54 protein-coding genes, 1 pseudogene and 1 other annotated feature (1 of these 56 running past the window's edge) are annotated in these 57671 nt (G+C 55.5%); of the genes and pseudogenes, 13 read left to right on the top strand and 42 right to left on the bottom strand.

Translation table 11 applies throughout. From position 1 onward, the window contains the following. The 7 genes from uhpT to rbsK form a co-directional block, all read right to left on the bottom strand. Nucleotides 1-140, bottom strand: the 5' end (the start) of a protein-coding gene (gene uhpT / locus J1G48_RS00275; RefSeq protein WP_000879181.1) for a hexose-6-phosphate:phosphate antiporter. The gene continues 1252 nt to the left of window position 1, outside the view; the window shows 140 of its 1392 coding nt (coding positions 1-140); it begins with the start codon at nucleotides 138-140; the stop codon falls past the left edge of the window. 142 nt (nucleotides 141-282) lie between these two features. After that, nucleotides 283-1611 (bottom strand): MFS transporter, encoded by a 1329-nt coding sequence (locus tag J1G48_RS00270; RefSeq protein ID WP_000948174.1) that lies wholly within the window; start codon nucleotides 1609-1611, stop codon nucleotides 283-285. 9 nt (nucleotides 1612-1620) lie between these two features. Continuing rightward, nucleotides 1621-3123, bottom strand: coding sequence for a signal transduction histidine-protein kinase/phosphatase UhpB (gene uhpB, locus J1G48_RS00265; RefSeq protein ID WP_001091262.1), 1503 nt, complete (start codon nucleotides 3121-3123; stop codon nucleotides 1621-1623). Continuing rightward, nucleotides 3123-3713: a transcriptional regulator UhpA gene (uhpA, locus tag J1G48_RS00260; protein WP_000633672.1), complete on the bottom strand. Its 591-nt coding sequence runs from the start codon at nucleotides 3711-3713 to the stop codon at nucleotides 3123-3125. Before uhpA ends, uhpB begins: the two co-directional genes overlap by 1 nt. Nucleotides 3714-3866: 153 nt before the next feature. Next, the gene (locus J1G48_RS00255; protein WP_000155487.1) at nucleotides 3867-4880 is read right to left on the bottom strand and encodes an aldose 1-epimerase family protein; all 1014 of its coding nucleotides are present in this window, start codon (nucleotides 4878-4880) and stop codon (nucleotides 3867-3869) included. 11 nt (nucleotides 4881-4891) lie between these two features. Beyond that, nucleotides 4892-6208, bottom strand: coding sequence for an L-fucose:H+ symporter permease (fucP, locus tag J1G48_RS00250; protein WP_000998359.1), 1317 nt, complete (start codon nucleotides 6206-6208; stop codon nucleotides 4892-4894). Nucleotides 6209-6238: 30 nt separating this feature from the next. Further along, a complete protein-coding gene (gene rbsK / locus J1G48_RS00245; protein WP_000350272.1) occupies nucleotides 6239-7159 on the bottom strand; it encodes a ribokinase in 921 nt (306 codons plus the stop codon). A gap of 324 nt (nucleotides 7160-7483) precedes the next feature. Between rbsK and J1G48_RS00240 the strand changes: the two genes are divergently transcribed. Next, a complete protein-coding gene (locus tag J1G48_RS00240) occupies nucleotides 7484-8269 on the top strand; it encodes a DeoR family transcriptional regulator (RefSeq protein WP_000448638.1) in 786 nt (261 codons plus the stop codon). Between the two features lies 1 nt (nucleotide 8270). On the opposite strand, the gene ilvN is transcribed toward J1G48_RS00240, so the two are convergent. The 3 genes from ilvN to ivbL all read right to left on the bottom strand — a co-directional run bounded on the left by ilvN (nucleotide 8271) and on the right by ivbL (nucleotide 10458). Then, entirely contained in the window at nucleotides 8271-8561 is a 291-nt protein-coding gene (gene ilvN / locus J1G48_RS00235) for an acetolactate synthase small subunit (protein WP_001171826.1), read from the bottom strand. A gap of 3 nt (nucleotides 8562-8564) precedes the next feature. After that, entirely contained in the window at nucleotides 8565-10253 is a 1689-nt protein-coding gene (gene ilvB, locus J1G48_RS00230; protein ID WP_000168439.1) for an acetolactate synthase large subunit, read from the bottom strand. A 106-nt stretch (nucleotides 10254-10359) separates the two neighbouring features. Next, nucleotides 10360-10458 carry an ilvB operon leader peptide IvbL gene (gene ivbL, locus J1G48_RS00225; protein WP_001541152.1) on the bottom strand — a complete coding sequence of 33 codons (99 nt, stop codon included), beginning with the start codon at nucleotides 10456-10458 and terminating at the stop codon, nucleotides 10360-10362. 522 nt (nucleotides 10459-10980) lie between these two features. Between ivbL and J1G48_RS00220 the strand changes: the two are divergent. The 4 genes and pseudogenes from J1G48_RS00220 (at nucleotide 10981) to emrD (ending at nucleotide 13521) form a co-directional block, all read left to right on the top strand. Beyond that, nucleotides 10981-11095: pseudogene (locus J1G48_RS00220) on the top strand (hypothetical protein). Next, nucleotides 11092-11181: a type I toxin-antitoxin system toxin TisB gene (gene tisB / locus J1G48_RS00215; protein WP_000117642.1), complete on the top strand. Its 90-nt coding sequence runs from the start codon at nucleotides 11092-11094 to the stop codon at nucleotides 11179-11181. The pseudogene J1G48_RS00220 and the gene tisB overlap by 4 nt, the downstream one beginning before the upstream one ends. A gap of 92 nt (nucleotides 11182-11273) precedes the next feature. Then, nucleotides 11274-12134, top strand: a complete 861-nt coding sequence (locus J1G48_RS00210) for a DMT family transporter (protein WP_001531658.1) — start codon at nucleotides 11274-11276, stop codon at nucleotides 12132-12134. A gap of 202 nt (nucleotides 12135-12336) precedes the next feature. Next, complete coding sequence (gene emrD / locus J1G48_RS00205; protein ID WP_000828735.1) at nucleotides 12337-13521, top strand: multidrug efflux MFS transporter EmrD; 1185 nt, start codon at nucleotides 12337-12339, stop codon at nucleotides 13519-13521. Here the strand turns inward: emrD and J1G48_RS00200 are convergent. Together J1G48_RS00200 and dsdC are read right to left on the bottom strand one after the other, a co-directional pair. Beyond that, nucleotides 13448-14533 (bottom strand): cellulase family glycosylhydrolase, encoded by a 1086-nt coding sequence (locus J1G48_RS00200; protein ID WP_000238925.1) that lies wholly within the window; start codon nucleotides 14531-14533, stop codon nucleotides 13448-13450. The two genes, emrD and J1G48_RS00200, sit on opposite strands and share 74 nt — an antisense overlap. Before the next feature lie 63 nt (nucleotides 14534-14596). Next, complete coding sequence (dsdC, locus tag J1G48_RS00195; RefSeq protein ID WP_001541637.1) at nucleotides 14597-15520, bottom strand: DNA-binding transcriptional regulator DsdC; 924 nt, start codon at nucleotides 15518-15520, stop codon at nucleotides 14597-14599. Nucleotides 15521-15745: 225 nt separating this feature from the next. On the opposite strand from dsdC, the gene dsdX reads away from it, so the two are divergent. Continuing rightward, the gene (gene dsdX, locus J1G48_RS00190) at nucleotides 15746-17083 is read left to right on the top strand and encodes a D-serine transporter DsdX (protein ID WP_000543316.1); all 1338 of its coding nucleotides are present in this window, start codon (nucleotides 15746-15748) and stop codon (nucleotides 17081-17083) included. Between the two features lie 17 nt (nucleotides 17084-17100). Beyond that, a complete protein-coding gene (gene dsdA, locus J1G48_RS00185; RefSeq protein WP_000427986.1) occupies nucleotides 17101-18423 on the top strand; it encodes a D-serine ammonia-lyase in 1323 nt (440 codons plus the stop codon). A gap of 81 nt (nucleotides 18424-18504) precedes the next feature. Here dsdA and J1G48_RS00180 read toward each other — a convergent pair whose 3' ends face one another. The 6 genes from J1G48_RS00180 to ibpA all read right to left on the bottom strand — a co-directional run bounded on the left by J1G48_RS00180 (nucleotide 18505) and on the right by ibpA (nucleotide 22976). Continuing rightward, entirely contained in the window at nucleotides 18505-19035 is a 531-nt protein-coding gene (locus J1G48_RS00180; RefSeq protein WP_000147832.1) for a radical SAM protein, read from the bottom strand. Beyond that, complete coding sequence (locus J1G48_RS00175) at nucleotides 19032-19394, bottom strand: DUF202 domain-containing protein (protein WP_001113452.1); 363 nt, start codon at nucleotides 19392-19394, stop codon at nucleotides 19032-19034. The genes J1G48_RS00180 and J1G48_RS00175 overlap by 4 nt, the downstream gene beginning before the upstream one ends. After that, nucleotides 19384-19731, bottom strand: coding sequence for a YidH family protein (locus tag J1G48_RS00170; RefSeq protein WP_000703964.1), 348 nt, complete (start codon nucleotides 19729-19731; stop codon nucleotides 19384-19386). The genes J1G48_RS00175 and J1G48_RS00170 overlap by 11 nt, the downstream gene beginning before the upstream one ends. A gap of 443 nt (nucleotides 19732-20174) precedes the next feature. Next, on the bottom strand, nucleotides 20175-21836 hold the full coding sequence (locus J1G48_RS00165) for a putative transporter (protein ID WP_001279787.1): 1662 nt from the start codon (nucleotides 21834-21836) through the stop codon (nucleotides 20175-20177). Between the two features lie 188 nt (nucleotides 21837-22024). Further along, nucleotides 22025-22453 carry a small heat shock chaperone IbpB gene (gene ibpB / locus J1G48_RS00160; protein ID WP_001246919.1) on the bottom strand — a complete coding sequence of 143 codons (429 nt, stop codon included), beginning with the start codon at nucleotides 22451-22453 and terminating at the stop codon, nucleotides 22025-22027. A 109-nt stretch (nucleotides 22454-22562) separates the two neighbouring features. Further along, complete coding sequence (ibpA, locus tag J1G48_RS00155) at nucleotides 22563-22976, bottom strand: small heat shock chaperone IbpA (RefSeq protein WP_001532742.1); 414 nt, start codon at nucleotides 22974-22976, stop codon at nucleotides 22563-22565. Then, nucleotides 22970-23043, bottom strand: a sequence feature (ROSE (Repression Of Heat Shock gene Expression) occurs in the 5'-region of heat shock genes and acts as an RNA thermometer to modulate expression.). (Overlaps the previous gene by 7 nt.) Nucleotides 23044-23285: 242 nt before the next feature. On the opposite strand from ibpA, the gene J1G48_RS00150 reads away from it, so the two are divergent. Further along, a complete protein-coding gene (locus J1G48_RS00150; protein WP_001675643.1) occupies nucleotides 23286-23618 on the top strand; it encodes a YceK/YidQ family lipoprotein in 333 nt (110 codons plus the stop codon). 1 nt (nucleotide 23619) lies between these two features. Here J1G48_RS00150 and J1G48_RS00145 read toward each other — a convergent pair whose 3' ends face one another. The 13 genes from J1G48_RS00145 to torC all read right to left on the bottom strand — a co-directional run bounded on the left by J1G48_RS00145 (nucleotide 23620) and on the right by torC (nucleotide 37184). Beyond that, nucleotides 23620-24846 carry a DUF3748 domain-containing protein gene (locus tag J1G48_RS00145; protein ID WP_000809954.1) on the bottom strand — a complete coding sequence of 409 codons (1227 nt, stop codon included), beginning with the start codon at nucleotides 24844-24846 and terminating at the stop codon, nucleotides 23620-23622. Between the two features lie 121 nt (nucleotides 24847-24967). Then, nucleotides 24968-26011 carry a cytochrome c-type biogenesis protein CcmH gene (locus J1G48_RS00140; protein ID WP_001238342.1) on the bottom strand — a complete coding sequence of 348 codons (1044 nt, stop codon included), beginning with the start codon at nucleotides 26009-26011 and terminating at the stop codon, nucleotides 24968-24970. Continuing rightward, nucleotides 26008-26565 carry a thiol:disulfide interchange protein DsbE gene (gene dsbE, locus J1G48_RS00135; protein WP_000828305.1) on the bottom strand — a complete coding sequence of 186 codons (558 nt, stop codon included), beginning with the start codon at nucleotides 26563-26565 and terminating at the stop codon, nucleotides 26008-26010. The genes J1G48_RS00140 and dsbE overlap by 4 nt, the downstream gene beginning before the upstream one ends. Further along, complete coding sequence (locus J1G48_RS00130) at nucleotides 26562-28493, bottom strand: heme lyase CcmF/NrfE family subunit (RefSeq protein WP_000982507.1); 1932 nt, start codon at nucleotides 28491-28493, stop codon at nucleotides 26562-26564. Before J1G48_RS00130 ends, dsbE begins: the two co-directional genes overlap by 4 nt. Continuing rightward, on the bottom strand, nucleotides 28490-28969 hold the full coding sequence (gene ccmE, locus J1G48_RS00125; RefSeq protein WP_001053610.1) for a cytochrome c maturation protein CcmE: 480 nt from the start codon (nucleotides 28967-28969) through the stop codon (nucleotides 28490-28492). The genes J1G48_RS00130 and ccmE overlap by 4 nt, the downstream gene beginning before the upstream one ends. Beyond that, a complete protein-coding gene (gene ccmD / locus J1G48_RS00120; RefSeq protein ID WP_000074113.1) occupies nucleotides 28966-29178 on the bottom strand; it encodes a heme exporter protein CcmD in 213 nt (70 codons plus the stop codon). Before ccmD ends, ccmE begins: the two co-directional genes overlap by 4 nt. Further along, nucleotides 29175-29912 (bottom strand): heme ABC transporter permease, encoded by a 738-nt coding sequence (locus tag J1G48_RS00115; RefSeq protein WP_000266002.1) that lies wholly within the window; start codon nucleotides 29910-29912, stop codon nucleotides 29175-29177. Before J1G48_RS00115 ends, ccmD begins: the two co-directional genes overlap by 4 nt. Before the next feature lie 51 nt (nucleotides 29913-29963). Beyond that, nucleotides 29964-30623, bottom strand: coding sequence for a heme exporter protein CcmB (ccmB, locus tag J1G48_RS00110; RefSeq protein WP_000990039.1), 660 nt, complete (start codon nucleotides 30621-30623; stop codon nucleotides 29964-29966). Further along, nucleotides 30620-31237 (bottom strand): cytochrome c biogenesis heme-transporting ATPase CcmA, encoded by a 618-nt coding sequence (ccmA, locus tag J1G48_RS00105; protein WP_000888535.1) that lies wholly within the window; start codon nucleotides 31235-31237, stop codon nucleotides 30620-30622. Before ccmA ends, ccmB begins: the two co-directional genes overlap by 4 nt. Nucleotides 31238-31242: 5 nt before the next feature. Beyond that, nucleotides 31243-32643 carry a cytochrome-c peroxidase gene (locus J1G48_RS00100; protein ID WP_000724474.1) on the bottom strand — a complete coding sequence of 467 codons (1401 nt, stop codon included), beginning with the start codon at nucleotides 32641-32643 and terminating at the stop codon, nucleotides 31243-31245. A 189-nt stretch (nucleotides 32644-32832) separates the two neighbouring features. Beyond that, the gene (torD, locus tag J1G48_RS00095; protein WP_000595416.1) at nucleotides 32833-33465 is read right to left on the bottom strand and encodes a molecular chaperone TorD; all 633 of its coding nucleotides are present in this window, start codon (nucleotides 33463-33465) and stop codon (nucleotides 32833-32835) included. After that, a complete protein-coding gene (gene torA / locus J1G48_RS00090) occupies nucleotides 33458-36010 on the bottom strand; it encodes a trimethylamine-N-oxide reductase TorA (protein WP_000790657.1) in 2553 nt (850 codons plus the stop codon). Before torA ends, torD begins: the two co-directional genes overlap by 8 nt. Continuing rightward, nucleotides 36000-37184, bottom strand: coding sequence for a pentaheme c-type cytochrome TorC (torC, locus tag J1G48_RS00085; RefSeq protein ID WP_001230254.1), 1185 nt, complete (start codon nucleotides 37182-37184; stop codon nucleotides 36000-36002). Before torC ends, torA begins: the two co-directional genes overlap by 11 nt. Nucleotides 37185-37313: 129 nt before the next feature. Between torC and torR the strand changes: the two genes are divergently transcribed. After that, on the top strand, nucleotides 37314-38006 hold the full coding sequence (torR, locus tag J1G48_RS00080; RefSeq protein WP_001562512.1) for a two-component system response regulator TorR: 693 nt from the start codon (nucleotides 37314-37316) through the stop codon (nucleotides 38004-38006). On the opposite strand, the gene torT is transcribed toward torR, so the two are convergent. Continuing rightward, on the bottom strand, nucleotides 37979-39019 hold the full coding sequence (torT, locus tag J1G48_RS00075) for a TMAO reductase system periplasmic protein TorT (protein ID WP_001202049.1): 1041 nt from the start codon (nucleotides 39017-39019) through the stop codon (nucleotides 37979-37981). The genes torR and torT overlap by 28 nt on opposite strands. 79 nt (nucleotides 39020-39098) lie before the next feature. On the opposite strand from torT, the gene torS reads away from it, so the two are divergent. Further along, on the top strand, nucleotides 39099-41834 hold the full coding sequence (gene torS / locus J1G48_RS00070; protein WP_000106946.1) for a TMAO reductase system sensor histidine kinase/response regulator TorS: 2736 nt from the start codon (nucleotides 39099-39101) through the stop codon (nucleotides 41832-41834). 25 nt (nucleotides 41835-41859) lie between these two features. On the opposite strand, the gene J1G48_RS00065 is transcribed toward torS, so the two are convergent. The 6 genes from J1G48_RS00065 to yidA form a co-directional block, all read right to left on the bottom strand. Then, the gene (locus J1G48_RS00065) at nucleotides 41860-43197 is read right to left on the bottom strand and encodes an MFS transporter (protein ID WP_000253524.1); all 1338 of its coding nucleotides are present in this window, start codon (nucleotides 43195-43197) and stop codon (nucleotides 41860-41862) included. Nucleotides 43198-43281: 84 nt separating this feature from the next. After that, nucleotides 43282-44430, bottom strand: a complete 1149-nt coding sequence (gene dgoD / locus J1G48_RS00060; protein ID WP_000704735.1) for a galactonate dehydratase — start codon at nucleotides 44428-44430, stop codon at nucleotides 43282-43284. Next, entirely contained in the window at nucleotides 44427-45044 is a 618-nt protein-coding gene (locus J1G48_RS00055) for a 2-dehydro-3-deoxy-6-phosphogalactonate aldolase (RefSeq protein ID WP_001198739.1), read from the bottom strand. The genes dgoD and J1G48_RS00055 overlap by 4 nt, the downstream gene beginning before the upstream one ends. Further along, the gene (locus tag J1G48_RS00050) at nucleotides 45028-45906 is read right to left on the bottom strand and encodes a 2-dehydro-3-deoxygalactonokinase (protein ID WP_000127132.1); all 879 of its coding nucleotides are present in this window, start codon (nucleotides 45904-45906) and stop codon (nucleotides 45028-45030) included. The genes J1G48_RS00055 and J1G48_RS00050 overlap by 17 nt, the downstream gene beginning before the upstream one ends. Then, complete coding sequence (gene dgoR, locus J1G48_RS00045; protein WP_000174317.1) at nucleotides 45903-46592, bottom strand: D-galactonate utilization transcriptional regulator DgoR; 690 nt, start codon at nucleotides 46590-46592, stop codon at nucleotides 45903-45905. The genes J1G48_RS00050 and dgoR overlap by 4 nt, the downstream gene beginning before the upstream one ends. A 260-nt stretch (nucleotides 46593-46852) precedes the next feature. After that, nucleotides 46853-47698 (bottom strand): sugar-phosphatase, encoded by an 846-nt coding sequence (gene yidA, locus J1G48_RS00040; RefSeq protein ID WP_000985570.1) that lies wholly within the window; start codon nucleotides 47696-47698, stop codon nucleotides 46853-46855. Between the two features lie 304 nt (nucleotides 47699-48002). Here yidA and J1G48_RS00035 point away from each other — a divergent pair, with 304 nt between their 5' ends. The 3 genes from J1G48_RS00035 (at nucleotide 48003) to J1G48_RS00025 (ending at nucleotide 51483) form a co-directional block, all read left to right on the top strand. Continuing rightward, a complete protein-coding gene (locus tag J1G48_RS00035; protein WP_000061259.1) occupies nucleotides 48003-49265 on the top strand; it encodes an MFS transporter in 1263 nt (420 codons plus the stop codon). 13 nt (nucleotides 49266-49278) lie between these two features. Further along, nucleotides 49279-50472, top strand: coding sequence for a mandelate racemase/muconate lactonizing enzyme family protein (locus J1G48_RS00030; RefSeq protein ID WP_000975838.1), 1194 nt, complete (start codon nucleotides 49279-49281; stop codon nucleotides 50470-50472). Between the two features lie 114 nt (nucleotides 50473-50586). Then, a complete protein-coding gene (locus J1G48_RS00025) occupies nucleotides 50587-51483 on the top strand; it encodes a LysR family transcriptional regulator (protein WP_001054589.1) in 897 nt (298 codons plus the stop codon). Nucleotides 51484-51501: 18 nt separating this feature from the next. Here J1G48_RS00025 and gyrB read toward each other — a convergent pair whose 3' ends face one another. The 4 genes from gyrB to dnaA all read right to left on the bottom strand — a co-directional run bounded on the left by gyrB (nucleotide 51502) and on the right by dnaA (nucleotide 57671). After that, complete coding sequence (gene gyrB, locus J1G48_RS00020; protein ID WP_000072047.1) at nucleotides 51502-53916, bottom strand: DNA topoisomerase (ATP-hydrolyzing) subunit B; 2415 nt, start codon at nucleotides 53914-53916, stop codon at nucleotides 51502-51504. Nucleotides 53917-53944: 28 nt separating this feature from the next. Then, nucleotides 53945-55018, bottom strand: coding sequence for a DNA replication/repair protein RecF (recF, locus tag J1G48_RS00015; RefSeq protein ID WP_000060081.1), 1074 nt, complete (start codon nucleotides 55016-55018; stop codon nucleotides 53945-53947). Between the two features lie 147 nt (nucleotides 55019-55165). Further along, nucleotides 55166-56266, bottom strand: coding sequence for a DNA polymerase III subunit beta (gene dnaN / locus J1G48_RS00010; RefSeq protein WP_000673474.1), 1101 nt, complete (start codon nucleotides 56264-56266; stop codon nucleotides 55166-55168). A 4-nt stretch (nucleotides 56267-56270) separates the two neighbouring features. After that, entirely contained in the window at nucleotides 56271-57671 is a 1401-nt protein-coding gene (dnaA, locus tag J1G48_RS00005) for a chromosomal replication initiator protein DnaA (RefSeq protein ID WP_000059095.1), read from the bottom strand.

Here is a 57671-nt window from a genome sequence, read left to right as displayed (position 1 = left end):
TTGCGGATCAGGTACATGGTCAGGTAGCCGATAAAAACCACCAGATAGGACTGCATGAACGGCTTGAACCACATTTTACGCCGCACATCGAGCGGCAGATCCAGGGTCGGCTTGCGCACCTGGTTTAAGAAGGCCAGCATGGATTACTCCTGAGCTAATTTTTATACCTGCGAATGGCAGGCATTGTAAAAATCCACAGGAAAAGGGGCCTGCGACAGCGTCCAGGCAAAACCGGGAAAATTTCTTAGTTTTGCCCCATTCAGCGCAAAAAGGTGAGGTGCATCACGCTTCGCTGGTCTCGCGCGGGGCCTGAGCGTTCAGAAATGGCAGCAGCAATAGCGCAGAGATCCCCGCCGCGATGGCGATGACCGCAAAAAAACCGGTCCAGTGCCAGATCTCCAGTACTTTCGCTAACGGCCAGCCGGAAAGCGACGCGCCGAGATAGGCGAACAGGCCGACAAAGCCGGTGGCCGCGCCCGCCGCCTCTTTATGCGAGCACTCCGCCGCCGCCATGCCAATGAGCATCTGCGGGCCGAAGACAAAGAAACCGGTGGTGAAGAAACAGGCCGCCTGCATCACGTAGCTGGCGAACGGCATCAGCCACAGCGAACCCACAGAGAGCAAAATCCCGGCGGCGAAGATTAAATTCATCGGTCCGCGGTTGCCGTTGAAGAGTTTGTCCGAGCCCCAGCCCGCCACCAGCGCGCCGATAAATCCACCCAGCTCAAACATCGATACTGCCGTGTTGGCCGTGACCAAATCTACGCCCAGCGTCTCGGACATATACAGGTTGCCCCAGTCGTTGATCGCCGCGCGCACCACGTACACTAAGACATAACATAGCGAAAGCAGCCAGATATAGGGATTCAACAGCACATATTTAGCGAGGATTTCTTTGCGGCTTAGCCCCGCGCCCTCTTGCTGTTGGGCAACCTCCAGCGCATCGTGCCGCCAGTCGCCTACCGGCGGTAAACCAATCGCCTGCGGACGGTCGCGCAGCCGCCAGCAGAGGACCATGCCCACCCCGATGGCAAGCAATCCGGCCACCATCATCCCGACGCGCCAGCCATAATGCAGGGCGACAGCGGCCATAACGAGAGGGATCAGCGCCCCGCCGACATTGTGCGCGGTGTTCCATAACGCCCACCAGCCGCCGCGCTCGGTACGCGAGTACCAGGCAGTCAGCAAACGGGCGCAAACCGGCGATCCAAACCCCTGGAAAAAGGCGTTCAGCGCCCATAGCAGCGCAAAGGCCCACAGCGAGGTCGAGAAGCCGAACAGAATATTCACTACGCCGGTCGCAATCAGCCCGATGCCCATAAAATAGCGAGCGTTAGAGCGATCGCTAACGATGCCGGAGACAAATTTCGACACCCCGTAGGTGATGTAAAACAGCGTCGCCAGCAGGCCGATATCGCTGCGGGTCAGAATGCCGCTGGCAAGGATTTCCGGCGCGGCGGCGTTAAAGCTTTTACGGGTGAAATAGAACAGCGCGTAACCCAACCAAATGGTGATCAGGATATGCCGCCGCCAGTAGCGATAGCGGGCGTCAACCTCGTGCTTATCGGTGATGAGCGGCGCGTTGGCCGGGGCTTTTAAAAACGAAAGCATTATCCTTCCTTAAACGTAACGCTGGGGCAACGAGACGCTCACCCGCGTACCGTGGGTACAAGAGATGGTTAGCGTCCCGCCGAGCGCCGACACGCGTTCGCGCATTCCGGTCAGGCCGAAGCCCTGCTGGTGAGAGCCCGGCGGCAGGCCGCTGCCGTCATCCTCAATCACCAACATCAGCCGCTCATCCTGCTGCCAGCCCTGGAGCGTCACCGCGCTGGCATTGGCATGTTTTACGATGTTATTCAGCCCTTCCTGACAGACGCGAAACAGCGTCACGCGCTGACTTTCACTCAGCGCCGTTTCGTCAATTCGCCAGTCGAGGTGACTGACAATACCGCGGCTTTCCAGCTCCATTTCGCGCAGCAGCGAACGGATGGCCTGCGCCAGCGTTAAGTCGTCTAACTGGCGCGGGCGCAAGCGCCCCAGCAGGCGACGCACGGCGTCATACACGCCCAGCGAAAGCTGCTCGATAAGTTGCCCGCTCTGCTTCACGCCGCCGTTATCCGCCGCCAGTCGTTGCACAATGCCCGCCTGGGTTCGAATCGCGGTGATGGTCTGTCCGATGTCATCGTGCAGCTCACGCGCAACATCGCGCCGCACGCTCTCTTCGGTCTCCAGAAGACGCTCCGCCAGCCGATGGTTGCGCGCCAGCTCCTTTTGCAACGACTGGTTCAGCTCGCGCAGGCGCTGAATGCCCGCGCCAAGCAGTAGCCCGGTCAGGCTTTGCGCCAACAGCGAAAGTAATAAATCGACGGGATGATCGTGCCAGGTCTGGCTGGCGATCAGCGCGATAGCGTTCATCAGTGTGGCAATGAGCGCGCCCTGCCAGCCATAATGCCAGGCGAGCGCGATAATCGGCAACGCCAGGCAGAACGGCGTGAAGCGCGAAAGTTCAGCAGGTAAACCCAGTTGCAGCCACAGACTGACGATAAACAGCAGCAGATACCAGATCAGATGCCGCCCGCGCCAGTTTACCGGCTGCGATACCAGCGATGGTCCCAGCGGCAGCCAGGTAGTGCTGGTGAGATAGTGCCAGAAAACCAGGCAGATGGGGGCCAGCGTCAGACCACCCGTGAGGGTCAGCAGTAGCGCGTTCCATGCCGCTTCCCCCTGCCCCAGCCAGGGCAGGGATTGCAGTAGCGCCGCGGCGGTGAGGGCCGCGCCCTGAAGCAATAACGTGCGCCAGTCGCGCTGATGGCGGTAACGTGAGGTTAGCGCCACGGGCAGTAGCGTCAACACACTACCGATCATCAAAAGCGGCAGATGGGCCAGCGCAACTTCCTGCGCTAACCAGTACACCAGCAGCCACTCCGCGCCCAGCAATACTGGCCAGTATCCGCGCGGACATTGCAGCATAAGCCCCAGGCGCAGGCCGAAGGGAAAGAGCAGCGCCGCCAGCTCCGGGCGCTCTACCAGATGCAGGCTGATACTCCACAGGCAGAACCACGCGGCGGAGAAGATAAAAAAGCAGGCAACAACGGTGATTAAACGGGAAAAAAAGGTGTTCATTACCAACCGTCAAACATGCGATGCGCCAGTTCAACGTCATTGCTGACGCCTAATTTTTCCAGTAGATTCGCGCGATGGACATGCACCGTTTTTGGCGACAGCCCCAGTTCGGCGGCAATCTCTTTTACCGCCATACCCTGGGCGAGTTTTTCCGCCACCTGACGCTCGCGTTTGGTCAGCGGATCTTGCCGACCCGCCGCCAGTTTCACGGCAATATCGGGGGTCAAATAGCAGCCGCCCGTCGCCACCGTATGCACCGCGGCGATCAGCTCATCCGGACTACAGCGTTTAGAGAGGAAACCGCGCGCGCCGGCGTTCAACGCCTGTTCCACCAGCGCCGGGCTATCGTGAACCGAGAGCATGATCGTCGCCATCCCTTTTGGCAGTTGGCTTAGCAGCTCCAGTCCGGAAATATCCGGCATCGAGATATCGCAGATACACACCTGTACGCCGCGCCCCGGTAAGCCTGCCAACGCTTCGCGCCCGGAACCAAACTCGGCGACCACCTGCAAATCAGGTTCCAGCCCCAGTAGCTGTGCAAAGCCGGAGCGGACGATAAGGTGGTCGTCGATAAGGGCAACGGTGATCATGGGTTCATCCTGGCGCTAAGGCATGCCTGATGGCGCTGCGCTTATCAGGCCTACGGGCAGGTGCCGTTGTAGGCCGGATAAGGCATTAATGCCGCCATCCGGCAAAAGCACTTACCTTAACGATAAGTGCCTGGGTGTTCAAGCCTTGAGCGGTCAGACAATGCCTGTCGTGACGGTGAACGTCCGGGTTTGCTGCGGTTCCAGTTGAAGCAAGGTTCCATTTCGCTGCGCCGCGAGAAAACCTTCAGGCCGACAGGTCGCGGGCAGGGCAAAGGCGGCAACCTGCTGATCGCCGTTATAAAGAATCCAGCGGGTCACGTAATTTAGCTCCGCGCTGGCGAAACGTGTCACGAACGTGGTGCCATCCGGGGCGATCATACTGAATTCCGGGGTATCCGTGTATCTGTCCAGTTCATCGGCGAAGAACACGATTTCCGGGTCATAAAAGCCAGGCTCGTTAAGCGTTGCCAGCGAGGCTTCACCCTGCAAAAGCCGTTGATTAAACGCCAGCCACTGCGCCGTGGGTTTGACATGCGCCGGCACCGACTCGCGTAGCTTCAGCGCGGTATCCGGGATATTCTGGCGGAACGTGGCGTTCGGCACATAGGCATAGTTCATGTGGCACATGTACTGTAGCGGCATGGCGACTGAAGCCAGGTTAGTCACGGTCATCTGAATATCAAACAGCGCGCTTGATTTACGCATTACCACCGCAGGTTGCGCCTGATAATGATGACCGAACCCCATCACATACTCGTAGCGCCCGGTCACGCGCAGACTGTCGCCCTCTAACTCCAGCCAGGCGTCGTCCATAGCAGCGCAGGGCATCTCGCCGTGCAGCGGATGTGTATCTTCCGGCGACGGGCAGCCATTCGCCAATAGTCCGGAATGGAAAGCAAAGCAACCATACGTTGCCACCACTTCCGCAGCCGGCTTCGGCTGGCGGAACATGTTGCGCATAGTCAGGTCATGACCGTCAAACTGCGCGTCCCAAATCATCTGCCCCATCCAGGGCAGAATCACCAGATGACCGCGGCTGTTTTGTATTTTCAATCCTTCCACGCCGCTGGCGTAACGAAACGCCGTAACCGTAAAATCGTCATTTTCCAGCAAGATACGCGGCTGCTCGCTAAAAAGCTCCCGCCATAATGTAATACGTATTGTCATGGTTGATCTCCTCAGGACGCGGCGACTTCAGCCAGGTTGCCGCGCACTTTGCTTTCGCGCCAGAAGTAAACGCCAACGTAAACAAAGCACAGCATGGAAACCAGGAATGAGAGCTGTAGCGAGTGGAACATGTCCGCCACGTAGCCCTGAATCGCGGGAACCACCGCCGCGCCGACAATCGCCATCACGATGACCGCCCCCGCCATTTCGGTATGCTCGTTATCGACGGTATCGAGCGTTCCGGCATAAATGGTCGCCCAGCAGGGGCCAAACAGAACACTGACCAGCACCGCCACGTATACCGCGCTAAAGCTGGGTGCCAGCGCCACGTAGGCCAGGAACAGCGCGCCGATCACAGAGTAAAGGATCAGGACTTTTTCCGGGTTAAAGCGTGTCATCAGAATGTTGGCGATAAACTTGCCGATAAAAAAGCAGGCGAAGCTGTAGACCATAAAGGTTGAGGCATCGCGCTCATTGATATCGCCTAACTCCAGCGCCAGACGGATAGTGAACGACCAGACCGCCACCTGCATTCCCACATACAGGAACTGCGCCACAATACCGCGACGGAAACGGGCGTTGCTGGCGAGATAGCGTAACGTATCCAGCGCCGAGGGGCGTTTATGACTCGCGGTTTGCGCGACTTTACAGGTCGGGAAACGCGTCAGCAGGAACAGTACCATCACCACTACCAGAACCATAATCATGTACTTATAGGGTTCCAGAGTGTTTTCCAGCATCAGCACCTTGAAGTTGTGGACTTGCTCGGCATTCATGCCCGCCATCTGTTTTTCCAGGCTTTCCCCTTCGGAAAAGACCAGATATTTACCCAATAAAATTCCTGCCGCCGCGCCGATCGGATAAAAGGTCTGGCTGATATTCAGCCGCAGCGTGGCGTAGGCTTTCGGCCCGATCATCGAACTGTAGGTATTCGCCGCCGTTTCCAGGAAACTCAGGCCAATCGCAATGGCGAAAATCGCCGCGAGGAACATGGTGTAGGTCGCCATGTGCGACGCCGGGAAAAAGAGCGTACAGCCGACAATGTATAGCGTCAGGCCGATAAGTATCGCCACTTTATAACTGGTTTTTTTAATGACCAGCGAGGCCGGAATAGCAATTAAAAAATAACCGCCATAAAAGGCGCTTTGTACTAATGCCGAAGCAAAGTTGCTCAGCGAAAATACACTTTTAAATTGCGTAATCAGAATATCATTTAACGCGGCTGCGCATCCCCATAATGGGAATAAACAGGATAACAAAATAAACTGGAACAGAGGTGTCTTATTCAGATACCCGTCGGGCATCTGAACGATGTTTTTATCGTTCATAGTGCTACCTTTAACAGTGCAGGGTGATTGTTATTCGTTCAACGAAAGATACTCATTAAATTGTTCAATGCTTGGATAAGAGGATTGGGTGCCTTTCCCGGTGACGCTGAAAGCGGCAAAGAGGACGGCTTTTTTCATGGCGGCTTCCACATCCCCGCTCTGGACGTAGTAATGCGCGAAACAGCCGATAAAGGCATCGCCCGCGCCGCTGGTATCGACAGCGTTCACTCTAAACGCCGGGACATGGACTTCCTGGTCACGCGTCATCCACAGCGCGCCTTTCTCACCCATGGTGACGATAATATTGTTCAGCCCTTTATCCACCAGCGAACGTGCCGCTGCGCGAATATGGTCATAGGTATCCACTGGCATACCGGTTAATATTTCCAGCTCGGTTTCATTGGGTACAAAGAAATCGCATTTACAGGCATAAGACATATCTAATTCCCGTAATGCTGGCGCAGGGTTTAATAACACTTCAATCCCATGTTTCTTGCCAAATTCTATTGCGTGATAAACCGTTTCAAGCTGAACTTCCAGTTGCAGAACAATAAGCTGGCATTTTTTTAAATCTTCCGCCGCGCGATCGATATCTTCCGGCGAGAGAAACTTGTTGGCGCCTTTGATGATCAGAATGCTGTTGCTGGAGTTGGCGTTGACGAAAATCGGCGCTACGCCGCTGCTGGTACACGGTACTTTTTCTACATACGTCGTATTGATCCCCCAGGATTCGAGATTACGAATGGTGTTGTCGGCAAAAATATCGTCGCCCACTTTGGTCAACATCAATACTTTTGAATTGAGCTTAGCGGCCGCCACGGCCTGGTTCGCCCCTTTTCCGCCGCAGCCGATTTTAAACGCCGGCGCTTCCAGAGTTTCCCCTTCTTTGGGCATCTGGTTGGTGTAGGTGATAAGGTCCACCATGTTAGAGCCAATAACCGCGATATCCATTTTACTCCCTCTCAGAAATCGTCACACGACAATGATATTAAAATAACATTATCATGTTACTTCCGTATCATTTGTGACTATGATCGCGATTAGAGGATCATTTTGCCATTTACTTCGTGAACAACCCCTGGCGGAACATACGCGCATTAAATCATTTTTAGGGTTACAATTTACTGAAAATTAACTATTTATTGTTATAAAACGCGAATAAACCCACTTTTATTTCCTGACAGCCGGACGTATAGTAGTGCCACACTGTAATGTTCTCAGAAACACATAAATGTTACTGATGGAACATAACAACATGATTTGCGGAGAGGGTGAATGGAGACCAAGCAAAAAGAACGTATCCGACGCTTGATGGAGTTACTGAAAAAGACCGATCGAATCCATCTGAAAGACGCCGCGCGGATGCTGGAAGTTTCGGTGATGACCATTCGCCGCGATCTCAGCCAGGATGATGACCCTTTACCGCTGACGCTGCTCGGCGGCTATATCGTCATGGTAAATAAGCCTGCGTCTTCAACCAATATGCCGCTGCCGGCGAAAAAGACGCATCATCGGGACGACCTTCCCGTTGCGATCCTGGCCGCCGGCCTGGTGCGTGAAAACGATCTGGTTTTTTTTGATAACGGTCCGGAAATGCCATTAGTTATCAGCATGATACCGGATGATATTACCTTTACCGGGATTTGCTACTCGCATCGGGTATTTATCGCGCTGAATGAAAAGCCTAATGCCACGGCGATTCTGTGCGGCGGCACCTATCGGGCCAAGAGCGATGCCTTTTATGATGCCAATAATCCTTCGGCGCTGGATTCGCTCAATCCGCGCAAAGTGTTTATTTCCGCCAGCGGCGTACATGAACATTTTGGCGTGAGCTGGTTTAACCCGGATGATCTTGCCGCCAAACGTAAAGCGATGGAACGCGGTCTGCGCAAAATTTTGCTGGCGCGTCACGCCCTGTTTGATGAGGTCGCGCCTGCCAGCATTGGTCCGCTTTCTGCCTTTGATGTCCTGATTAGCGATCGCCCATTACCGACAGATTATGCCGTTCACTGTCGGAATGGTTCCGTCAAAGTCATCACGCCTGATTCGGAAAGTGAATAACTTACTCAAAAAAGACGGCAATTTTATTGAACATGGTGGGATCGGACTGGTTTCGTACCACCTTCGCCACGTCTTCCAGTTTATCGATCTGACTGATCATCTGTTCAAGTCGCTGATCGTCATTGACCAGAAGCCAGATGCGGCTCTGATCGCTACCCTGAATCGGTAAACAGAGAATACCCTCAACGTTGAAAGCGCGTCGGGCGAACAGCCCGCAGACGTGGGTCATCACGCCAGGATGGTTGCGAACGGTCAGCTCCAGAATAACGTTATCATGTGATTGTTTCTGCATGGCTTATTCCCCCACCATCTCTGTATTTGCCGCGCCCGGCGGCACCATCGGATACACTTTTTCTTCTGCATCAATGCGCACATGGATCAACGCCGGTCCAGGACGACGAATGATAGCCTGCAACGCCGCCTGCGGATCGGCTTCGTTATTCAAATCACAGGTGTCCAGACCAAACCCGGCGGCAATCTGCATAAAGTTGATGCTTCCCGGATAGGTCGCCGCAAAAACGCCCTGTTTATAGAACAGACTCTGTTGCTGATGTACCAGTCCCAGCGCGTCGTTATTCATCAGGATGATTTTCACATCCAACTGGTTTTCACTGGCGGTAGCCATCTCCTGAATATTCATCATCAAACTACCGTCGCCGGAAAAACACAGCACCTTGTTGCCCGGATTCGCCAGCGCCGCGCCAATCGCCGCGGGCAGACCAAACCCCATGGTGCCCAGCCCGCCGGAAGTCAGCCACTGACGCGGACGGTTGAGCGGATAAGCCTGCGCGGTCCACATCTGATGCTGACCTACGTCAGTGGTAATAATCGCGTTGTCGTCCACACAGGCGGCGACCGCGTTAATCAGCCCATAGTGACTAAGCGGGTTATTTTCCTGGGGAATACTGCAAGGGAATTCTTGCTGCAAGTCCGCCACCAACTGATGCCATGCTTCCCGCGGCTGTGCCTCGATATGGGGAATTAACTGTGCCAGTACATCATCGACATCCGCCTGAATAGCCACATGCGGCTGCTTAATTTTGCCTAACTCGGCGCGATCGATATCCACATGGATGATTTTGGCGTTCGGACAAAACTGCTCCGTTTTGCCAATCGCCCGGTCATCAAAACGCGCGCCCAGGACAATCAGTAAATCGGCCTCTTGCAGAATAAAATTGGTACTGCGCGCGCCGTGCATCCCCAGCATTCCTAACGACAGCGGATGCGCCTTAGGCAGCATTCCCAGCGCCATTAAGGTCATTGTCGTCGGCAGTTGCGCTTTTTCCGCCAGTTCGCGCACGCGTGTCGGCGCATTGATCACGCCGCCGCCCAGATACAGCACAGGACGCTTCGCCGCGTTAATCATTGCGGCGGCCTCGCGGATACTCTCCGCGCTAAACTCCGGCGGGGGTGATTTTTCCGCCGGCGACGGCAACGCATCCAGCTCAATTGTCGCCGTCTGCACATCTTTAGGAACGTCTATCCACACCGGGCCGGGACGTCCCGACTGCGCCAGACGAAAAGCATCGCTCATCACCTGAGGCAGCTCGTTGATATTTCTGACCAGATAGTTGTGCTTGGTGATGGGGATAGAGATACCGTAGGTATCCACTTCCTGAAACGCGTCAGTACCGATCATGGACGCCGGAACCTGCCCGGTAATACAGATTAACGGAATAGAATCCAGGCGCGCATCGGCAATGGCCGTGACCAGATTGGTCGCGCCCGGCCCGCTACAGGCCATACAAACAGCAGGTTTACCCTCCGTCCGCGCCATCCCCTGCGCAATAAACCCCGCGCCTTGTTCATGGCGCGCCAGAATATGACGGATTTGCGTGCTTTGGCTTAACGCGTCGTAAACGGGGAGGATCGAACCGCCGGGAATGCCGGTGACGATACGAATCCCCTGGCGCTCCAGAAAATGAACAATAAATTCCGCGCCCGTAAAGCGCTGAGGTGTAGATGTTGTGCCCGAACTTGCCATGCTCCATTCCTTTTATTCTGAGCCGACGTTCCGGGAAGGTGTCTTAAACAAAAAACCCCGCCCGGTTTGCGCCGGCGGGGTTTTGGAATCGTGTGTGTTCCGGACCCTACGGCGCATTGCCGACGACCACCACCACACGCACGACGACCACTGCGCGAGATGGCGCAGTTGTTAGTAGGGTCGCGTTCAGCATGGAAGGGTTCATTAGGGGCCTTGTCTGTTTGTTATTAACACGTTTTATACAAGCACAGCGCTTTCAGCATGACAACGGAAAAATTTTCATCTGCACAAAAATGCGTCATCGATCACATTTTTCTACGAATTTACACGCTTTGAGTATAGGCGTAATAAGCGTAGCGCCCTCCGGTAATCGCCGGGATTGATGATTACGCGTTTCACAATGCCGGAAAACAAAAAACCTCGCCGAAGCGAGGTTCTTACAGCGTAATGCGGGTGGTAGCCGCGAAGCACACTGTGTTATGTCAACAGCAGAAGTATACGCGTTCTGTGCAGAACGCGCAATTTCGGCGCGAATTTTGATGAATTTGAGTATGGATCAGAAGCTCCGTTCTGTCTATAAATTACTGTTCATTTATACAGTACTTAACTATAATGTCTTTGACACAATGTGTTATGCGGGGGCCGCATCGTAAACCGGCGCAACGAAGTCCTGGCTGAAACGGGTGGTGCCGTCAGCGCCTTAACCCCCTCGTGAGCACACTGTGTTATGTCAACACGCACACTATTCCTCGCAAAAGGGATCGCGTGCGCAACAGCTGGCAACAGGCAGCGGAAAGGTACGTCGGCTGGCAGTGCTCCTTAACCACAGGAGACGCGTATGAGCGTAGTGGATATCACCATTCTTATCCTGAAACTCATTGTTGCAGCACTGCAACTGCTTGATGCTGTTCTGAAATACCTTAAGTAATTCAGATTCAAGCCGCACCGAAGGGGAGCGGGCAACCGCTCCCCTTTCACCTTATCCGCTGGTCTTTCGCTTCCCGGGTATGTTACGTTTTTATGACACCCTCAACGACGCCTGACGCTATGACCCTTTCCGTTTTCTGCATTTTGCTGTTCGCCGCGCTGCTACATGCCAGCTGGAACGCCATTGTCAAAGCGGGAAACGATAAGCTCTACGCCGCGATCGGCGTCAGCGGTTCCGCGGCGGTCATGGCATTGATCCTTTTGCCCTTCTCGCCGCAGCCAGCTCACGCCAGTATCCCTTTTTTAGCGGCCTCTACCGCGCTCCAGGTGGTGTATACCGTCCTGGTGGCGAAAACCTATCAGGTCTCGGACATGAGCCAGACCTATCCTCTTATGCGCGGCACCGCGCCGCTGCTGGTGGCACTCATTAGCGTTCTGTTTCTTGGCGACAGCCTGTCGTCGATGGCCTGGGTCGGCATCGCAGTGATCTGCATGGCGATACTTGGGATGGCCTGTAATGGCCGCGCCAGCTCTCAACGTGGTGTCGTGCTGGCATTAACTAACGCCTGTTTTATTGCCGGATATACGCTGGTGGACGGGACCGGCGTAAGACTCTCAGAAACGGCGCTGGGCTATACGCTATGGTCATTTTTTCTCAACGGCGCCTGCCTGTTAACCTGGGCGATGATTGCGCGGCGGCGGGAAGCGTCGCGTTATCTGGCGCAACAGTGGAAAAAAGGCATTTTTGGCGGGATTGGCACTATGGGATCTTATGGGCTGGCGCTATGGGCCATGACCCAGGCGCCGCTGGCGGTGGTCGCCGCGCTGCGTGAGACGTCGATTTTATTCGGCGCGCTGATAGCCTGGCTGTTGCTTAAAGAGAAAGTGGCCGGGCTACGTCTGGTGGCGGCAGGCGGGATTGCCCTCGGGGCGATTTTACTCCGTCTGTCATGATTGCCCAATAACAGCCACAGACGTAACACATTCTCGGCAACATTTGTTGCCGCTTTTGTTTACATATCCTGCCGTTCCTTCGTCTGCCATTGCTGGTTGCTGTCTGGCCTTCTTTTTCTGGTGTGATAGATTCCTCTCGCATTTATGGGAATGCGCAGCAAGTTATTCTTATTTTTTCTTTTTTTGAAAAGTAATCAGCGAAATGAAAAGGCAGAGAAACGTCAATTTGTTGTTGATGTTGGTGTTACTGGTGGCCGTAGGGCAGATGGCGCAAACCATTTATATTCCCGCCATCGCCGATATGGCACAAGCGCTAAACGTCCGGGAAGGCGCCGTCCAGAGCGTAATGGCTGCTTACCTCCTGACCTACGGCGTCTCGCAACTGTTTTACGGCCCGCTTTCCGACCGGGTTGGGCGCCGCCCCGTAATCCTCGTCGGCATGTCTATTTTTATGGTAGCGACCCTGTTCGCCATGACCACGCATAGTTTGACGGTGTTGATTGCCGCCAGCGCCATGCAAGGGATGGGAACCGGCGTTGGCGGAGTAATGGCGAGAACGCTCCCGCGCGATCTGTATGAAGGAACGCAACTTCGTCACGCCAATAGCCTGTTAAATATGGGGATTCTGGTCAGCCCGCTGTTAGCGCCGCTGATTGGCGGTCTGCTGGACACCCTGTGGAACTGGCGCGCGTGTTACGCTTTCCTGCTGGTGCTTTGCGCTGGCGTCACCTTCAGCATGGCGCGCTGGATGCCGGAAACCCGCCCCGCCGCCGCGCCGCGTACGCGGCTGATCGCCAGCTATAAAACGCTGTTTGGCAACGGCGCATTTAACTGTTACCTGCTGATGCTAATCGGCGGGCTGGCTGGCATTGCGGTCTTTGAAGCCTGTTCCGGCGTGCTGATGGGAGCAGTATTAGGTCTCAGCAGTATGGTGGTAAGCATTCTGTTTATTCTGCCGATTCCGGCGGCGTTCTTCGGCGCCTGGTTTGCCGGACGCCCGAATAAACGGTTCTCAGCCCTGATGTGGCAGTCAGTTATCTGCTGTCTGCTGGCAGGCCTTATGATGTGGATTCCCGGCTGGTTTGGCGTGATGAACGTCTGGACGCTACTCATCCCCGCTGCGCTGTTTTTCTTCGGCGCCGGGATGTTATTTCCACTGGCCACCAGCGGCGCGATGGAGCCGTTTCCGTTCCTCGCAGGCACCGCTGGCGCGCTGGTCGGCGGGCTGCAAAATATTGGTTCCGGCGTACTGGCGTGGCTTTCGGCAATGTTGCCGCAAAACGGTCAGGGCAGTCTGGGACTGTTGATGACCCTTATGGGATTGCTGATCCTGGCGTGCTGGCTGCCGCTGGCGTCACGGATATCGCATCAGGGACAGACGGTTTAACGTTCCCCTCGCCCGGCTTTTTGCCGGGCGTTTCACATTCCGGCGCGATCATCGCATTGAGCAGGGGCTCCTGCGCCGGACGCCACGCTCCTTCTTCGCCGTCATAAAACTGAGTATCCGCGTTTATCGCATACGGGATATGCGCTTTTTTCAGCTCGCAGGCCATAAAACGGGCAAACGCGAACTGTGAAGCGACCGGCGTCATTTTTATCGACTCTCCCGGCGCCCATCCGCCCACCCAGCTTGCATGGCCGGTCTTATGCTGCCAGCGAACCGCGGCATTAATCCGTGCCCGAATCGCCGCTTTTTCCGCCGCCGTGCCTGATGTCCACGGATATTTACCGCCGCTTTTCAGGGGGCCCCACGGGAAGATGTGCCACTCCGCCAGTACATAGTTCTGGCTTTGCGCCGGCAGTTTAAGCGCCGACAAATCCTCCGGCGCGGCGCGCATGCGGGGGGCAACGAAAATCATACGCTGTGGATCAATGGCGTGAATCAGGCGGATGGTTTTGTCATATACGCGATTCAGCGACGCCATATTATGATTAAGTTTGTCGGCAGGCTCATAAATGAGATCGAACCCCAGAAGCGGGGATGTCTGGCCAAAATAGCGCGCGACCACGCTCCACCAGTTGATCAGCTCCTTTTCATGGCTGGCGCTGGGATCGGTTTTATACGCATCCGCCTGATAGGCAATAATGGGTATGACGCCATAGTATTCGCAGGCTTCTACCAGCTTACGCAAATGGATGAGGCGCGCTTCCGTCGGCGCGCCTGCCACACGAATACGGACATGCGTTAACCCTTTTGCCTTAAAATCCCGCACGACCAACGGATCAAACTCACGAATACCCCGTTCCGTTCGCGCCCAGTCAACATCCATCCCAACGCCAAGCTGCTGCGCATAGCGCGCCGCCGTCAAAGGCATCGGTTTCGCATAGACGACCGCGCTGGTCAGCATGAGAGAGGCAATAAGCGGTTTAAACACGACGCCCCCTAAAATTTTTACCACGGTGATAGCAGGTATTTAGCATATTCACTCCCGGCAGGTGTAGCGACAAAGCGTAATAAATCTTCACACCTGTTCCTGCAACCAGCGAATAAATGCCTCGATTTTCGGCCACTGCCTGCCAGGCAGAGTGGTGACATAATAATGCTGATGACATTTCAGCCTCATGTCACCAAAAGGCGCAATCAGTTCGCCGCTGTCGAGACGCTTTTGCACCAGCCGTTTACGCCCCATCGCCACGCCAATGTGGTTCATCGCGGCAATCACCGCTAAATCAGAACGATCGAAGCCAATGCCGGATGAATCCGGCAAATTTACCGCAAAATGCTGCGCCCAACTGTGCCACTCATCGGTGCCAGAATCGTTACTCCACGCCTGTCTGTCGTGTAAGAGCGTACAGTGCCGCAGGTTATTCAGGTTGTCCTGCAAGGCGAAACGACGGGCGTAATCCGGGCTGCAAACGGGCAAAATCGCCTCATCCATTAAAAAATGGTGCGTGAGCTGCGCCGACGGCGCATCGTCAAAATAGATAGCCAGGTCAATGCCGGCACGCTGTAGGTTAACGTTATCGTTGCCGGTCAGCATAGTAAGAGAAATTGACGGATAGCGACGGGTAAAGTCCCCCAGCGCGGGCACCAGCCAGCACTGGGCGATAGAGGGACGGGAATACACGGTCAGCGTGCCGGACAGTTCCTGATTTTTGATATCGAGGATTTCCTGATTCAACGTATCCAGCGACGATTTCAGCGCCCAGAATACCCGTTTGCCTTCATGGGTAAGCTCCACTTTACGGTGAGAGCGGACAAATAGCTGGATTCCCAACTCGGCTTCCAGTTGATTGATACGATGGCTTACCGCACTGGGGCTTAACGACAGCTCATCTGCCGCCAGAGCAAAGGACTGGTGTCTGGCCGCGACTTCAAAAGTATAGAGTTTGGATAACTGCCAGCCGTTGAGTAAGCGGTTTCGGGTATCGCGAAGGGGTTCCATGGCAACCTCAGTCATCTTTTAATTTCCCGAAGTGTAAAAAAACACGCTGAAAAAATCCGCACATAGATGAAGCAAAATGAACCATATCGCAAAATAAAGGCAATATTAGATGGAAATCACATAGTTGATTCAATTTACATCATGTGAATGGCAAATTATATCGTTTGTCAGGGTGTGCTGTTTTTCTGTCCAATAAGAACAGATTAATCACAGGGTAGGTGAGATATGCACGCTCAAATCTGGGTAGTGAGCACGCTGCTGATCAGCATCGTGTTAATCGTATTGACCATCGTGAAGTTTAAATTCCACCCCTTCCTGGCGTTACTGCTCGCCAGTTTCTTTGTCGGCGCGATGATGGGCATGGGGCCGCTGGAGATGGTCACGGCGATAGAAAACGGAATAGGCGGTACGCTCGGTTTTCTGGCCGCCGTTATCGGTCTTGGCACCATCCTCGGCAAAATGATGGAGGTTTCCGGCGCGGCGGAACGCATCGGGCTTACGCTCCAGCGCTGCCGCTGGCTCTCTGCTGACGTGATCATGGTACTGGTGGGGCTGATTTGCGGTATCACGTTGTTCGTGGAAGTGGGCGTCGTGTTGCTCATCCCACTGGCGTTTTCTATCGCTAAAAAGACCCATACCTCGCTGCTGAAGCTGGCCATTCCGCTGTGTACCGCGCTGATGGCCGTCCATTGCGTGGTACCGCCGCATCCGGCTGCGCTGTTTGTCGCAAATAAACTGGGGGCGGATATCGGCTCGGTGATTGTCTACGGTCTGCTGGTCGGACTGATGGCCTCATTGGTCGGCGGCCCGCTGTTCTTAAAGTTTCTGGGTAATCGTCTGCCGTTCAAGCCCGTACCGACAGAGTTTGCGGATCTTGAAGTGCGCGCCGAAAACACCCTGCCGTCGCTGGGCGCAACGCTGTTTACCGTTCTGCTGCCGATTGGCCTGATGCTGGTGAAAACCGTCGCTGAACTGAATATGGCGAAAGACGGCACGTTGTATACGCTGCTGGAGTTTATCGGTAATCCGATCACCGCAATGTTTATCGCTGTCTTTGTGGCGTATTACATACTCGGTCTGCGCCAGCATATGGGTATGAACGCGCTACTTACCCACACCGAAAACGGCTTTGGCGCCATTGCGAACATCCTGCTGATTATCGGCGCGGGCGGCGCGTTCAACGCCATTCTCAAAAGTAGCGGGCTGGCGGACACGCTGGCGGTGATCCTCTCAAATATGCATATGCACCCGATTCTGCTGGCGTGGCTGGTAGCGCTGATTCTGCACGCGGCGGTCGGCTCTGCGACGGTGGCGATGATGGGCGCCACCGCGATTGTTGCGCCAATGCTGCCGCTCTATCCTGACGTCAGCCCGGAGATCATCGCTATTGCCATCGGTTCCGGCGCCATTGGCTGCACGATCGTGACCGATTCCCTGTTCTGGCTGGTCAAGCAGTATTGCGGCGCTACGCTGAATGAAACGTTTAAATACTATACGACGGCCACGTTTATCGCATCTGTCGTTGCACTGGCTGGCACATTCCTGCTTTCCTTTATCATCTGATCGTAAAGAGACGTACTATGGAAAACATACAAAAGCTCATCGCCCGGTATCCTTTGGTCGAGGATCTGGTCGCCCTCAAAGAAACCACCTGGTTTAACCCGGGCGCCACCTCTCTTGCACAAGGTCTACCGTATGTCGGCCTGACGGAGCAGGACGTAAACGCCGCCCATGACCGTCTGGCGCGCTTTGCGCCGTATCTGGCGAAAGCGTTTCCGCAAACCGCTGCCGCTGGCGGCATGATCGAATCTGACGTGGTCGCTATTCCGGCCATGCAAAAGCGGCTGGAAAAAGAGTATGGGCAAACGATCGACGGTGAAATGCTGTTAAAAAAAGACAGTCACCTGGCAATCTCTGGTTCCATTAAAGCGCGCGGCGGCATCTACGAGGTGCTAACGCACGCGGAAAAACTGGCGCTGGAGGCGGGTCTGTTAACCACCGACGATGACTATAGCGTGTTGCTTTCGCCGGAATTTAAACAATTCTTCAGCCAGTACAGTATCGCCGTCGGTTCAACCGGCAATCTGGGGCTATCGATCGGTATCATGAGCGCCTGCATCGGTTTTAAAGTGACGGTACATATGTCTGCCGACGCCCGCGCCTGGAAAAAAGCGAAGCTGCGTAGCCACGGCGTGACGGTCGTGGAATACGAAGATGATTACGGCGTGGCGGTTGAGCAGGGCCGTAAAGCAGCGCAATCCGATCCAAACTGTTTCTTTATCGATGATGAAAACTCTCGCACGCTATTTCTGGGCTATGCGGTAGCGGGTCAGCGTCTGAAAGCGCAATTCGCTCAACAGGGACGCGTCGTTGACGCCAGTCACCCACTGTTTGTTTATCTGCCGTGCGGCGTTGGCGGCGGCCCTGGCGGCGTCGCCTTTGGCCTGAAACTGGCGTTTGGCGACAACGTCCACTGTTTCTTTGCCGAACCGACCCATTCACCCTGCATGTTACTCGGCGTTTATACCGGTCTGCACGATGCCATCTCAGTACAAGATATCGGTATTGATAACCTGACGGCGGCTGACGGCCTGGCGGTAGGTCGCGCTTCGGGCTTTGTTGGGCGGGCAATGGAGCGTCTGCTTGACGGCCTTTATACCTTAGACGATCAAACAATGTATGACATGCTGGGCTGGCTGGCGCAGGAGGAAGGAATTCGACTGGAGCCATCAGCTCTGGCGGGGATGGCCGGACCACAGCGCATTTGCGCCGCCGCCGCGTATCAGCAAAGGCATGGATTCAGTCAGACGCAGCTCGGCAACGCGACGCATCTGGTATGGGCAACCGGGGGCGGCATGGTGCCGGAAGATGAAATGGAACAATACCTGGCAAAAGGACGCTAATACTCACTCAGTGCCGGAAAGACGGCAGCGCCATCCGGCACGCCATCGCCTGATGGCGCTACGCTTATCAGGCCTGTGACGTTAACGCAGCATCGCCATCAACTCCTCCGGCGAGCGATGCTGCTTCAGTAAATCCCGCATCACCCGCATATGCGGCGAGGAGTAGTTAAAAAAGGTCTGGTAGCCCTCGCAAAGCTGATTTTTCCCCTGGCTATCCCGATGCTCAGGGCATCCGCCGCCGCAAAATCGTAATAAAGAGCACTTCTGACATTCAGCGCTTAGCGGCACCTTGTCCGGCGCTTCAGCGCCATTCCTGCCGCCGCACCACTGCTGTAGCGTCTCATCAAAAAGGCGGACCGAGATACGCTGAATATCTTCACGTACCCAAATATCAAATACGCTATTTAAAAACCGCCCCCAGTCTGCTGAACACAATGAATCCTCGGTCAACATTCCGTTCCGGTCATGTTCCAACAATGGGATAAAATGGACATTGCGAATGCCGAGCCGTTGTAAGTTACGGTACAGTTGCTGAGGGCGCTGGCTATTCTGGCGATTTACGACGACCTGAATCTGGTCATCACTCACGACAATGTCCTGACGTCCTGTCATATAAAATTCCCGATAAATGCAATAAGTTGGCGAATATGGGTAACAGCAAACAGGATTGCGAGCGACAACACCGCGAGGGAGATCAAAAATTTGTCACGCATGACATGAGTTTCGGAAAAATCGCTATGCGCGACATCCATCAAATTACGACTCAGGGTATAACGCCAAAGAATCACCGCCACTATCGCCAGAACGCTGATTGACACCCAGAACAAGAACCCCGCCTGATGCCAGTGGTGCCTGACGGCTAACGCCATTAACGCCCCGTATCCCAGCAGCGTGCGAAACCAGGCCAGCGACGTACGCTCCGGTTGCAGTCCCGGATCGTTCTGCCGACGGGCTTTACGACTATCCGGCATACAGTACCAGCCCCATCACTATCACCGCGACAATCATCAAAATAACGCTGATGATCAACAGGCTATGGGTATAGGGCAAATCCTCTTTCAGGCGCATCGCTTTTTCATTACGTAACCAGCGTAGATAGCCATAAATCGCCAGGCCGCCCGCAAACAGACACAACAATAGCGCCAGCAGTTCACGGATCACCGGCGTGGCAAAATCCGGGGCGAGCTGATCAAGACCGACGCCTGCCGCCAGAAATCCCAGCGAGGTGCGAATCCACGCCAGAAAGGTGCGCTCATTTGCCAGTGAGAAGCGATAATCCGGCGCTTCTCCGAGGCGGGAAATCTTCATGACGACTCCTTTTACGTTCTTATGTATTCCCGTTCGTTTTCAGAATACCACTCACGTTGTTGCTGATATGCTTCACATTATCCCGCAGCAAGGGAATCTTATTGCAAAATAACTGTAGTTCACTGGTGACGCGTTTCGGCGCAACCGCGCTCATTCCCGCTATTTTTCATTTCAGTTGCGACCTTTTTCAACGCCACCGCCAGGAAAGGCATTATTGCCGAATTAAAAGCTGAAAAACCACCCGTCGCGACGAAAAAAAAGGCGATGAAGATTGATAACTAACTGAAAAAAATTGGAATTATGCTCGTTGCCATTACGCTGATTAGCGCGTTCATTGAGGAAGAAGATAAGAAGAAGAGCAGAAGTGTGGCCGGTGCAGCGCGCGTTATCCAGCCTGGATTTAACACAGTGCATAGGCCGGATAAGCAACGCGCCATCAGGCGCTAACCCATTCCCCAAAAAATCACCGCCAGCAGTTGTGGCGTGATAATACGCAGGAACATCACTAACGGATAGACGGTCGCGTAAGAGAGCGCCGCCGCGCCGCTGGTGGCATGAAGATTGTTGGCAAATGCCAGCGCTGGCGGATCGGTCATCGAACCGGCCAGCATCCCGCACAGCGTCAGGTAGTTCATTTTGGCAAAAATTCGCGCCAGCAAACCGACGGTAATCAGCGGAATAGCGGTGATGAAAATACCGTAGCCAATCCAGCTTAATCCTTCGCCCTGTGTCAGCGTATCGACAAAATCGCCGCCGGATTTCAGCCCAACGACCGCCAGAAACAAAACGATGCCTAATTCACGCAGCGCGAGGTTGGCGCTCGGCGGCATAAACCAGTACAGCTTACCGATGCTGCCGATACGCCCCAAAATTAGCGCCATGATCAGCGGCCCGCCAGCCAGCCCCAGTTTTAACGCGACCGGGAATCCCGGCACAAACAACGGGATTGACCCAAGCAGAACCCCTAATCCGATGCCGATAAACACCGGCAGCATCTGCACCTGCTGGAGTTTTTGCTGCGCGTTGCCGACCACATTGGCTACCGCATCAATCGAGGCTGGACGCCCCACCAGATTGAGAATGTCGCCAAACTGCAGGCTAGCGTCACTACTGGCGACCAGCTCAACGCCCGCGCGGTTAAGGCGGGAGATAACCACGTCATAACGCTCTTTAAAGTGCAAATCGCGGATACGTTTGCCGAGCACTTTTTCGTTGGTGACGACCACACGCTCGACGCGTAAATCCGTGCCACGCGTCGACAACGAGGTGTCCACTTCCTTACCGATCACCAGTTGCGCGTTATGCAGGTCGGTAGGTTGGCCGACGAGGTGCAGCAGGTCGCCTGCCTGGATAATCGTCCCCGGCGACGGCACCATCAGCGTGTCATCGCGTTTCAGGCGTGAGCAAATGATTTTATCGCTGTTCAGGATCGGCACATCCTGGATAGCCATATTATTGAGGTTCGGATTCTCGACACGGATATTCATTGTCTGAATTAATGAATGGCCGTTAGCGAGAGAGGATTCGTGCTTCTGCGCCTCCGCCTCGACGTTAACGCGAAAAATCAGCCGCATCAGCCACATGGTGAGCAAAATACCGCAGATGCCAAACGGATACGCCATCGCATAGCTCATCCCCATCTGATCTACCAGATCCACTGGCGTTCCCAGATCGCGCAGGATTTGCTGACCCGCCCCTAACGCAGGCGTATTGGTGACTGCGCCGGAGAAAATCCCCAGCACCACTGGCAGCGGAATAGCGAAAATTTTATGCAGAATCGCGGTGACCAACCCGCCCATAATCACAATCAGAACAGCAAACAGATTGAGACGCAGCCCGGAAACGCGCAGCGAGGCGAAAAACCCCGGCCCCACCTGTATGCCGATGGTATAAACAAAAAGGATCAGGCCGAATTCCTGGATAAAGTGCAGCATATCGCCGCTCAGCGTCACCCCAGCCTGATCGACGAAGTGGCCGACGATAATACCGCCGAACAGAACGCCGCCAATACCAAAGCCGACACCGCGCACTTTAATGTTGCCGATCCATAAACCGACAACCGCCACCAACGCCAGAACGCTGACCGTCAATGCGATATCACTCATCTTTTCTTCCCTGTGAGTAACATTTCAATTTATAGGGATTATGACTGAACCGTTAAGGCATATATACAGCATGGCGCACATTCTCATGTTACAAAACCGCCCAGACGTCCTGACTTCGGCAGCGTCTTACCCTTTTTCGTGGCACAAAAAAGCCCCGCCATCTCTGGCGGGGCAAGGCAAGGAGCTCATTAGCTATTTAATGCGGAGCGTTCGTTAATGGCGATACGCTGCGGCGCAATGGTTTCCGGCTCGTTACGGGTTAAATCAATATGCAGCAGGCCGTTGGTAAACGTCGCGCCGGAAACTTCCATATTCTCAGCCAGCGTAAAGCTCAGGCTAAAAGGCTGCATGACCAGGCCCTGATGTAACCATTTGGGCTCGTTTTCCGGCTGTTCCGGCGTACCTTTCACCGTCAGGCGCGTGCCTTCCAGTTGAATATCCAGATCTTCCTGACGGAAACCGGCTAACGCTAAGGTAATGCGATAATGGTTATCGTCGCTTTTTTCGATGTTATAGGGCGGGAAGCTCTGGCTTTCGCCGCTGTTTTGCAGCGCATTGGCCAGCTTGTCAAAACCGATCCATTGACGCAGCAGTGGGGATAAATCGTAGTTACGCATAATCATTTCTCCTTCTAAGAAGCGAGTTTTTACCTTCACACTTTACGTGCGAATATGCTCCCTGACGGCGAGCATGGGATGACAGGCCGCGCAACGCGACCCGACGGAATCAGTTAATTTCGATACGGCGCGGTTTGTTCGCTTCCGGAATCACGCGCTCCAGTTCGATATACAGCAGCCCGTTGACCAGGTTTGCGCCGCGAACGTGAATGTTCTCCGCTAACTGGAACTTACGTTCAAAGTTACGCTCGGCAATGCCCTGATACAGGTAAGTACGTTCTTTCTGCTCGTCCGCATGAGCGCCTTTTACCACCAGTAAATTATCCTGGGCAGTAATCTCCAGTTCGCTTTCCGCGAAACCGGCAACGGCAATGGCGATGCGGTAGTGGTTTTCGTCTACCAGCTCAACGTTGTACGGAGGGTAGCCGCCATTACTTTGGCTTTGGTTATTTTCAAGCAGGTTAAACAGACGGTCAAAACCAATGGCAGAACGGTACAGCGGGGATAAATCAAAGTTACGCATAATCATAAACTCCTGAAATCAGCGAGAATGTCAGACCTTCCATCATGGACAGGCCAGGATTGCCAGAACACCCATCAGGCGTGCCCTTCTATTCACTACGTCTTATAAATGGGTCTGAATACGTACTTTTCAAGTATTTTAATCCGACTTTTTTTTGCAGTTTATTGGCTATTGCATAGACTGGTTGGGACAGCACTGATTGTTAAAGTGCGATTACCGCCACAGTGCCACGTACTGGTGATGTTATTTTTAGCAACGGATCGCTATAACTCATCATGCAAATAACGACAACCAACAGATGAATGAGTGATGATAAAAAACGTGTGGTTAACGCTGATAATATGGAATGGGATGCTTTTATTAGGCGGTTGTTCAAGCGTCATGTCGCACACCGGCGGTAAAGAGGGTACTTATCCTGGCACGCGCGCCAGCGCTACGATGATCGGTAACGATGAGACAAACTGGGGCACCAAATCGTTGGCCATCCTGGATATGCCGTTTACCGCCGTGATGGATACGATCCTTCTGCCGTGGGACATCTTCCGCAAAGACAGTTCGGTAAGATCGCGCGTCGAGAAAAGCGAGGAGGAGACGAAAATGACCAATGCCGTCATCCCCCCGGCGAAGATGCCTCCTCCCTGATTTATCGCCCGGTTTCCGTCACCCATAGCTGACGGAACCCTTTCACCTCTTCCATCCATGCGACGTGTCGCCCATCCGGTGAAAAAACGACGGCGTCCGCAGACGGCGGGTTGTCGTGCCTGGCGGTTAAGAAGTCGATCTTCCCACTTTGTGCGTCGCAGCAGGCAATCCGATTTTCCAGCACCAGTCCCAGCCATTTACCCGACGGATGCCAGTTAAACGCTGACTGTACGCCGGTCGCATGATGCGTTAACTGCCGGGGCTCGCCTCCCTGCGGCGATATCAGCCACAGTTGCGCTACGCCGTTATCGTCCCGCATCAAAAAGGCGATCGCCGTCGCCTGCGGATTACTGCGAACCCAGTGGCGTGGTTCGTTAGTGAGTCCTGGATAAACACGCTGGTGAGTAAAGGTAAGACGCCGCTGAACTACGCCCAACGGCGGCGATGGCATCGTTGATTCGGTTCCCGTCAGCGGCGTGTCGCCTGCCTGTTTCCAGCCGTTTTCATGACACGGTAAATCGACAATAAACAGCTCCGGGACTTTTTTGCCCGTCAGCGACAGCGTATCGCCAATAAAGGCGATCTGGCGGTTGCCCACCCAGCCCTCTTCATAGGCGCGGTTAATGTCATCGCTGCCAGGTCTCGGCGCAGGCGTCGTGCGGCTAACCAGTACGCACCAGTAGCTACCGCTGTATTCGCGCGGATGCTGAACCGGCACCGTTACCGGCCCATACGGCGCGGCCACGCCGACATTACGCAGATCCAGCGCCGGATCGCGCTCATGCAGAACGTGGTCATTATAGGTAAAACTCACCAGCTCGCCGTTCGGGCTAAACACATGGACGTGACTGCCGCCGCGCAGCGCGCCGGGAGTATACGGCGCAGTAATATCCATCGCATCGAGGTTAGTCACACCCTCCGACGTTGCAATAACGCCCCGGCGGTGGTGAAAATCGTAATGCCACGTCTCATCAGGGTTTTCAGGGCCATGAATAAACACATAGTGGTTGTCGGCAGGATGCACCGTCACCACGCCGACATGCGCGCCCTGCACGGCGCGATAAATCACCTCCACGTCGCCGGTATGCACATTGACACGCTCAATAGTCTTGCCCGTAAATGACGCGCCTGAAGGCCGCACATCAAAGACCAGCCACTGGCTGTCAGGTGTCCAGGTATTGGTGTTGGTAAGCTGGTGATGGCGCGGCGTAAAGGTGATTTGTTTCATGGGATGTCCTGATAAGAGACGATGCTCGTCATCATACTGCACACGGGCTTCACTTTCAGGCTTTAGCGTATCGTTGGGATAGCCAGGCCCGATGGCGCCGCGCCACCGGGCCGTCAGGGTCTTATTTCTCCTGCGCCAGCCGGATACTGCGCTCTATCACCGCCCGCCGGGTATCGTCTGCCGGCAACAGTTTCAGCATCATCTCCCAGGCCGCCACCGCCTCGCCAAAGCGCCGCTGCTCAAAGGCGTTAAACGCATACAGGCTTAACACCCGGATATCCGTGTGGTCGCGGCTCACCAGCTGACGCAGCAGCTCCCCGCCGCGGCGGTTATCCTCCGGGTCGGACGAGCGCGTCAGCGCCTCCGCGTAGCCCAGCGCCGCATCGCTGTTTTTCGGGGCCAGACGGTAGGCGTTCGCATACGCCCCGGTGGCGGTACCGGCATTACCCAGTACCATACCGGTGCGCCCCAGCATGAGCCAGCCCTCAACATTGCCGGCATCATTCTGCAGGCGGGTGCGCAGCCCCAGCGCCAGCCGCGCCATCTCCTCTTCATTCAGCGGCTGCGCCGCCGGGTCCAGCGCCCGCGCCAGCAGCCCGGGCGTCTGCGCCGTTGCCTGCTGCCAGGCCCTGACCTGCTGATAGCTGCCGGTCAGGGCGTAGCTGCCGGCGCCGACCGCCAGCGCAATGACGGCCCCCGGCACGTAAACGCCCCACCCGGCGCGCGCGCCGCAAACCGGGGTGTCCGCCGGCAGCGGCTCCCGGCGCAGGCGCACCCGCCGGCGCGTGCGGGCAACGATTATCCACCCGCCCGCTACGATGGCGGCCAGCGGCAGCACCCACAGCAGCACCGTCAACGGGGTCAGCGGCGGGTCGTAGGTGACGAAGTTGCCGTAGCGCGCCACCATGTAATCGATGATTTCCTGGCGGCTCTTCCCCTCCTGCATCAGGTCATACACCCTGCGGCGCATGTCGGTGGCTATCATCGCGTTCGAGTCCGCAATGCTGTTGTTCTGGCATTTCGGGCAGCGCAGCTGCTCCGTGAGCTGGCGGAACTGCTGCTCCTGCGCTTCATCTTTAAACGGCATCACGTCGGTGGTCGCCCGCGCTGACCCGGAGATAACCAGCACCAGCATCAGCATCACCATGCCCGGTAACAGTCTCATTGCGCCGCCTCCCGGCTGTATCTGTCCCACAGCGGTTTCAGTTCACTCTCCCACACCCGGGCATTCAAATCGCCCGCATGGCGGTAGCGGATAATCCCCCTGCCGTCGATGAGGAAGGTTTCCGGCGCGCCGTACACGCCCAGGTCCAGCCCCAGCATCCCGTCGCTGTCCGATAAACTCAGCGCATACGGGTTGCCCAGTTCCTTTAACCAGGCCACCGCCTTCGCCCGGTCGTCCTTATAGTTCAGCCCGACCACCCGGATACCCTGCGCAGAAAGCTGGTTCAGGTACTGATGCTCGGCGCGGCAGGTCGGGCACCAGGTGGCCCAGACGTTAAGCAGCACCGGTTTCCCCTGCGTCAGCACCTCCGCCTCATAGTACTGACCCGGCGTCTCCAGCGATTCCAGGCGGAACGCCGGCACCGGCTTCCCGGTCAGCGCCGATTCGAGATTCGTCGGGTCATCCCCCTGCGCGTTGCGCGTCAGCTGCCACAGCAGCGCCGCGGCAATCAGCAGAAAAATCAGTAACGGTAATAACAGTACGTTGCGTTTCATCCGGCCTCCGGCAATGGTTTACGGCGGCGGTAGCGCGGGTCCACCAGGCACAGCAGCCCGCCCAGCGCCATCAGCAGCCCCCCGGCCCATATCCAGCGGACAAACGGTTTGTAGTACAGGCGCACGGCCCACGCGCCGTTGTCCAGCTCCTCCCCGAGCGCGGCGTACAGGTCGCGGGTCAGCCCGCCGTCAATCGCCGCCTCGGTCATCACCATCCGGCTGGTGTTGTAGAGCCGTTTCTCCGCGTGCAGCACCGCCTCCGGCTCGCCGTGGCGCGTCACCCCGATGAGGGCCACCCCGCCGCGGTAGTTGGGCCCGGTGATGTCCCGCACCTCCCGGAAGGTGAAGCGGTAGTCGTGAATGGTCACGCTGTCGCCCGCCCGCATCCGCACGTCACGCTCCACGCTGTAATTCTGGCTGAAGGCGATGCCGGTAATCGTCACCGCCAGCCCGAGGTGCGCCGCCACCATTCCCCAGTAGCTGAGAGAGGTTTTCGTGCCGCGGGACACGCGCTGTACGGCTTCGGCCACCGCCAGCACCGCAATCCAGCAGGCCATCGCCATCCCCACCGCCGTCATGGCGATGATTTTATCTTCCAGCAGCCACGGCAAAAGTACCGACAGCACCAGGGTAGTGACAACGGCAGCCCACAGCAGTTTCCTGATGTTACGTGGCCGGTCCCGGCCCCAGCGCACCAGCGGCCCCACCCCCAGCAGCAGGGCAAAGGGGACCATCAGCCAGGTGAACATGGTGTTAAAGAACGGCTCCCCCACCGAAATGCTGCCCAGCCCCAGCTGTTTGTGCACCAGCGGCAGCAGGGTACCCAGCAGCACCACCAGCATGGCGGCCATCAGCAGGACGTTGTTGCCGAGCAGCAGCGACTCGCGCGACCACAGCGCGTTGTTCACCCGCGAACGCACCCTGTGCCCGCGCACGGCGAACAGCAGCAGCGAGCCGCCGGTGACCAGCACCATAAAGGCGAGGATAAACATTCCGCGCGCCGGGTCGGAGGCGAAGGCGTGCACCGACACCAGCACCCCGGAGCGCACCAGGAAGGTGCCCAGCAGGCACAGCGAGAAGGCGCAGATGGACAGCAGCAGCGTCCACGCCTTAAAGCCGGCGCGCTGTTCGGTGACCGCCAGCGAGTGCAGCAGGGCGGTGCCCGCCAGCCACGGCATAAAGGAGGCGTTCTCCACCGGGTCCCAGAACCACCAGCCGCCCCAGCCCAGCTCGTAGTAGGCCCACGCCGAGCCGAGCACGATGCCCAGCGTCAGGAACACCCACGCCGCCAGCGTCCACGGGCGGGCAAAACGGGTGAACGCGCTGTCCAGACGCCCGCTCAGCAGCGCGGCGATGGCGAAGGCGAAGGCCACCGAGAAGCCGACATAGCCCATGTACAGCAGCGGCGGGTGGAAAATCAGCCCCGGGTCCTGCAGCAGCGGGTTCAGGTCGCGCCCCTCCACCGGAAAGGCCGGCAGCGTGCGGGCGAACGGGCCGGAGGTGAACAGGATGAACGCCAGAAAACCGGCGCAGACCATCCCCATCACCGCCAGCACCCGGGCGACGATATCCGCCGGCACCGGCCGGCTGAACACCGCCACCGCCAGGGTCCAGCCGCTCATCAGCAGCACCCACAGCAGCAGCGAGCCCTCGTGCGCCCCCCAGGTGGCGGCCACCCGGTACCACACCGGCAGCTGCGTGTTCGAGTTGCCGGCGACATAGGCCACGGTGAAGTCGTTAACCACAAAGGCGTGCACCAGCACGAAAAACGCGCCCGCCACGCAGATGAACAGCAGCCAGGCGAACACCCCGGCCGACGCCATCATCCGCGCGTCGCCGCGCGCCACGCCCCACAGCGGGTAAACGGACAGCAGCAGCGCCACGCCGAGCGCCAGGCACAGCAGCGCGTGGCCGTATTCAGGCATCATGATGAGGTGTCCTTATCAGCGCGTTGCGGGCGGCGGTGGTTTTCCTGCATCGCCTTTTCCACTTCCGGCGGGGTGTAGTTCTCGTCATGCTTGGCCAGCACCTCCTGCGCCAGGACGTGGCTGCCCTTCTCCAGGGTGCCCTGCACCACCACCCCCTGTCCCTCGCGGAACAGGTCCGGCAGTATCCCCTCATAGCTCACCGTCACCGACCCTTCGGCGTCGTAGAGGCTGAAGTTCACCTTCAGCGAGTCCGGGTCGCGCCTGACGCTGCCGGGCATCACCATCCCGCCGACGCGCAGGCGCTGGCCCACCGCCGGCAGCTGCTGCGTCTCGCGCTTGCCGTAGAGGATTTCGCCGGGGGTATAGAACAGGTCGATATTCGCGCGCAGCGCGTACAGGACCAGGGCGGTGGTCAGCGCCAGGCCCGCCAGCACCGCGCAGACCACCCATAGCCGGTTTTTACGTCGCAGGTTCACGCGGCCTCCTGTTGCGCCTGTGCGGCACGCATCCGCGCCTCGCGCGCCCGCTGCTGCGCCACGCCGCGCAGAATGGCCCGGCGCTGCAGCACCGTGTGCAGCGCCAGCAGCACCAGCGGCGCCACGGTCATCGCCACCGCCAGCCAGACAAAAAAGGCGTACCCGCCCATGGCGAAAAAATCGCTCCACGATGAAAATGCCGGACTCACCGGTGCCCCCTTTTCAGTATCAGTTCGCTCACCCACGGGCGGCGTTTTTCCATCAGTAAAATCAGGTTGCGCATCCGCATCAGCGCCAGCGTCATAAAGAGCAGCAGGAAGCCGGCGATGGCCCAGCGCAGCGGCGAGCGCATCGCCGGGTCGATACTCTGCTGCATCCGCGTCGAGCCCTGGTGCAGGGTGTTCCACCACTCGACGGAATAGTGGATAACCGGCAGGTTCACCACGCCGACCAGCACCAGAATGCCCGCCGCGCGCCCGGCCATTTTACGGTCGTCAAAGGCGTGCCACAGGGCGATGACCCCGGCGTAGAGAAACAGCAGCACCAGCTCCGAGGTCAGGCGCGCGTCCCACACCCACCAGGTGCCCCACATCGGTTTGCCCCACGCCGCGCCGGTGACCAGCGCGATGAAGGTGTACACCGCCCCCACCGGCGCCATCGCCGCGACGGCAAGGCTGGCCATTTTCATCTGCCAGACCAGCCCGGTGAACGCCGCCACCGCCATCGCCGCATAGATACCCATCGACCAGATGGCCGCCGGGACATGCAGGTACATAATGCGGTAGCTCTCCCCCTGCTGGTAGTCCGCCGGGGCGAAACCAAAGCCCCGGACCCAGCCGGTGGCCAGCGCGATGATGCCGGCTGCCGCCAGCCACGGCACGAGCCTGCCGCAAATCTGATACAGCCGGGGCGGCGCCGCCAGCTGATGAAGGGTTTTCCACATCGTTGTCACCTGACCTCCTGAAACCAGTAAAATGTCCGTCGCGCCGGGGCGCTACTGCACGCTGAGGCGCAGCGCCGCCGCGGTGGCGAACGGGCTTAACGTCGCGCTGCCCGCCAGCAGCGCCCCCAGCACCGCCAGATAGCCGTCAACGGGTAAATGCATCGATGCCGCGTCCATCGCCGCGGTGGCGAAAATCAGCACCGGGACACTCAGCGGCAGCACCAGAATGCCCAGCAGGACGCCGCCGCGCCGCAGGCCGGCCGTCAGCGCGACGCCCGGCGCGGCGAGAAACCCCAGCGCCGGCGTGCCGAGCAGCAGCGTCAGCGCCATGATTTTCCAGCCGTACACGTCCATCCCCAGCAGCAGCGCCACCAGCGGGGAGAGCATCATCAGCGGCAGGCCGGTCACCGCCCAGTGGGCCAGCACCTTCGCCAGCACCACCGCCGGCAGCGGCACCGGCAGCAGCATCAGCTGCTCCAGGCTGCCGTCCTGCAGGTCGTCGCGAAACAGCCGCTCCAGCGCCAGCAGCGAGGCCAGCAGCGCCGCCACCTGGATGATGCCCGGCGCGATACGCGCCAGCAGCTGCGGCTGCGGCCCGACGCTTAACGGAAACAGGGTGATGACCATCAGGAAGAACCACAGCGGGCCGGCGATGTCCGCGCCGTGGCGGAACGCCACGCGCAGCTCGAGACAGAAGACACGCCACATCACAGCCCGGCCCCCCCGCCGGTCAGCGCCAGGCGGCGGACGGTGTCCGCGGCCCCCGGCAGCGGCTGGTGGGTGGTGAGAATGACCATCCCGCCCTGCGCCGTGTGCGCCGCCATCCGCCGGGTGAGGCGCGCCACGCCGTTAACGTCAATGGCGGTGAACGGCTCGTCGAGCACCCACAGCGCGGCGCGGGTCAGCCACAGGCGGGCCAGCGCCACCCGGCGCTGCTGCCCGGCCGAGAGCTGAGCGACCGGCACGTCCTCAAATCCCGCCAGCCCGGCCTGCGCCAGCGCCTCCGGGAGACGCGCGCCGTCGCCGGGGTGGAAAAAGTGCAGGTTCTCCCGCGCCGTCAGGCGGGATTTAATCCCCGGCTGGTGCCCTATCCACAGCAGGCTGCGATGGAAGCTGTCGCGCACGCGGCGCAGGGGCTCGCCCTGCCAGTACACCTCCCCGCCGTCCGGGCGCGCCAGCCCGGTCAGCAGGCGCAGCAGGGTGGTTTTTCCGGCGCCGTTGCCGCCGGTGACCTGCACCCACTCCCCGGCCTCCACGGTGAACGACAGCCCGCGAAACAGCGTCCTCTCGTCCCGCTCGCAGTACAGATCTCTGGCTTCAAGCATCATTGTCATTGCGCATATTCAGGTTGATATGGCGTATAAACACCGGTCAGGCTTTCCAGGAAGGCGACGATATCGTCAATATCGTTTTGCGGCAGATCGGTGCCAACCTGATAACGCAGCATCAGTTTTACCGCGCCATCCAGCGTCGGTACGTCGCCCCGATGGAAATAAGGCGCTGTTAACGCGACGTTGCGTAAGCCCGGGACTTTTTGCCGTAATTTATCGCGAACCTCTTTGGTGACGTTCATACGACCAATATCCGCTGCGGTAATTTCGCCAAAATTAAAGTCTCGCTTTAATCCCAATGGTTCAAAAGAGCGCCCGCCTAAAATGATACCGCCGTGACAGGTTGCACATTTATTCTCTTTAAATAATTGATAACCGTGTTTCTGTTGCGCGGTCAGCGCATTTTCATCTCCACGTAGCCATTTATCAAAGGCGGAATCCGGCGTTATCAACGTTTTTTCAAATTCGGCGATCGCATCAGTAATATTTTCCCCGGTAAATCCTTGCGGATAAACCGCCTGGAAATCTTTTTTCAGGGCAGGATCTTTATCAAGCTTGCTAATAATTTCATCCCAGGATTTAGAGGCCATTTCAATAGGATTTAACGGTGGTCCGCCTGCTTGCTCCTGCAGGGTTGCAGCACGACCATCCCAAAATTGTTCGATATTAAATACGGAGTTGAATACCGTCGGCGCATTTATTGGTCCTACCGCGCCGCCAACGCCAATTGAGGTTTTTCTGCCATCGACACCGCCCGCATTTAACGCGTGACAATGCGCACAGGATATTGTGCTGTCGCCGGATAAACGTTCATCATGATAAAGACGGAAACCTAAGTCGACTTTTTTCGCATCGACGGGAATATTGCGCGGAATAGGCTGAACGGGTTCATTCCGGTGCGCGGGGTCGGTATCGGCGCTGGCATAGTTGCGCTCACGCTGATCGGCTATCCAGTTCAGGATGTCAGTACGCTCTTTATCGCTGACGCCCCCCGCCCAGTGCAGCGCGACATAGCGGGTTGGCGGCATAGTCTGATGTTGCATAACCCATTCAATTTTATTCAGTTCGCTTTGCGGCACCGGCGTATCCGCAATCAGGGCGGCCCGTACCGCCTCCAGGTTAAACGACTTGTAACCGAGCTGGATATCGTAATCCATTAACTGCTTTGCCACCGGAAAAGAGGAATAAAAAGGCAATTCAGCGGAAGGCGTATGACAATAATCACATCCTTTCTCCCTGAAATAACCCAGTATTTTATTATTTTCACCCACAACCGAGGCCTGCACATCGCTTTTTTTACTGCGCTGTTTGTCGTAATACCATACATACCCGGACAAACCTAAATAACATAACAGCCCAACGGTGATAACCGTTGTCGCATAGAGGGTAATTTTTTTCATATCACTATCCTTATGGGGTATTGCGGCATGATTAATTAAATTTTATTTTTTTACTCATGAGGCCCGTCAATACTAAATACAAACCCATCATGGATATTGATTGGTATCAATAATTACAATTGGCTAAACCTATAGATATGATAACCCCCGACTATCGTAAGATTTATTTTGCGATGCCCGTCACAGGGTTTATTCAACCGCAACAATGGATAAATCCTCTTTTCCGTCATCAAAACGAACGATAGCCAACAATAATTGACTTAACGCAGCATAAAAACCATAGGGATCATGCTTAAGGCAATTATTTGTAAATTCCGGAAGCCACTCCAGTAATGACGACAATGTTTTCTGGCGTAATTTATTCATTCTCCGTTGTTGGAACGATTCACCCAATGAAAAATGTAAATGGCTGAGTAATTCCAGATAAATCGCCAGGTGGTCGGCCGGCTCTTTAAAATCGTCGTTGACTTCCATCCCGGCTTCAAGCAATAAATGTTTAATCATGCCGGGTTCCTGCTGCGGGTATTGCGAGGCGTAGGGCAAGGCCGATTTTTTATCCGTCATCAGGAACAATCCGCAAAAATCCGCTGCCAGCTCCAGCTGCGCATCCTGACGCAGGCTAAGCGCGGCAATTTTTTGTTCGAGTAACGCCACCGACGCCGCCAGCGCTGGCTGACGCTTTAACAGCGCCAGCCAGTCCGCGATTTCCGCGGACTGTAATTGTATTAACCCTTCATCATCCACTTCCCGGAAAAAGAGTAACGCCAGCCATGCATATACGCAGGCGTACTGTTCCTGAGCAAGCGCTGGCTGCTTAATCATGCGGATTCCCCTGCGATGCGGGTACATATTCACACTGCGCGACCATCTCGACCGGACCGTTAAACGCTGTGACGTTATCCATAGGGCCGGTATATTTTTCAATTTCCACCAGCGTCGTATGCGCGCTGGTCGCCTGCGCGAGCTGTGATGTACCGATATCCAGCGTTAATACGTTAGGGTTGCCGTACTTACATAACGCGTTGAGATCGCCGCCTTTATCAGGATCGTACCAGGCGCCTTCATGAATTCGCGCCACGCCCGGCGCATAGCGATCGGAAACTACCGCTCCCGCCAGTACCTGCCCGCGTGCATTGAATACCCGCACGATGTCACCGTTGCGGATCCCGCGCGCGCTGGCATCCTGTGGGTTAATAAAGACCGGCTCCTTGCCGCCAACGGCATATTGCTGACGCAGCGTTTCCGACTCGCACAGTTGGGAATGCAGACGGAAATCAGGGTGGACGGACTGTAAGTGCAGCGGCCAGCGCTGCGATCCCGGCCCGCCATGCGAGCGTTCGATTTTTTCGAACCACATGGGATGGCCCTGACAATCGTCGTATTGCATGTCGGCGATCGTTTTGGAGTAAATCTCGATCAAACCGCTTGGCGTGCCCAACGGCTCCAGGTCCGGATCTTCACGGAAAGCCTGATGGCGCACAAACATCTGCGGATGATCAAACTCGATGTACTCCTGTTGATTCCAGAACACCTCGAAAGTCGGTAAGTGGATACCGCGACCTTTTCCCTGCTGGCTCCCTTCCTGCCAGATGCGTTTCAGCCAGCCCATTTCATCAAGACCTTCCGTGAATGCCGCTTCACGGTTAAAGCGTCGGCAGAGATCGCGGAAAATATCAAAGTCGTTACGCGCTTCAAACTGCGGCGACACCACCTGTTTCATGGCGATAATGCCGCGGTTAGAGTGGTTGCCGAACTGATCGAGGTCGTTACGCTCAAATTGGGTGGTAGCCGGCAAAACGATATCCGCAAAGCGGCAGGTCGACGTCCACTGGTTATCAATAGCGATGACCGTTTCCAGCTTGCGCCAGCCTTCAATTATGCGGTTAATTTGTTGGTGTCGGTGGAACGGGTTGGTTCCGGCGAACACGCACATCTTCAGCGGCGGTAATTTAACCGATTTGCCGTTCCAGTTAATGTCCTTGCCCGGTTCAAGGATGGCATCCATAAAACGCGCAATAGGAATGGTGCTGCTGTAGCCTTTGTAATCCGTGCTGTCGTGCACTGGCGGAACGGTCGTCGAACCGGAAAAGCCGCTTAAAATGATCCCTTTACGGCCAGGCGTCCCGGCGCCGTTGTAGTGCCAGCCAAAACCAAAGCCGCCGCCCGGTAAACCAATCTGTCCCAGCATTGCCGCCAGCACGACGACCATCCATGACCACTGTTCGCCATGCTGCATACGTTGTACGCACCAGCCAGCGATGATTTGCGTTCTGTCGCCCGCCATCTGCCGCGCCAACGCGCGGATGGTGTCGGCGTCAATACCGCACAGTTTTTCCGCCCAGGCGGCATCTTTGGGCTGTCCATCTTTCTCGCCCAGCAAATAGGGGAGGAACTGGTCAAAACCGACGCAGTAGTTATCGAGGAAATTTTTATCGTACAGTTTCTCGCTGTACAGGGTATGCGCCAGCGCCAGTTGTAACGGGACATCCGTCTGCGGGTTAATGGCGATATGTTTGACCTTATCGCGCCCCAGATAATCGTGCGTGGAGGTGACGACCGGGTCGATGCTGATGACCGAGATAGCGCCGCTGGCAACCTTCTCTTTTAATTGTTCATAGTACTGATAGACATCGTGATCCGGGCACCACCAGTTTGCCTGCTGGTTTTTCACCATATCAGAACCCCATAGCACAATCGTTTTACTGTTCTGTAAAACCAGAGGCCATGACGTTTGCTGCTCGTACACTTCCATTGAACCCACCACGCGCGGCAAAATCACCTGCGCCGCGCCGGTCGAATAGTCCCCTCCCGTGCTGACGCTATTGCCATGTAGCGCAATCGCGCGCGCCAGCATCCCGGAGGCGTTATGGAACATGCCGGTAGATTGCCAGCCGCTCGCCGTCAGTAACGCGCTCGGCCCGTAGGTTTTTTGCACCCGCTCCAGTTCCTGATAGAACAGATCCAGCGCTTCATCCCAGGAGACGCGCACAAAACGATTATCGCCGCGCTGCGAGGTGTCGCTTTGATGACCTTTGCGCATCCAGTCGACGCGCACCATCGGATAGCGAATACGCGCCGCGTTGTGGACGTGATCGGGCAGGCCGGCGATCATTTTGGACGGGTATTTATCCTGTTCAAACGGTTTTGCCGCCACAAATCGACCGTCAACCACCGTGGCGCGAATCGCCCCCCAGTGAGAGCCGGTAAGGATACCCTCTTTCGTCGCGGCGCCTGGCGCAACGGCATCCGCCGCGTGGGCGCTACGGGGCGTCAGCAGTGACGGCCCCAGCATTCCTGCCACCGTCAAACCGCCAAGCTGCGCCAGAAAACGTCGACGAGAGACGTGTAACGGGTCCTTATTTTTCATTGTGTTCTCCCTTATCGCTGTGCGGCGTGTTGGTGGTATCAGACGCATTCATCTGGAGATATTTCAACAAGGTACGTTCTTCACGCTTATCCAGACTGGTGAAACCGATCATGCCGTTGAGCGTGCCGATCCAGCCGTTAGCGTCAAAGTGCGCTTTGTCCGGCGCGCCGTGACACTGATTACAGGTGCCGTTATAGAGGGAGTCGGCATAGGCCCAAATCGGTTTAATGTCATTTACCATGTCGCCTTTTTGCATCCACGCGGTTGCCTGTAATTTGCTCCACTGAGTATTAGTCGCCGCGACAGTGGTCTCTTCCAGCGTTTTCACATGCTGTTGCACATCGCCGCGAATCGAGGCGACAAAAATACGTTTACCGGGCAGCTGCGTCAGCACGCGCTGGCGACCGTCCGTCTCCGTCCAGCCTTCGATTTGCACTTGCAGCCAGTCACCGTCCCGTTTAAGGACTTTCACTTCAGAAGCAGGTAACAGCGAACCTGCCGGTTCTTTATCGCCTTTAGCGGCGTAAATCGGCTTGATATCCAGCGAATAGAGCGTATCGCCGTCATTATGCGTACTGGCGCTGGCGCGCAGTTCATCAAACTGTTTGCGAAAACCGCTGCTCATATCCGGTAGCTGGTGGGCAATCCCTTTATGGCAGTCGATGCAGGATTGATTTTCTTTCGCGGCGATTTTCATTTGCCGCGCCGCTTCCGGGTTCTGTTTCGCGTGATCCATCGCATCGTAGTTATGGCAGGAACGACAGGTCGCGGAGTTATTCTCTTTCATGCGCGCCCATTCACGCTCGGCAAGCTCGGCGCGTTTGGCTTCAAATTTTTCCGGGGTATCAATCGAGTGGGCGATAAATGTCTGGTAAAGATCGTTGCTGGCTTCCAGCTTACGTTTCACCATGCCTGGAATATCAGGGGGGATATGGCAATCGTGGCATTCCGCGCGTACGCCGGAAGCGTTCTGGAAATGTACGGACTGTTTATATTCCTGATACACCGGCTGCATACTATGGCAGCTGACGCAAAACTCTGTCGTACTGGTCAGTTTGATACCGACGTGAGGTAACACGATCAGCGCAACGCCGATCACAATCCCGACAATGACCAGCGCCAGTATCGACCAACGGGCGCTTGGCCTGAGTAGCGCTCTCCAGAGTTTTCGCATAATAGCCCCTGTAATTATATGGTTTAATGCGCAGATCTTATTCCGCAAATATGAACAGCGTCACTGGTCAGGATGAACGGGATACGGCAATATATGAACAGATATGAACAGAAAGAGACCGCGCGCAGGATGTCACATCACATTGTTATTGTTGAGGATGAACCTGTTACTCAGGCCAGATTACAGGCCTATTTTGAGCAGGAGGGATATCGCGTTTCAGTGACCGACAGCGGCGCGGGCCTGCGCGACATCATGGAGCATGAGCACGTTTCGCTGATCCTGCTGGATATCAACCTCCCCGACGAAAACGGGTTGATGCTGACCAGGGCGCTACGCGAACGCTCCACGGTGGGCATTATTCTGGTGACGGGGCGTTGCGACCAAATCGACCGCATCGTCGGGCTGGAGATGGGCGCGGACGACTACGTCACCAAGCCGCTGGAACTGCGCGAGCTGGTAGTGCGGGTAAAAAATCTTTTGTGGCGTATCGATCTGGCCCGCCCCACGCCGCAAAATGCCAGTGAAAACTGCTATATGTTTTCCGGCTACTGCCTGAACGTGATGAATCACACGCTGGAGCACAACGGTGAAGCCATTAAGCTTACGCGCGCAGAGTACGAGCTGCTGCTGGCCTTTGTGACCAACCCAGGCAAAGTGCTGCATCGCGAACGTCTGCTGCGAATGCTTTCCGCCCGCCGCGTAGAGACCCCGGATCTCCGCACGATTGATGTCCTGGTTCGCCGCTTACGCCATAAAATTACGCCGGAACTGCTGGTCACACAGCATGGCGAAGGCTACTTTTTAGCCTCGGAGGTGTATTGATACAAATAGACGGGCCGAAATCCCGGAGGCGATAGCGAACGGCGAACGCGCGCGCTGTCGGCGTTGTTATGCGTCAAAATAAGCACCGGCGGGCTGATATTTTCAGGCACCGGTTGCCCCTGTAAGACCTTAATCGACTGCGTTATCGCTAATTCTCCCTGCCAGGCCATCTGATCGCTGAGCGCCATCAGGATATGGCCGCGTTTTAAACCGCGATAAACCTGATGCGTCAGATAAAATGAGACGATCGTGAGCGGAGTCGTCAAATTTCGCCCTTCGCCCATCGCCGCCTCCGCCGCTATCGCCGACCCGGCGACCACATTGGCGTCCGGATGACGCTCCAGCATTTCCTGGAGTAAGTTTCGCTGCACTTCAATGTCGTTATCGCCCCAGGCGATATCCACAATGTTGATGGCGCTGCCTTTAATTGCCTGACGAAAACCCGCCACCATCTCCTGACTGCCGCCAGCTTCCTCCGGCCCCGGGAAGAGTAAAACGTTAAGCGTTTTTCCTTTGCTCCACTGCACCAGGAAACGTCCCGGCAGATAACCCATCTGAAACCACGGCAGACCGACGTGAGTTGCCACGCTGGCGTCGCGTATCACGTTCGCCACTTCAATAACCGGCACATTACCGGCATACCGTTCCAGTTCCGGGAAACGAATGGTACTGCTGCCAAGCAGAATAGCGTCGGCGCCCCACTCCCGGCACTGCGTCATTTGCTGTTGTTGCGTCGCCAGTTGCCGATAGCCATTCGCTTCCAGCACTTTTAAATCAACGCCATACAATTTGGCCGCTTTTTGCATCCCGTAGTTGACGGACAACCAGTAAGAATCTTTCAGGCTGGGGTATAATGCGCACAGTTTCCAGGGTTTACTCGCATTGACTGACGTTTGCCGCCAGGGAATCGCCCGATCGGCGCGCGTCCAGTGTAGCAGTCCGGTTTCGGCTGACGCCGTTTCTACATTCGAGACGATGATTATCAAAAAAAAGAACGAAATAAGCGCGCGCATGATAGCCCCACCAGCAATAAGGTTTTATCCTAATGGTTTTTCCGGCGGCAACTCAACCCATTTCACCCGCAGCGCATAAATGTCAACGCCTTCACTGACCCGCAGATTATGGCTGGCCTTCGCCCTGATGGCGGCACTCACCCTGCTCAGCACCGTGATCGGCTGGATAAGCCTGCGCGTCATTAGTCAGGTGGAGCAAACCAATACGCAAGCGCTGCTCCCCACGATGAATATGGCCAGGCAGTTAAGCGAAGCCAGCGCTTACGAGCTCTTCTCCGCGCAAAATCTGACCAATGCCGACAGTGAGGGCGTTTGGCTGGCGCAGGGGAAGATGCTGAAAGCGCAAAGCCTTAAAATTAACCATCTTTTGCAGGCATTAAGCGAGCAGGGGTTTAATACCTCGGCCATCGCCCGGCAAGAAAAAGAGATTGCGCAAACGCTTGGGCAACAGGGAACGCTGGTCGGTGAAATTCTCACGCTGCGCGCACAGCAACAGCAGTTAAGCCGCCAGATTGCGGAGGCGGCGGAAAGCATTGCCGCCCAGGCTCACGGTCAGGCCAATAATGCAGCGACATCTGCGGGCGCCACCCAAGCCGGTATTTACGATCTTATCGAAAGCGGTAAAGGGGACCAGGCTGAACGCGCGCTTGACCGATTGATTGATATCGACCTTGAGTATGTGAATCAGATGAATGAGTTGCGGGTCAATGCCCTGCGGTTTAAGCTGCTCATTGTGACCTTAAAAGACGCGCAAGGGCTGAGCGATGCCGAGGACACCGATGAAAAACTTAATCAGTTGGTTAAAATTTTATCCCGCCGCCAGCAGCGTATAGAAGATCCTACCGTTCGCGCCCAAATCGCCGACGCGCTGGAGAAAATAAATCAGTACACCACACTGGTTACCCTGTTTCGTAAGGAAAACGCTATCCGCGACCAGCTTCAAACGCTTATGGCCAATAACCTCTTTCAGTTTACCCGCTTCAGTACGGAAGTGTCGCAGTTGGTGAACGCCATCGAAAAACGAAACGAGGCTGGGTTAGCGCGTCTTACACACGCCAGTCAGCGTGGGCAAATAGGGTTAGTGATCTTAGGTATCCTGGCGCTGTGCTCATTAAGTTTTATTCTTTGGCGAGTGGTTTACCGTTCCGTATCCCGCCCGCTGGCGCAACAAACGCAGGCCTTACAGCGGCTACTGGAGGGCGATATTGACTCACCGTTTCCGGAGGCGGCTGGCGTCAGCGAACTGGATACCATCAGCCGTCTGATGGAAGCGTTTCGCGCCAACGTGCGCAAATTGAACCGCCATCGTGAGGATTTGGCGGAACAGGTGCGTTCGCAAACGGCGGAGCTTCATGCGCTGGTGCTGGAACACCGGCAGGCGCGCGCCGAAGCGGAAAAGGCCAACGAGGCGAAATCGACGTTCCTTGCCGCCATGAGCCATGAAATTCGCACGCCGCTTTACGGCATTCTCGGTACGGTACAATTGCTGGCCGATAAACCGCTCATGGCAAACTACCGCGACGACTTACAGGCCATTAATGATTCAGGCGAATCGCTACTGGCGATTCTTAACGATATTCTTGATTACTCGGCGATTGAAGTAGGCGGCACCAACGTTTCTATTAGCGAGGAGCCGTTTGAACCGCGACAATTGTTGAATAGCGCGCTGCATTTAATGCACAGCCGCGTGCAGGTGGCGCTCATCGCCGACTTTAGCGAGCAACTCCCCTCCACGCTACAAGGCGATCCGCGCCGGATACGTCAAATTGTGATTAATCTTTTAAGTAATGCGGCGAAATTTACCGATCGCGGCAGCATAGTGCTGCGCACGTTTTGCGACGATCAGAGCTGGTTTATTGAGGTTGAAGATACCGGATGCGGTATCCCTGAAGCGAAGCTGACGGCTATTTTCAAACCGTTTGTGCAGGCGACAGGACGCCGGGGCGGGACGGGCCTGGGGCTGGCTATCAGCGCCAGCCTGGCAGAGGCGATGGGCGGGACGCTAACCGTCACCAGTACGCTTCATGTTGGCAGTTGTTTTCGTTTACAACTGCCGGTTCGCCACCCCAAACCCGCAAGCAAAAGTGCGTTCAGGAAACCGATAAATCTTAACGGATTACGCCTGTTGCTGATTGAAGATAATATGCTGACGCAGCGTATTACCGCTGAAATGCTCACGGGTAAAGGGGTGAAGGTCTCAGTAGCTGAAAGCGCGAATGACGCGCTACGCTGTTTAGCCGAAGGCGAGTCCTTTGATGTGGCGCTGGTGGATTTTGATTTACCGGATTATGACGGCTTAACCCTGGCGCAGCAGTTGATGAGTCAGTATCCCGCCATGAAACGCATTGGTTTTAGCGCGCATGTGATAGACGATAATCTTCGTCAGCGTACCGCCGGTCTTTTCTGCGGGATTATTCAAAAGCCCGTTCCCCGCGAGGAGCTTTACCGCATGATAGCTCACTATTTACAGGGCAAATCTCACAACGCGCGGGCGATGCTGAATGAACATCAGCTTGCCGGCGATATGGCGTCTGTCGGCCCGGAAAAACTCCGGCAATGGATCGCGTTATTCAAAGACAGCGCGCTGCCTTTAGTCGAGGAGATCGAGGCGGCGCGCGCCATGAATGACGACGTTAACATTAAGCGGCTGGCGCATAAATTAAAAAGCGGCTGCGCCAGCCTGGGGATGACGCAGGCAACCGAAGCCTGTCGGGAGCTGGAATTGCAACCGCTAAGCGATATAGATATTAAAACTATCGTGACGCAGGGGGTGACGGCGCTCGACGCATGGATAGCCGATCATCCTTCGCCATAATAGCTTCCGGCTCGCCACGGCCAACTTATCCGACGCGTTTCACATCGCCCACTAACAGGATGTAAGACAGCGCGCCCAGCAGGGCCACAACGGAGATATAGACCAGCGCCGGAGCAAAACCGTAGCTTTGCGCCAGATAACCAATCACTAACGGTACGCTAATCCCGCCCAACCCGCCGATAAAGTTAAACATACCGCCGGTAAGGCCAATCAACCGCATCGGCGCAAGCGAAGAGATTAACGACCAGGTAATGGACGCAAATCCGTTGCCGAAGAAAGCTATCGCCATCAACGCCATAATCCACAACGGATCGTTAGTGTAGTTAGCGCCCATAATGCACGTGGAGATGAGCAAACCGCAAATAATCGGCGTTTTGCGCGCCACGCCCAGCGAGAAGCCTTTTTTCACCAGTTTATCCGCCAGCCAGCCGGAGAGTAGTACGCCAAAAAAGGCAGCCAGGAACGGTACGGTCGTCATAAAGCCCGCTTTTAGCGCGGTAATGCCTTTTTCCTGGGTCAGATAATTAGGGAACCAGGTCAGAAAGAACCATAGCGTAGAGTTTACGGCGAACTGACCGAGGTAGACGCCCACCAGCTTACGATGGAACACCAGTTTCCAGTCGGCTTTCGTCAACGGCTGGCGGGCCTCTTTTTTCGCTGGCGCATCGCCATCCACCAGACCGCCGCCATCGCGAATATACTCCAGCTCCGCCTGGCTAAGGCTTTTCGTCAAACGCGGCGGTTGATAAACCTTAAACCAGACCAATGACCAGATAATCCCGATACCGCCGGTGACGATAAAGACCCAGTGCCAGCTCAGCATTTCCTGAATCCAGATCAGCAGCGGCGTAAGGAATGCCAGTCCGACGAACTGTCCGGAGGTGTAGAACCCGACTGCGGATGCGCGCTCATGCTCCGGAAACCAGCTAGTGACCATCCGGTTATTTGCCGGAAAGGCTGGTGCCTCGAAAATCCCGGTAATAGCGCGCAGGCCGATAAGCGACAATAGTCCCGTCGCAAACCCCTGCAATAGCGTCGCGACTGACCAGCCGAAGATAGCGATAAAATAGGTCAGCCGGGACCCAATACGGTCGAGAAACCAGCCGCCAGGGATCTGGCATAACGTATAGAGCCAGGCAAAAGCGGAGAAGACATAGCCCATTTCCGCTTTGGTAATGCCGAATTCTTTTTGAATATGCATGGAAGCCACGGCAAGGTTGGCGCGATCGACGTAGCAAATCACCACGGTAATAAAGATCATCACCAGCGTCAGATAGCGGCGACGCCCCGGCTGTGCTGCTGTAACTGAAATATCCATCGTCATCTGTCTCCAGATTCTGGGCATAGCGAGGCCGCTCACCATGCCCTGTAAATTACAGAGGGTGTGTTTTTATATTTAAATTGGGTTGCCCGGAGGGCGACGTTTGTTGAGCCTACAGCGTGGCGATCACCACTCGGCTACCGATCCGTCAGCGTGCCGCCACAACGGATTACGCCAGTCCGGCGCGCTTTTGCTAAGTTCAATCACCCTGGCCTCGTCAATGTCTACGCCAAGACCCGGTTTGGTTAAGGGTTTAAAGAAGCCGCCGTCCATGCTGAAGTCTTCTTTGTTTTTCACAAAGTCGAGCAGCTCCGCGCCCTTGTTATAGTGAATGCCCATGCTCTGCTCCTGGAATACCGCGTTGCGCGAAACAAAATCGATATGCAGGCAGGCAGCCAGGGCGATTGGACCCAGCGGGCAATGCGGCGCCAGCGCCACATCATATGCTTCCGCCATTCCGGCGATTTTATAGCATTCGGTAATGCCGCCCGCGTGGGATAAATCCGGCTGTAGAATCGCCAACCCGCCCGCGTCCAGCACGCGTTTAAATTCAAAACGCGAGAACATACGTTCGCCTGCGGCAATCGGAATATGCGTTTGCGCTGCCAGGCGCGGATAATATTCCGCCTGTTCCGCCAGCACCGGCTCTTCAATAAACAGCGGGCGATAGGGTTCCAGTTCTTTAATCAGCACCTTCGCCATCGGCGCGCTAACGCGACCGTGGAAGTCGAGCCCAAACTCAATTTCACTGCCGAAAGCTTCGCGGATTTGCGCCACGGTATTGACCGCCGCATCCACCGCACGGGAGTTATCAATCACGCCCATCTCTTCACAGCCGTTCAGCTTGAAGGTGTCAAAACCAATACCGCGCAATTTTTCAATACCGTCAATGACGTCTGCCGGACGATCGCCACCCACCCAGCTATAGGCCTTGATTTTGTCGCGCACTAGGCCGCCCATGAGCTGCCAGACCGGCGCATTCAACACCTTGCCTTTGATATCCCACAGTGCCTGGTCAATACCGGCGATGGCGCTCATCATAATCGGGCCGCCGCGATAAAAACCGGCCCGGTACATTACCTGCCATAGGTCGTTGATACGCGCCGGATCTTTCCCTATCAGGTAGTCGGCAAACTCATGTACTGCCGCCTCTACAGTACGTGCCCGACCTTCAATGACCGGCTCTCCCCAGCCAACCACGCCTTCATCCGTTTCGATTTTCAGGAACATCCAACGTGGAGGTAAACGGTACGTGGTGATGTGAGTTATTTTCATTTCACTGCCTCTCGATACGCATTAACAAATGCCGCAGCCTGCTGCGCGGTGCGTTCAACGGATTGCCCGGCGCGATAGAGATCGCTACCCAATCCCGCGCCCACACAGCCGGCTTTAATCCATTGCGCCAGGTTTTCCGGCGTCACGCCGCCGACGGCAAATAGCGGAACATCCGGCGGAAGTACCGCTTTCAGCGCGCTGATGTAGCCCGGACCAAACGCCGACGACGGGAAAATTTTTAACGCCTGTGCGCCTGCATCCAGCGCAGAAAAGGCTTCCGTTGCCGTGGCGCAGCCCGGACACACGGTCATGCCATAGCTCACCGCCCGGCGGATCACCTCCGGTTGGATATTCGGCGTGACGATCAGCTTGCAGCCCATCCCGGCAAGCTGGTCTACCTGTTCCGGTTTCAGTACGGTACCAGCGCCAATAAGCGCCCTGCCGCCATACGCCTTCACCACGAAAGAAATGCTTTTTTCCCACTGTGGGGAGTTAAGCGGAATTTCTATAGCGTCAAATCCCGCATCCACCACCGCGCCAACGTGCGCCAGGGCATCATCGGGCGTAATACCGCGTAAGATAGCGATGAGAGGGAGATTAGTTTGCCACTGCATGAGCGATGCTCCTTATTCCAGCCTGAAATGCCATATCGCCATCCACGGTTGAAACATCACGCCCAATAGCACTAAACGCCTGTTGGTAACGTGAGATCAGCGCGGGTCCAGCGACGAGAGTGATAGCCTGTTGCGCCGCGAAGGATTCGCTCATGCTGGCGACTTCCGCGCCAATCAACAGGCCGGAGAGGAAGTCGCTGACCTGCTCACGCGCAAGGTGTCCCAACACGTGCGAGGCGCGAACCTCAAAAAGAGAAGGCAGGACGGCAGGAGAATTAAGACCGCGCTCCAGCCCCGCGGCATAGGCGTCGCCAGAAACTTCCTGTTCCGGCAAACCAGCCCCGACCAGCGAGTGACGCAGCAACAAGTGATGGAGTTCGCCTGTCATCACAGTACGAAAATCATGAATTTGTTGCGTATCAGTCTGTACCCATTTGCAATGCGTGCCGGGCATGACATAGACAGAAGAAGGAGAAAGTTCGCGGGCGCCAAGCAGTTGCGTCTCTTCACCGCGCATCACGTTGTGGTTATCCTCGCGTGAGACACACAATCCGGGAATGATCCAGATGTTGTCGCCAACGGCGGTTAACTGTTCGCCAATAGCGGAGAACAGGGCGGGAACCGGCAGATAAGGCGCATTTTGCCAGCCTACGTTACTGCCGATCATGCCCGCCATTACCACTGGGGTGGCGCTGTCGCGCCAGTGTGTTGTGACTTCTGCTAACACCGCGTCAGGAGATTTACCGTTCAGGCGTGTAACGCCTGCTTCTGATTGCCTGCTCTCCAGGCATTTGTCGCCCTGGTAAAGCCAGGCGCGCAGATTGGTCGATCCCCAGTCAATTGCGATGTAGCGAGCTGTCATGTGATTTCCTTTAACCTTCGTGTCGAGCTGGCGATCATGGTTAATGCCGCCTGCTCTGCCGCATCGCCATCCTGATGCCGTATCGCATCGAATAGCGCCTTATGTTCCTGGAGCGTTTTCGGCATATTGGCCGCATCGCCCATCCAGGTCCGTTCAAATACCGCTCGCTGTAGCGAGCTGATCGCTACATTTAACTGTTGCAGTACCGGGTTATGCACCGACTGCAACACTGCTTCGTGATAGCGAATATCCGCCTCGTTAAACGCTTCCCGGTCCTGGTTGTTGGCAATCATGTCGTTTAGCGCCGACTCAATTTCAGCCAGATCGCTTGATGTTGCCCGTTCCGCCGCCCAGCGTGCTATTGCTGGCTCCACCAGGTTTCGTATTTCGCTCATCGCGCTGATAAGCCTCGGGTCGTAGTCATTTTCCAGCACCCATTGCAGCACGTCGGTATCGAGATAATTCCACTGGTTACGCGGTGCGATAAACGCGCCGCGATAGCGCTTCATTTCAATTAGCCGCTTCGCCATAAGCGAACGAAACACTTCGCGAATGATGTTGCGCGACGTTTCAAACTCCTCGCACAGATCCGCTTCCGCTGGCAGCGCCGAACCGGGTACGTATTTACCGCTGACAATCTGTTTGCCCAGCGTGATAACGATGCGATCGGTTTTATTGAGAGTCATAGAGAGTCCTTGTGCTCGATGTGAACTCTCTTACTTTACCGCGATAGCTGAATTACGCCGCAATTTTGTAGTACTAGCGTGATATCAACCGTCGTTATCATGCCATTAATGTAGTACAACATAATTATGTTGTACTACAATTTAGATCACAAAAACAACAATTGGTTATGGGAACGTTATAAGACGTAAACGAAAGACATAAAAAAACCCGCAGCAAGTGCGGGTCGTTAAGCGCGTATTTGCCCGATGGCGGCTATGCCTTATCGGGCGGGGAAATGGCCGGATGAGTGATCGGGGTTCAGCACAAATTTTTCAATCGCCCAGGCAACACCATCTTCAAGGTTCGATTTAGTCACAAAGTTAGCCACCTCTTTGACCGACGGAATGGCGTTGTCCATTGCCACGCCCATACCGGCGTATTCGATCATCGCAATGTCGTTTTCCTGATCGCCAATCGCCATCACCTCCTCTGGCTTAATACCCAGCGCCTCGGCCAGTGATTTTACGCCGGTGCCTTTATTAACCCGTTTATCGAGGATTTCAAGGAAGTACGGCGCGCTTTTCAGCACGGTGTACTTTTCCTTCACCTCTGCCGGTATACGCGCAATCGCCCGGTCGAGAACGGCAGGCTCATCGATCATCATAACTTTCAGGAACTGGGTGTTCGGGTCCATCTTCTCCGCTTCACAAAATACCAGCGGAATGGTCGCCACATACGACTCATGCACCGTGTAGTAGCTGATATCGCGGTTAGCGGTATAAAGCGTATTTCGGTCTAATGCGTGGAAGTGAGAACCCACCTCACGGGACAGTTTTTCCAGGTAACGGTAGTCATCATAGCTGAGCGCCGTTTGCGCAACCGTACTGCCGTCCCCTGCTTTCTGCACCAGCGCCCCGTTATAGGTGATGCAATAATCGCCGGGCTGTTCCATGTGAAGTTCTTTCAGGTAACTGTGCACACCCGCATACGGACGGCCTGTGGTCAGCACCACATTTACCCCTTTTTCACGCGCAGCGGCAATCGCGTTTTTAACCGCCGGAGAAATGGTGTGATCGGGCAGCAGAAGGGTGCCATCCATGTCGATAGCAATAAGTTTGATAGCCATGAAATCCCCGCATTAAATGAGTCCTGACTCATGCTAACGCGATTCCGCTCAAAAAACAGCAAAGAATCCGAGAGAAAGGGGGATAAGATTCACAAACGGGATTCCCCTTTTCAGGCCGTATTCTCCCTCCTGATGTATTAGATAACCTCATTAATCAAACAGAAAATACCGTTTTTCTAAAAGAATGTGTATTGCTACTTTGGACATCATCACTTAGAGCCTAATGGGATTGGTTCTTAATCAGTAAAAATCAACAAAAACTTATATTTTAAAATAACCTTATCCGATGAGAAGGAGATCGCTAATGTCGATGGCCCTTACCGCCCCCCCAACCAGGAAAAGATTTTTAATCGTTGCCTGTCTGTTTATTGGAATATTTATTGCTTATCTCGATCGCGTTAATGTTTCGGTATTAGCCGCGAATGAACCCTTCTTAGCCTATATGGGTATTGAAGGTATGCCATTGCAAATCGGCATGATGATGACCGTCTTTCTGGCCGCTTATGGTATCGCTAACGTTGTATTATCACCGCTTGGTGATTATCTCGGCCCCAGAAAAGCAATGATGCTTTGTATTCTGATCTGGACTATCGCTTTAATGATTGGCGGAGTCGCTACATCATTCGCTCTAATTATTATTTGCCGTATATTACTGGGCATCGGAGAGGGATTTTATTATCCACTGCAAAGCGTATTTATTAAAAACTGGTTCCCGAAGCAGGAACGCGGCAGAGCAAACGCGGCGTGGATCGTCGGCCAGTCAGTCGCTCCCGCCATTGCGATGCCTTTTTTCACCTGGTGGATAGGCACCCACGGCTGGCGCTCCAACTTCTTTTTATGCGCCGCTCTTGGGTTAATCCCACTCTGGCTACTTTGGCGATATGTTGCTGATAAACCAGAACAACATAAAAGTATCAGCGAGCAGGAACTGGCTTATATCAAAGCCGGGCAGGAAACGGAAAGCGCAGGCAGCAGCGAAAGTTTTATGTTGCGGGTAAAACCGGTGATTACCAACTACAGCTATTGGTTGCTGGTGCTGTGGTATCTGTGTCTGCAATGCCTGTACTGGGGGATGATTACCTGGCTGCCGACCTATCTAAAATCAGCCAGAGGGTTCAGTTGGGCGGAAATGGGCTGGCTGGCGTCGCTTCCCTTTGTCCTGTCGATATTTGCCAAAGCGGCCGCAGGCGTCTTCGTCGATAAAATAGGACGCAGCGCCCCCATATTAATGGTATTAATGTTTTTCGCTGGCGTCAGTATCTATTTCGGCACCATAACCGAACATAAATATATGTCAGCGGTACTCCTCTCCTTTGCTGTTGCTTTCTGTACGATGGGTACACCCGTTGCCTGGACGTTATTACAGGGAATGATACCCGGAAAATCTATTTCCGCCGCCAGCGGCGTAATGAACGGCGTCGCCAATGGACTCTCTTCATTATCCCCCGTATTTATCGGCTTATTTATTTCTATCACTGGAACTTATACCGGCGGCTTACTATGCCTGGTTTTTATCAGCGCTATCGCCGTGGTATCGGCATTAATCTTAACGATTAAAAAATATTAATTACGAGGAGTAAATGATGAAAATTACCAGCGTTGATATTATTGATGTGGCGAACGATTTTGCGTCCGCCACCAGCAAATGGCGTCCGGTGGTGGTAAAAATTAATACCGATGAGGGCATTTCCGGTTTTGGCGAAGTCGGGTTGGCCTACGGCGTCGGTGCCTCCGCAGGCATCGGCATGGCAAAAGATTTAGCCGCCATTATCATCGGCATGGACCCGATGAATAACGAAGCTATCTGGGAAAAGATGCTCAAAAAAACCTTCTGGGGGCAGGGCGGCGGCGGCATCTTTTCCGCTGCGATGAGCGGCATCGATATCGCGCTGTGGGATATCAAAGGCAAAGCGTGGGGCGTGCCGCTGTATAAAATGCTTGGCGGCAAAAGCCGCGAGAAAATAAGAACCTACGCCAGTCAGCTACAGTTTGGTTGGGGGGACGGCAGCGATAAAGATATGCTGACCGAGCCGGAGCAGTATGCACAGGCGGCACTGACCGCCGTCAGCGAAGGCTATGACGCAATAAAAGTGGATACCGTCGCAATGGATCGCCACGGCAACTGGAACCAGCAAAACCTCAACGGGCCTCTCACCGATAAAATCCTGCGTCTGGGCTACGACCGTATGGCCGCCATTCGCGATGCAGTCGGCCCGGATGTGGATATCATCGCCGAAATGCATGCCTTTACGGATACCACCTCGGCGATTCAGTTTGGCCGCATGATCGAAGAACTGGGCGTCTTCTACTACGAAGAGCCGGTCATGCCGTTGAACCCCGCGCAGATGAAGCAGGTTGCCGATAAGGTCAATATTCCACTGGCGGCTGGCGAACGTATTTACTGGCGCTGGGGATACCGTCCTTTCCTGGAAAACGGCAGCCTGAGCGTTATTCAGCCCGATATCTGCACCTGCGGCGGCATCACCGAAGTGAAGAAAATCTGCGATATGGCGCATGTTTACGACAAAACGGTGCAAATCCACGTTTGCGGCGGGCCAATTTCCACAGCAGTGGCGCTGCATATGGAAACCGTGATCCCGAACTTCGTCATCCACGAACTGCACCGGTATGCGCTGCTGGAGCCGAATACACAGACCTGTAAATACAACTACCTGCCGAAGAACGGCATGTACGAAGTCCCGGAGCTTCCCGGCATCGGCCAGGAACTGACCGAAGAAACCATGAAAAAATCACCAACCATCACCGTAAAATAAGCCAACTGTCTGCCTGCGCCGCAGGCAGACACCCTGTATTTGCGAGTCGTATCAACGCGACCTTATCCAGCCTGAGATAAAATCCTCTCAGTAAAGGGGTAACACAGGTGGCAAATGAATTTAACTATCCGGCAATTTCGCGCGTTTCTGGCCGTCGCGGATTTGCGTAGTTTTACCGCCGCCAGCAAATATCTGTGCATCACGCAGGGAGCTGTTAGCGGTTTAATCAACGAAATGGAAAGCCAGATGGAGGTTTCCCTTTTCGACCGCACTTCGCGCGTGGTGAAGCTATCGCCCGACGGCGAAAAGTTTTTACCCGCCGCCATGCGGGTTGTTGAAGAGTTTCAACGGGCCGAAAATTATGCCCGCGACCTGAAAGAGATCAAAAAATCCCTGGTGCGGGTTGTTGGCGCGCCGCTGATCGCCTGTGCTTTTCTGCCGCAAATCATCCATGCCTTTAAGCGGCAGCATCCGCATACCCACGTACAGCTTATTGATAAGCCCATGTCGCAATTACAAAAAAGCATTATGTTGGGAGAAGCCGATTTTGGTATCGGCCCGGAGCGGCCGCTGGAACCGGAAATCGACAAACAAACGCTGTTCACAACGGAAATCGCCCTGTACTGCCATCCGGACTATCGGCTGCATAAAAAAACGGTTCGCTGGGAAGAGATTCAAAGCGAAGAGCTGATCGCCGTTGGCAACGAATCCATTCCGATGATCTCCGCAACCGCTGGCGTGCGCATTAAGCCCAAAATGACGGTGGAACATATGGCGACCGCCATGTCGCTGGCGGCGCAGTGTGAAGGCGTGGTGATCGCCGGAACCTTTTCCCGCCATTACGCCAAAAGCTACCAATTAGCGACCTGTTCGCTCACGCCTCCGCTGCGGCGCAATATGAACCTTTATTTCCATGCGTGGCGCGCACAAACGCCCGCCACTCAGCGCTTTAGAGATTTTTTATTCAGCTATGTCGATGAACATCATGATGCCCCGGCCAACCAGCGGTAGGCCGGGGATTAAGGCAGGTTAAATATCGATATTCGCTGCTTTCAGGGCGTTCTCTTCGATAAAGGCACGACGCGGCTCAACGGCATCACCCATCAGCGTGGTGAACAGCTGGTCGGCAGCAATCGCATCTTTGACGGTCACACGCAGCATACGGCGGCTTTCCGGGTCCATGGTGGTTTCCCACAGCTGATCCGGGTTCATTTCACCCAGACCTTTATAACGCTGGATAGCCAGACCGCGACGTGATTCTTTCACCAGCCACTCCAGCGCCTGCTCGAAGCTGGTTACCGGCTGGCGACGCTCGCCGCGTTCGATAAACGCATCCTCTTCAATCAGACCGCGCAGCTTCTCGCCCAGCGTGCAGATACGACGATATTCCGCGCCGGTCACAAACTCGTGATCCAACGGATAATCGGTATCCACGCCATGCGTACGCACGCGAACGATCGGCTCGAACAGATTCTGTTCCGTATTAGTATGAACATCGAACTTCCACTGACTGCCGTGCTGCTCTTTCTCGTTCAGCTCGGTAATCAGCGCATTCACCCAGCGCGTTACAGTCTGCTCATCAGAAAGATCGGCTTCGGTCAGAGTTGGCTGATACACCAGCTCTTTGAGCAGCGCTTTCGGGAAGCGACGCTCCATACGACCAATCATTTTCTGCGTGGCGTTATATTCAGAGACCAGTTTTTCTAACGCTTCGCCGGATAGCGCTGGCGCATGAGCGTTCGCGTGCAGAGTCGCACCGTCAAGCGCGATGGAAATCTGGTACTGATCCATCGCTTCGTCGTCTTTAATGTACTGTTCCTGCTTGCCTTTCTTGACTTTGTACAGCGGCGGCTGCGCAATGTAGACGTGGCCGCGCTCGACGATTTCCGGCATCTGACGATAGAAGAAGGTCAACAGCAGCGTACGGATGTGCGAGCCGTCGACGTCCGCATCGGTCATGATGATGATGCTGTGATAGCGCAGCTTGTCCGGGTTGTACTCGTCGCGACCGATACCGCAGCCCAGCGCGGTGATCAGCGTCGCCACTTCCTGAGAGGAGAGCATCTTGTCGAAGCGCGCTTTCTCGACGTTGAGGATTTTACCTTTCAGCGGCAGAATCGCCTGGTTCTTGCGGTTACGCCCCTGCTTCGCAGAGCCGCCCGCGGAGTCCCCTTCCACCAGGTACAGTTCGGACAGCGCCGGGTCGCGTTCCTGGCAGTCCGCCAGTTTGCCCGGCAGGCCCGCTAAATCCAGCGCGCCTTTACGACGGGTCATTTCACGGGCGCGACGCGCCGCTTCACGCGCACGCGCGGCGTCGATAATTTTGCCGACGACAATTTTCGCGTCAGATGGGTTTTCCAGCAAGTATTCGCTCAGCAGTTCGTTCATCTGCTGTTCCACCGCCGATTTCACCTCGGAAGAGACCAGCTTGTCTTTGGTCTGCGAGGAGAATTTCGGGTCCGGTACTTTTACGGAAACCACCGCAATCAGACCTTCACGGGCATCGTCGCCAGTGGCGCTGACTTTGGCTTTTTTGCTGTAGCCTTCTTTGTCCATGTAGGCGTTCAGCGTACGGGTCATCGCCGCACGGAAGCCTGCAAGGTGAGTACCGCCGTCACGCTGCGGAATGTTGTTGGTAAAGCAGTAGATATTTTCCTGGAAACCATCGTTCCACTGCAGCGCTACTTCGACGCCGATACCGTCTTTTTCGGTGGAGAAGTAGAAGATATTCGGGTGGATCGGCGTTTTATTCTTGTTCAGATATTCAACAAACGCCTTGATGCCGCCTTCGTAGTGGAAATGATCTTCTTTGCCATCGCGCTTGTCGCGCAGGCGGATGGAAACGCCAGAGTTCAGGAATGACAGTTCACGCAGGCGTTTCGCCAGGATCTCATATTCAAATTCAGTGACGTTAGTGAAGGTTTCGTGGCTCGGCCAGAAACGTACCATCGTGCCGGTTTTATCGGTATCGCCAGTGACGGCCAGGGGTGCCTGCGGCACGCCGTGCTCGTAGATCTGACGGTGAATTTTGCCATCTCGCTGGATAACCAGTTCCAGTTTTTGCGACAGAGCGTTGACTACCGAGACGCCCACGCCGTGCAGACCACCAGAGACTTTATAGGAGTTATCGTCAAATTTACCGCCCGCGTGCAGAACGGTCATGATCACTTCCGCCGCCGAGACGCCTTCTTCCGGGTGAATACCGGTCGGAATGCCACGGCCATCATCCGTTACGGACACGGAATTATCGGCGTGAATAGTCACGACGATATCTTTACAGTGTCCCGCGAGCGCTTCGTCGATAGCGTTATCTACCACCTCGAATACCATGTGGTGCAGACCGGTGCCGTCATCCGTGTCGCCGATATACATACCCGGGCGCTTACGCACCGCATCCAGCCCTTTCAGGACTTTGATACTGGAGGAGTCATAAGAATTCGACATCAACGTTTCTCGCTCATTTAATCTTGGGTTAATCCGTTATTTTACCCTTTTCCACGGTAAACATCTTCGAATTTTCATCCGACATGTCTATAACGTGTTCAGCGCTAATTGCGCTGACAAAGACCTGCGATTGCGTGGCTTTTAAGCGGCTGGCCAGCAGTCCGCGACGCGCATCGTCAAGTTCAGAGGCAAAATCATCTATCAGGTACAGGCAGCGCCGCCCGCTTTCGCGGGTGAGGAACTCGCCCTGCGCCAGACGTAAGGCGCACATCAATAACTTTAGCTGCCCGCGCGACAGGGTATCTTCCACCGGCGCGCCGTCGGCGCGAATGCGAAAGTCCGCTTTATGCGGCCCGTGCGCGGTGTAGGTCAACATACGGTCACGCTCAAAGCTTCGCTCCAGCACGTCCGCATAGTCTGTCTCTTTCTCCCAGCCGCGCTGGAAAGAGAACGTCAGGGAAAATTCAGGTAAAAACTGCTGACAGGTATCCGCCATGTCCTGTGCGATAGCGCTACTGTACTCCGCCCGCCAGGTACTAATTTGTTCCGCCAGCGGAATCAGCTCTTTATCCCACGGGCGCAATTGCTCATAACGACTCACCTGGCGCAGCGCAGCATTACGCTGTTTCAGCAATCGTTTCAGGTTGCTCCAGGCGGTGAAGAATCCGGCTTCGTTGTGAAAGCATCCCCAGTCAAGGAACGCTCTTCTGTATTTGGGGCCGCCGTTGAGTAAAGTAAACCCCTCCGGCGTAATCAACTGCATCGGCATTAAATGCGCCAGCTCCGCGATCTTGTGACCGTCGGTACCGTCGATACGGACTTTGCTGTCGCCCTGCTTATCTTTGGTTAAGCCAATCGACGTCTCACGCTCTTCGCCCTGCAGGCGCCCGTGGAGAACAAACGCTTCCTGCTCATGACGAATCACGCGGCCAGGCTGCAAACTGCGAAACGCCCGACCGTGGCCAAGCGTATAGATAGCTTCCAGCACGCTGGTTTTGCCGCTGCCGTTGGCGCCAACCAGGAAGTTAAAGCCGGGGGATAAAGCGAGATCCGCATTTTCTATGTTGCGGAAGTCTTTGATTAAAAGGCGCGTCAGTGACATATATTAGTACATTCGTCCAGGGGCGTGTGTGTCGCAGCCAGTTCGTCTACCGCCAGCGCGCAGAAAGCGGAGCGTACACGAAGTACGTGAGCATTTCGAGCACTGCCGGGAGGCGAAATGGCAAGTAAACCAGCCCCTTTTCAGATTCTACAGCCTCATTGGCATAACAACGTAGGCAGCACTCTGTGACGCCGCATCCTCAATCTGTACGCTGGATACGGAATCCGTCAGCATAATGCGCACGGTTTCGCACTTCAGCGCATTGAGCACGTCCAGCACGTAACTGACGTTAAAGCCGATTTCCATCTCCGTCCCGCCGTAGCTCACGTCCAGAATCTCTTCCGCTTCTTCCTGCTCCGGGTTATTGGCGGTGATTTTGAGCTGATTCTCACTGACGTACAGACGCACGCCGCGGAATTTCTCATTCGAGAGGATTGCTGCGCGGGCAAACGCCTGCTTGAGGATATCGCAGCCCGCTTCCAGATGTTTATCCGGATTCTTCGGCAGAACGCGACGGTAATCCGGGAAGCGACCATCCACCAGCTTCGAGGTGAAGATAAAGTCGCCAACGTGCGCGCGGATATTATTACTGCCGATCTGCACGCGCAGCGGGTTTTCACCGCCGTCGAGCATACGCATCAGTTCAATCACGCCTTTACGCGGCACAATCACCGAGTGGCTGGGTAAAGACGCTTCCAGCGGCATTGAGCACACCGCCAGGCGGTGGCCGTCGGTCGCGACAGTGCGCAGTTCGCTACCTTCCGTTTCAAACAGCATACCGTTTAAGTAGTAGCGCACATCCTGATGAGCCATCGAAAACTGGGTCGCTTCAATCAGGCGCTTCATCGTGGCCTGCGGCAGCGTAAATTCAACTTCGCTTTGCCAGTCGTCAAGATTCGGGAAATCGGCGGCAGGCAGCGTAGACAGCGAGAAGCGGCTACGGCCAGAACGCACCAGCATCCGATCGCCTTCCAACTGAACGGCAATCTCCGCGCCCTCCGGCAGGCCGCGGCAGATATCAAAGAATTTCCGCGCCGGCACGGTAGTGGCGCCCGGCTCATGCGGCTGAGAAAGCGTAACGCGCGCGACCATCTCCATTTCAAGATCGGTGCCGGTCAGAGAAAGCGTACCGTCCGCTACCTGGAGGAGCAGGTTACCGAGAATCGGCAGCGTAGGACGACCGCCCAGCGGGCCGCTGACCTGCTGAAGCGGTTTTAATAAATGTTCACGTTCAACGGTAAATTTCATAGGATCACGACGACAATGTTCTGATTAAATTCGAAAAATCTTCTTTGATATCGTGGCTTTCTTCACGCAGTTGCTCAATTTTACGACAGGCATGAAGTACGGTAGTGTGGTCGCGCCCGCCAAACGCATCGCCGATTTCCGGCAGACTGTGGTTGGTGAGTTCTTTTGCCAGCGCCATAGCCATCTGGCGCGGACGTGCTACCGAGCGAGATCGACGCTTAGAAAGCAGATCCGCAATTTTGATTTTGTAATACTCGGCCACCGTCTTCTGAATATTGTCGATGGTGACCAGTTTTTCCTGCAACGCCAGTAAATCGCGCAGCGCTTCGCGCACAAAGTCGATAGTAATCGCCCGGCCGGTAAAGTTGGCATTGGCGATCACCCGGTTCAGCGCGCCTTCCAGTTCACGTACGTTAGAGCGTAGACGCTTGGCGATAAAGAACGCTACTTCGCCTGGCAGACGAATATCATTTTCGTCCGCTTTTTTCATCAGGATCGCCACGCGGGTTTCCAGCTCTGGTGGTTCGATCGCCACTGTCAGCCCCCAACCAAAGCGGGACTTGAGACGATCCTCAACGCCGTTGATCTCTTTCGGATAGCGATCCGACGTCAAAATGATCTGCTGATTGCCTTCCAGCAGAGCGTTAAAGGTATGGAAAAACTCTTCCTGGGATCGTTCTTTATTGGCGAAGAATTGAATATCGTCGATCAGCAATGCGTCAACGGAGCGGTAGTAGCGTTTAAACTCTTCGATGGCGTTATTTTGCAGGGCTTTTACCATGTCCTGCACAAAGCGCTCGGAGTGCATATACACGACTTTCGCGTTGGGTTTGCGCGCCATAATGCCGTTACCCACCGCGTGCAGCAGGTGAGTTTTACCCAGACCGGTGCCGCCATAGAGGAATAACGGGTTATAAGCGCCGCCAGGATTATCCGCCACCTGACGTGCCGCCGCGCGCGCCAGTTGGTTGGATTTACCTTCGACGAAGTTATCAAATGTATGTTTAACATTGACGTTGGAGCGGTAGGTCGGCTCCGCCGGCGCTGGTACGTTATCCCAGCCCGAACGGGCCGCAGGCGCTACGCGCTGCGGCTGCGCCGTCGTTGTCTGCGTAGGCGCGACAACGTTATGCACAGGCGTTTTTAGCGTTTGCGTAACGGGCTTTGTTCCCACTTCAAAACGCAGTTGTGGGGCATCCGCGCCGCAGAATGTGTTGAGTAATCCATTGATATTGTTGAGGTACTTATCTCTTACCCAATCGAGCACAAAACGGTTTGGCGCATACAAAGCCAGCGTGTTATCGCTCAGTTCCGCCTGCAACGGGCGTATCCACATACTGAATTCTGTGGCTGGTAACTCATCCTGCAATCGGGCAAGACACTGCTGCCAAAGCGAAAGTGACAC

It is taken from the genome of Salmonella sp. SAL-020, assembly GCF_017372215.1.
Lineage (GTDB): Bacteria > Pseudomonadota > Gammaproteobacteria > Enterobacterales > Enterobacteriaceae > Salmonella > Salmonella enterica.
Note: the sequence above shows the minus strand (reverse complement) of the source record. Positions and strands in the feature narration are given on the sequence as shown.

Coding starts and splice junctions, on each gene's coding strand:
- uhpA (WP_000633672.1), bottom strand. CDS start 3,713: ATGATCACCGTTGCCCTTATCGACGACCACCTTATCGTCCGCTCCGGC.
- dnaN (WP_000673474.1), bottom strand. CDS start 56,266: ATGAAATTTACCGTTGAACGTGAACATTTATTAAAACCGCTTCAGCAG.
- torC (WP_001230254.1), bottom strand. CDS start 37,184: ATGCGAAAACTCTGGAGAGCGCTACTCAGGCCAAGCGCCCGTTGGTCG.
- ccmA (WP_000888535.1), bottom strand. CDS start 31,237: ATGCTTGAAGCCAGAGATCTGTACTGCGAGCGGGACGAGAGGACGCTG.
- dgoD (WP_000704735.1), bottom strand. CDS start 44,430: ATGAAAATAACTCACATCACCACGTACCGTTTACCTCCACGTTGGATG.
- dsdA (WP_000427986.1), top strand. CDS start 17,101: ATGGAAAACATACAAAAGCTCATCGCCCGGTATCCTTTGGTCGAGGAT.
- J1G48_RS00115 (WP_000266002.1), bottom strand. CDS start 29,912: ATGTGGAAAACCCTTCATCAGCTGGCGGCGCCGCCCCGGCTGTATCAG.
- J1G48_RS00150 (WP_001675643.1), top strand. CDS start 23,286: ATGATAAAAAACGTGTGGTTAACGCTGATAATATGGAATGGGATGCTT.
- J1G48_RS00210 (WP_001531658.1), top strand. CDS start 11,274: ATGACACCCTCAACGACGCCTGACGCTATGACCCTTTCCGTTTTCTGC.
- uhpB (WP_001091262.1), bottom strand. CDS start 3,123: ATGAACACCTTTTTTTCCCGTTTAATCACCGTTGTTGCCTGCTTTTTT.
- J1G48_RS00270 (WP_000948174.1), bottom strand. CDS start 1,611: ATGCTTTCGTTTTTAAAAGCCCCGGCCAACGCGCCGCTCATCACCGAT.
- ilvN (WP_001171826.1), bottom strand. CDS start 8,561: ATGCAGAAACAATCACATGATAACGTTATTCTGGAGCTGACCGTTCGC.
- gyrB (WP_000072047.1), bottom strand. CDS start 53,916: ATGTCGAATTCTTATGACTCCTCCAGTATCAAAGTCCTGAAAGGGCTG.
- torA (WP_000790657.1), bottom strand. CDS start 36,010: ATGAAAAATAAGGACCCGTTACACGTCTCTCGTCGACGTTTTCTGGCG.
- torT (WP_001202049.1), bottom strand. CDS start 39,019: ATGCGCGCGCTTATTTCGTTCTTTTTTTTGATAATCATCGTCTCGAAT.
- J1G48_RS00255 (WP_000155487.1), bottom strand. CDS start 4,880: ATGACAATACGTATTACATTATGGCGGGAGCTTTTTAGCGAGCAGCCG.
- emrD (WP_000828735.1), top strand. CDS start 12,337: ATGAAAAGGCAGAGAAACGTCAATTTGTTGTTGATGTTGGTGTTACTG.
- ilvB (WP_000168439.1), bottom strand. CDS start 10,253: ATGGCAAGTTCGGGCACAACATCTACACCTCAGCGCTTTACGGGCGCG.
- J1G48_RS00170 (WP_000703964.1), bottom strand. CDS start 19,731: ATGAAGATTTCCCGCCTCGGAGAAGCGCCGGATTATCGCTTCTCACTG.
- recF (WP_000060081.1), bottom strand. CDS start 55,018: ATGTCACTGACGCGCCTTTTAATCAAAGACTTCCGCAACATAGAAAAT.
- rbsK (WP_000350272.1), bottom strand. CDS start 7,159: ATGGATATCGCGGTTATTGGCTCTAACATGGTGGACCTTATCACCTAC.
- J1G48_RS00100 (WP_000724474.1), bottom strand. CDS start 32,643: ATGAAAAAAATTACCCTCTATGCGACAACGGTTATCACCGTTGGGCTG.
- dsbE (WP_000828305.1), bottom strand. CDS start 26,565: ATGAAACGCAACGTACTGTTATTACCGTTACTGATTTTTCTGCTGATT.
- ibpB (WP_001246919.1), bottom strand. CDS start 22,453: ATGCGTAACTACGATTTATCCCCACTGCTGCGTCAATGGATCGGTTTT.
- torS (WP_000106946.1), top strand. CDS start 39,099: ATGTCAACGCCTTCACTGACCCGCAGATTATGGCTGGCCTTCGCCCTG.
- J1G48_RS00180 (WP_000147832.1), bottom strand. CDS start 19,035: ATGACAGGACGTCAGGACATTGTCGTGAGTGATGACCAGATTCAGGTC.
- dgoR (WP_000174317.1), bottom strand. CDS start 46,592: ATGACTCTCAATAAAACCGATCGCATCGTTATCACGCTGGGCAAACAG.
- yidA (WP_000985570.1), bottom strand. CDS start 47,698: ATGGCTATCAAACTTATTGCTATCGACATGGATGGCACCCTTCTGCTG.
- dsdX (WP_000543316.1), top strand. CDS start 15,746: ATGCACGCTCAAATCTGGGTAGTGAGCACGCTGCTGATCAGCATCGTG.
- ibpA (WP_001532742.1), bottom strand. CDS start 22,976: ATGCGTAACTTTGATTTATCCCCGCTGTACCGTTCTGCCATTGGTTTT.
- J1G48_RS00030 (WP_000975838.1), top strand. CDS start 49,279: ATGATGAAAATTACCAGCGTTGATATTATTGATGTGGCGAACGATTTT.
- dsdC (WP_001541637.1), bottom strand. CDS start 15,520: ATGGAACCCCTTCGCGATACCCGAAACCGCTTACTCAACGGCTGGCAG.
- fucP (WP_000998359.1), bottom strand. CDS start 6,208: ATGAACGATAAAAACATCGTTCAGATGCCCGACGGGTATCTGAATAAG.
- J1G48_RS00165 (WP_001279787.1), bottom strand. CDS start 21,836: ATGAGTGATATCGCATTGACGGTCAGCGTTCTGGCGTTGGTGGCGGTT.
- J1G48_RS00025 (WP_001054589.1), top strand. CDS start 50,587: ATGAATTTAACTATCCGGCAATTTCGCGCGTTTCTGGCCGTCGCGGAT.
- J1G48_RS00035 (WP_000061259.1), top strand. CDS start 48,003: ATGTCGATGGCCCTTACCGCCCCCCCAACCAGGAAAAGATTTTTAATC.
- ivbL (WP_001541152.1), bottom strand. CDS start 10,458: ATGAACCCTTCCATGCTGAACGCGACCCTACTAACAACTGCGCCATCT.
- torD (WP_000595416.1), bottom strand. CDS start 33,465: ATGATTAAGCAGCCAGCGCTTGCTCAGGAACAGTACGCCTGCGTATAT.
- torR (WP_001562512.1), top strand. CDS start 37,314: ATGTCACATCACATTGTTATTGTTGAGGATGAACCTGTTACTCAGGCC.
- tisB (WP_000117642.1), top strand. CDS start 11,092: ATGAGCGTAGTGGATATCACCATTCTTATCCTGAAACTCATTGTTGCA.
- J1G48_RS00140 (WP_001238342.1), bottom strand. CDS start 26,011: ATGAGACTGTTACCGGGCATGGTGATGCTGATGCTGGTGCTGGTTATC.
- J1G48_RS00065 (WP_000253524.1), bottom strand. CDS start 43,197: ATGGTGAGCGGCCTCGCTATGCCCAGAATCTGGAGACAGATGACGATG.
- J1G48_RS00240 (WP_000448638.1), top strand. CDS start 7,484: ATGGAGACCAAGCAAAAAGAACGTATCCGACGCTTGATGGAGTTACTG.
- J1G48_RS00145 (WP_000809954.1), bottom strand. CDS start 24,846: ATGAAACAAATCACCTTTACGCCGCGCCATCACCAGCTTACCAACACC.
- J1G48_RS00055 (WP_001198739.1), bottom strand. CDS start 45,044: ATGCAGTGGCAAACTAATCTCCCTCTCATCGCTATCTTACGCGGTATT.
- J1G48_RS00050 (WP_000127132.1), bottom strand. CDS start 45,906: ATGACAGCTCGCTACATCGCAATTGACTGGGGATCGACCAATCTGCGC.
- J1G48_RS00175 (WP_001113452.1), bottom strand. CDS start 19,394: ATGCCGGATAGTCGTAAAGCCCGTCGGCAGAACGATCCGGGACTGCAA.
- J1G48_RS00130 (WP_000982507.1), bottom strand. CDS start 28,493: ATGATGCCTGAATACGGCCACGCGCTGCTGTGCCTGGCGCTCGGCGTG.